Raw genomic sequence first — 56,843 nt, 5'->3', positions numbered from 1 at the left:
TTCAAACGAATGCATCGAGTGCCCCAGCTCATGAAAGATCGTTCTCACATCCCCTGGCTGTCCAACCGCGTTCATGAAGATGAAAGGAGCGCCCGTCTTTGGAAGTGTGTGGTTGTAGCCACCTGGAGCCTTTCCTTTTCTGTTTTCAAGGTCAAGGAGTCTTTTCTCTTTCATGAGGCGAAACCTTTCTGCAAAGAGAGGGTTCACTCTTTCCAGGGCCCGCTGTGTTTTTTCTACGAACTCGTCTATCGAAGAAAATGGCTTCAACACTTTACCATCCACATCCACCGCTGTGTCCCACGGCCTTACACTCTCAACACCGAGTTTTTTCTGTCTGAGTTTTGTTCTTTCCATCAGGTACGGAACCACTTCTTTCTCCACAGCAGAGTGAAACTCAAACAGATCCTCCGGTGCGTATTCGAATCTTCCCTTCAACCTGTGCATGTAGTCTCTGTAGTTGGAGAAGCCGGCGTTCAGAGCCTGCTGATGTCTTATGTTTTTGAGCTCGTCGAAGAGTTCGTTGAGTTTTTCTCTCACTCTCCATATTCCTTCGTATCTTTTCCTCCAGGCAAGTTCTCTTGTGGACCTGTCGGGATCTTTCAGATAGGCAGAGAGCTGCTGTAAGGTTTTCTTTTCTCCCCTGAACTCCACCTCGATGCTTCCAACGAGTGTTCCGTAATTTTTGGCCAGTATACTCTCCTTCACCTGAAGAGGGATGTTCTCTTCCCTGAACAGTTCCACATCGTTCTTGAGGATCTTTATCATGTGCTCGTATCCAAGTGGTGCAAAACGTTCGTTTTCGACGATCTTTTCTTTGATCTTCTGTTCATAGGGTCTGAGTTTTGCAACGACCTCTTTCATAAACTCCTCGTAGGCTTTTGCATACTCCTCGTTGTCCGCGTTCACAGTCATTCTGATGTAGAGCCAGGCGTGTTCCTCCTCCACCTGGTCGAAGAAATCCGTTACCCTGTTGACAAAATTTCTGAAGTCTTCAGAAGAAGAGATAGGAAACTTCAGAAGTTCGTTCACCAGAGGCTCAACGTCTTTCCACTGCATCCTCTGTATCCCTCCCTCGCAGGCGTTCTATTAGTATTCTCACTCGAATTTCTTCGATGTGCTTCGTTTTAATTCAGATGTTACTTGGTTCGGAAAGGCAATTAGTATATACTCATTTCTAAAGGAGGGAGCAGAGAAATGGAGAAGATTCTCTACCTCGATCCGTTTTCCGGAATTGCCGGTGATATGTTCCTTGGGCTTCTTGTCGATCTGGGTGTTGATCCTGAGGAGCTCAAAAAACGCCTTTCAAAATTGGGCGTCGAGTTTGAATTGAGAATAAGGAAGGTCAACAAAAAGGGAATAACCGCAACGAAAGTGGACGTTGTCTTTCCAGGAAAAGAACACCACGAAGACCACATAGATCATGAACACCACGGAAGGCATCTTTCGGAGATAATGAAAATACTCGAAAGGCTCGAGGATCCTGCGAGGGAAAAAGCAACAGAGATGTTCGAAACCCTCGCCGAAGCAGAAAGCAAGGTCCATGGTCTTCCAAAAGAGAAGGTTCATTTCCACGAAGTTGGGGCCATGGACGCTGTGATAGAGATAGCGGGCGCTGTAGCTGGATTGGAGCTTCTCGGAGTGGAGAAGGTTTTCTGTGGCACCGTCAACACGGGAAGCGGTTTTGTGATGACAGAACACGGCAGATACCCGGTTCCCGCTCCAGCCACCGCTGAGCTGCTGAAAGGCATTCCGATCTATGTGGATCAGAAAGTGCGTGCGGAACTGGTCACACCGACGGGAGCTGTGATCTTGAAGAGCCTGGTTGACGAGTTCAGGACACCGATCTTGAGAGCAGAAAAAGTGGGATACGGAGCAGGGACGATGGATCTTGAAATACCGAACGTTCTGAGGGGGTATCTCGGTTACATCGAACCCTCCGAAAGGATCGGAGATGTTCTCATAGAAACGAACGTGGACGATATGAGTCCACAGCTGTTCGGTCATCTCATGGAGAGACTGTTTGAAGCGGGGGCAAAGGATGTCTTCTTCACACCCATATACATGAAGAAGAACCGTCCGGCTGTCAAGGTTTCTGTTCTCTGTCACGAGTCGAAAAAAGATGAGATCCTGAAACTCCTCTTCAAAGAAAGCACCAGCATAGGTGCGAGGGTTTTCTATCCCGAAAAGGTAGAAGCGACCCGCACAGTGAAAACGGTGAAGACCGAATACGGGGAGATTCCAGTCAAGATAGCGAGTTTCGATTCGGAGATCGTGAACATCTCACCAGAGTACGAGGCTTGTAAGAAGATTGCGCAGGAAAAAGGAATTCCTCTCAAAGAAGTATACAGAGCGGTCTGCAAGAGTGTTTCGGAGGTTCGGGACGATGTTTGAGGATGTATTGAGATCTCTCGCAAGTGGTGAGATAACCATTCAAGAAGCGGAAGAGAAGATTTTGAGCAAATTTTTTGAGAAGACGGACGAGTTGATGCTCGACATGGAAAGAGACAAAAGGCAGGGATTTCCCGAAATCGTCTTTGCACTGGGGAAAACTAAGGAACAGACGATAGCCGCTGTGGAGAAGTTTTTAGAGAGAAAGGGAATCGCCTTTGTCTCCGGTCTGGACGAGGAGAAGAAGCGGGAGTTGAAAGATAGATTTTCCGATTACGTGATAAAAGAAGCTGGAAGACTCGTGGTTTTAAAGAGAGAAAATACAACTCTGGAAAAGTTGAGATGAAGGTCGCCAAGTTTCTCACTCCTTATTTGATAGATTTGGTAAAGAGCAGGAGTTAACTGCCTTAACACCATATTCTTTTCCCGCACGTTCGAGAATAGTGATCAGAAAGGGATATTTTTCGAGGAATCTTTCATCGATCGAATAGTAAACGAAGGAATCTTCTCTGCGAGATTTGACAATACCGTGGTTTTTGAGAATATTGAGATGCTGTGAGATGTTCGGCTGTGTCGTTCCTGTACTTGCCAGTATCTGACAGACGCACATCTCTTTTTCAAGAAGAAGAGTTAAAATCTTCAGTCTAGTTTCGTTTGAAAGGATATGAAACAACTCGTGAAGCTTCATATAATCACCTTCTTATATAATTGATCACTTATATACTATCAGAAAACATAAACTTCGTCGTTTAGATCGAGCAACGAAAAGAAGACCTGTGAGTTACAAAACGAATAATTGAAAAAAGCGCAGGAGAACCTGCGCTTTTTCAGTCTTTCCAGTCGAGGAGCCTTTTTTCTCCTTCGAGTTCTTTTATCCTCGTGATGTCCTGTACCACTTCCAATGTTCCTAAATAGTTTCCTTCTTTGTCCAGGACCGGGAAATAGCGTATGTGGATCTTTCTGTCACCCATGTTGATCCAGAATTCCGCAGGTTCTTTCCTTCCCTCTTTGAAAGCTTTGAGGATTTTGTTCACGATATGAACGCTCCTTGGGGGATGACAGAACTGGACCGGTCTTCCAAGAACGGTGGGAGCTCTGTGGAAGATCCTGTGACCTCCAGAGAAGAAACGAACTCTGCCGTGTTTATCCACAAAGGTAATATCGAACGGCAGCGTTTTGAAAATAGCGTTCAGTTCTTCTAAAGATAGATAACCACTTTCTATTTTTATGTCGTTGTCTCGAACCAGCGAATATTCTGTATCTGGTGTGAGCATTCCGGCAACCCTTTTGATCTCATCGGGAAGCTTCTCATAAGTTTCAGGTGAAACGACGGGATCTATCTCGTGAGGAAGGAGAGGTTTCTCAGAAGTTTCCCACTCTTCTGTCACTTCAATCTTGTAGTACCCTATGTCTTTTTCCAGCATCTTTATCGCTTTCCATTCTCCATCGGTGAGTAGCACCTTCAGCGTCGGATAGAGTATGTTGTTTTCTCTGAAGACCATATCTGAGAGCATTCTTGAAAGTTCCAGTGCTTCTTCTTTCAGTCGTTCATCGGATTCTTCTTTCTTCAAAAGATTGAGAAGGAGCCTTATCTTCAATCTGATCTCATCGTGTTTGGACCAGAGGACTGTTGGAACGGCTGTGATGCCTCTTCTCTCAATGTATGGAAATATCAGCATCTCTTCCCTCGTGTAATGGGTGAGACCTATCCTGTGAAGCTCCGAGACGTGCTGAACGAGTTTTTCATAAAACTGTTTCCTGCGGGGATCGTCTTTTGGAAGAGAGAACGTGCTGGAGGCGAGTAAACTCAAAGCTTCCGCATTTTTGAGTATCTGTTTGTTCTCTTCGTAGAGAGTTCTCAACGGGTGCCCATTCGGGAGCTTCTCTATTTCTCTTCCGGCTTCTGATACGGCTCCTCTGAAGAACTCAACATGAAGATCGCACATCTTGATGATGTCTCTTACGTCTATCTCTCCGCTTTTCAGCAGTTCCTGCTCGATGACGGGTATCTCGAACGGAGGAATCTGTGAGAGTAACTCTCCGAATTGTTTTTTCAAAGATTCCACGTCTTCACCTTCGTGGAGTTTTTTCAACACTTCTTTAAAAAGCTCCACTTTTTCTCTTTCCATAGGGATCTCCCTCCTTTAATTATTCCTACCTAATTATCGATTCCAAGCATATTGTAGCACAGAAGCACCATCATCTGCAATCAATAAAGGATCCTCGTGTAAGGTTCTTCCTTCAGCTTCTTTGCATCCTGTGAAGGAGAGACACCGAAGAATCTTTTGTACTCTCTGCTGAACTGAGAGAGGCTCTCGTATCCCACCTGGTAGGCTGCGGTTGTGACGTCGCTTCCTGCCATGAGAAGTTTCCTTGCCTCGCACAGCCGAAGTTTCTTCTGATACTGAAGAGGAGTCATGCCAGTGAGAATCTTGAAGTTCTGATAAAAAGTCGATACGCTCATTCCCACCATCTCGGCAAGCCTTTTCATATTCACAGATTCGCTGAAGTGTTCTTTCAGATAATTCAGTGCTGTTATCACATCGTTCTTTCCAGACAACGCGATCTGAATGAGTCTCGGGCCCTGTTCGCTCACAAGGAGCCTATAGATGATCTCTTTTTTTATCACGGGAAGGAGTGCGGAAATGTGTTCCGGTTCATCGAGGAGCTCCAGCATCCTTCTGAATGCGTCCAGGAGCTGATGAGTGACTTTTCCCAGTGATGTACCGCGGGATGACGTGATTGGTCTTGTATTGAGCTTTTGTTCAACAACGATTTCCATAAGGATCTCCATGTCTATCTCCCAAGTCATTCCGATATAAGGTTTTTCCTTAGAAGCTTCTATCACCTGAGCAACGACGGGAACATCGAAGGAGTTGAGAAGAAAATTCTCCACGTCGTAAACGTAGTACTCTTCTCCAATGAGAACGCGCTTTGCACCCTGAACAGCGATGCATATCGATGGCGGAAGGATGTAAGTGGAAGGTTCTGTAGGAGACTCCCTCCTGCCCACAGTCAGACCCGGAAGTGGCCTCACCACGGGTTGCTTTTCTGTGAGATGTAAAATCCTTTCAATCAGCTTTCTCCGAACGTAATCGAATTCATCCATGATTTCTTTCATCTCCTTTCTGCTAAAATTTTACCCTTTGATGGAAAATCAGGCAAATATTCGAGAATATCTTTCTAACGTTTGCGGAGTAGATAGCGGTATATTTTAGAGCGAAAGGAGGGGGAAGTATGGGTATTCCGAAGAGAAAACTCGGAGAGAGAGGACCAGAGGTTTCTGCCATAGGGCTCGGCTGTATGAGAATGAGCTTCGGCCAGAAAAAACTTCCAGACAGAAAAGAGATGATCAAACTCATCAGAACGGCCGTGGAGCTCGGCATCAACTTCTTCGATACCGCAGAAGTTTACGGCCCTTACACAAACGAGGAACTCGTAGGCGAAGCACTCGAGCCGTTCAAAGGTGAAGTCGTGATAGCAACGAAGTTTGGTTTTGAGCTGTACGAAGATGGAAGGTCAGGCTGGAAAGGACTGAACAGCAAGCCGGAACACATCAAAAAAGCAGTGGAAGGTTCTCTGAGAAGGCTCAGAGTGGAAGCCATAGATATTCTTTACCAGCACAGGGTGGATCCAAACGTTCCAATAGAAGAAGTAGCTGGGGCTGTAAAGGAACTCATAGAAGAGGGTAAGGTGAAACACTTTGGACTTTGCGAAGCTTCTGCCGAAACGATAAGAAGAGCTCATAAAGTCTGTCCTGTTGATGTGGTGCAGTGCGAGTACTCCATGTGGTGGAGAAAACCTGAAGAGGAAATACTTCCCACCTGTGAAGAACTGGGAATAGGCTTTGTGGCGTACAGTCCCCTGGGAAAAGGTTTTCTTACAGGAGCGATAGGTGGAAACTCCAAGTTCGATGAGGAAGATATTCGAAGCAGAATTCCTCGCTTCCAGAAAGAGAATTTGAAGGAAAATCTTGCACTCGTAGAACTCCTCAAAAAGATCGCTGAGCGAAAGGGTGCGACACCATCACAGATAGCTCTCGCATGGCTTCTTGTACAGAAACCCTGGATAGTTCCCATACCAGGTACAACGAAACTGAGTCATCTTCTGGAAAACATCGGAGGGGCTTTTGTTGAACTCACACCGGAAGAGCTCCAGGAAATAAACGATGCTCTCTCAAGAATAGAAATAAAAGGTGGCAGGTATCCTGAGGATATGGAAAAGATGACGTATCTGTGAGGTGGAGTTTGATGGAAAGAACGGGAATTCTTCTTGGAATATGTCTTGGCCTCACCAGTTTTTCAATACTTCAGGGATCGGTGTTCGGAGCGGTTCTTCCCTCCATTGTGGAAGAATTCGGCGTGGATTGGAGTATCATAGGAGTTGCTATGAGTATCTGGACGGTCATTTCTGCTCTCTCACCCATGTTCTTTGGAAGATTTGTTCATAGATTATATCCAATGAACTCCATGGCTCTGGTCATGATGATGCTCTCTATTCCAACAATTCTTGTTGCTTTCGTGAAAGACTTTTTCTCTTTAAACGTTGTGAAGATAGTGGGGAGCCTGGCTGCTCCCTTCTCTTATCCTCTTGCTGCAAAAGTGGTGGAGATGTATGTGGACTCCAGAAAAAGGGGAATCGCAACTGCCATATACAACACAGGTTCTATGATCGGACTTGCACTCGGATACGCTGTTGTTGCGTTAGCAGGTGGTTATTGGAAAAGATCCATGACCACTGGAGGATTTCTCGGTGTTATTTACGTTCCTGTTGCATACATTCTGTGGAAAAGCTTGCTGGAGTCAAAGGTACAGAGAAAGCTGGAGTGGAACGATTCTCAAAAGAGATCACATGTTTCTTTCAAACGAGTGTTCTCCATCGTACTGTGGCTTTCCTTCGGCCATTTTTCTGCTGTTTACACCTGGAATCTCATGTTCAATTGGCTCTCTACTTTCCTTGTTCGTGAGATCCAGCTGGGTTATAGTTTCATAGCCCTTGTGCTTGGAATCATGGCTGTTGTATCGAGCGTAATGGAGGTTTTCGTTGGATTGTGGTCTGACCGGGTGAGAGGAATGCGTGGAAGGTTAATTCCCCTGTATACCGGTTTATTTCCGTCGGCTTTTCTTTTGATACTTTCCACTCTTTCAACCAATTCTCTTCTGACATCCATTCTGATGGGGTTCTCCATCCTCTTCTGGAGACTTTCAACCCCTTCTTTCTGGGCAATATTTGGAGATCTCATTCCGCAGGAACACTTCGAAAAAGCGAGTAGTATCTACGTGGGAGCTGTCCTTCTTTCTGGTATTGCTTCTTCTATTATGAACGGTTACATAGTCTCGTTGACAGGTTCGATGAAGTACGCCATACTCCTTTCGGCTTTCATACTGATTCTTTCTCCGATTTTCTTCACGGTAGCGGGAAAAGTTGGTACGAGAATTTAAGGAGCATGAATCCATCTATAGGAGGTGTTAACATGCAGGTTCCAAAAGTTACTTTGAACAACGGTGTAGAAATGCCTATTCTGGGATACGGAGTTTTCCAGATACCACCAGAAAAGACGGAAGAATGTGTCTATGAGGCTATAAAGGTGGGATACAGACTCATCGACACAGCAGCATCGTACATGAACGAAGAGGGAGTGGGAAGAGCGATAAAACGCGCGGTTGACGAAGGAATTGTCAGAAGAGAGGAGCTCTTCGTCACGACCAAACTGTGGGTGTCGGATGTCGGTTACGAATCCACAAAGAAGGCTTTTGAAAAGTCTTTGAAGAAACTGCAACTCGAATACATAGATCTCTATCTAATTCATCAACCTTTTGGAGATGTACACTGTGCCTGGAAAGCTATGGAAGAAATGTACAAAGATGGATTGGTAAGAGCCATAGGTGTGAGCAACTTCTACCCTGATCGGTTGATGGATCTAATGGTTCATCACGAAGTTGTTCCCGCGGTGAACCAGATCGAGATACATCCGTTTTATCAGAGACAAGAAGAGATCGAATTCATGAGAAATTACAACATCCAGCCTGAAGCCTGGGGTCCTTTTGCTGAGGGAAGAAAAAACATCTTCCAGAACGAAGTGCTCAGATCGATCGCGGAAAAGTACGGCAAAACGGTTGCACAGGTCATTCTGAGATGGCTCACTCAGAAAGGAATCGTTGCCATTCCCAAAACTGTGAGAAGAGAGAGGATGATAGAAAACATCAGCATCTTCGATTTTGAACTCACACAGGAAGACATGGAAAAGATTGCAACGCTCGATGAAGGGCAGAGCGCGTTCTTCTCCCACAGGGATCCCGAGGTTGTCAAGTGGATTTGTTCACTGAAAAGATGAAAAATCATCGCGTGGACTATTATTGAAAGGAGGTACAACCATGGTGGATGATATCTTTGAAAGGGGTTCTAAAGGTTCGAGCGACTTCTTCACTGGGAACGTCTGGGTGAAGATGTTGGTTACTGACGAAAACGGAGTATTCGACACACAGGTATACAACGTGGTGTTCGAGCCAGGAGCGAGAACACACTGGCACAGCCATCCGGGAGGGCAGATCCTGATCGTGACTCGCGGAAAAGGCTTTTACCAGGAAAGAGGAAAACCTGTGAGAATTTTGAAAAAAGGTGATGTGGTGGAGATACCACCGAACGTGGTTCACTGGCATGGTGCGGCACCCGATGAAGAACTCGTACATATTGGTATCAGCACACAGGTTCATCTCGGTCCCGCTGAGTGGTTCGGACCTGTCACAGAAGAAGAGTATCGGAAAGCCACGGAAGGAAAGTAACGAATTTCTCCGTTTCATTCGCTCAGGATCTTCTCAAAAACCGGATCAACTATTCTGTATTCGCTCTGCGTTTTTTCTATGAAGGACATCTTTTCCAGGGTTTCGAGGAGAGAGTACAATCGGGAGTCACCGATGAAGTCGCCTTTTGCGCGGAAGATGTTTTTCAGGGCAGACCAGGTGTTTATACCCCTTGCGATCTGTCTCAATATGAACGGATACCTTTCGCTCCTTTTTCTGAGCTCTTCCATTTCCTTTTCAAAAAGGGCCTTCACGGCATGGAAAACCTCTTTCAGCGCTTCATCTTTGTTCTTCTTTTCGAGGTACTTCACTCCAAAAAGGACGAGATATCCCACTATACCGTCTATTTCTCTCACGATTTCTTCCACGTCGAAGTTGATCTTTTCCCCCACCTCGCGGAAGCCTTCCATGAAGAAATCCACGGATTGATCGAAGGTGAACGGTCTCACCGTGAGAAAACCTATTCCACGGCCATGGAGGGGTGAGCTGTAGTCTTCGAGTTTCAAAAAATCGTGGAGAACGCCGACTTCTGAACCGCTGATGATGAAGCGCACGTTTTCGAAGTTGTCGTAGCAGTAGGCAAAGAGTGCCAGAAGATCGTTTCCACCGCGAGAACCGTAGTATCTGAGATACTGTGCCTCATCGAAGAAGATGACTATCTTTTTCTTCCGCCTCTTTGCCGTTTCGTTCAGCTTTTCGAGAAGATCGGAAAGACTGAATTCCTTTGGATTGAGTTCTATCGATGTTCCACTCACTGTGATTCCACGGACCCTCTTGAGAACGTTCAGAAGTTTCTGAGATTTCGATATTCTGGACAGCTCCTCTCCGAGAAACCTTGTGAGATGATGGGACGAGATGTTACCCCCCGATGTCTCGTAGAGTCTTCTTCCGTCCACGGTTATGTGTAGAAGATCGCTTTCGTTCAGAAAGACTTTCACAAGGGAGGACTTCCCAACCCGCCTCAGGCCGGTGATCACAACGATCGGATAGGTTTCGAGCAGTTTTTCGAGGTCTTTCAGTTCTCTTTCTCTATCGAAGAGATCTTCCTTTTTCGTCTTGGGAGTAAGAGAAAAAAGCAAGTCGATCACCTCCATTCTTATCATATCACTTCTGGGGTCGGAAGTTGCTTCCGGGGGCGGAAGTAACATAGAAGTTTTTCTCTCTCAGATTTCGAAGTGGTAACATATCTGTGAGGAATCCTGCAAGGAGTGATAGGCATGGCCTTCAAGGAGATAGTGCGCCTCATTTTGGAGAGAGAAAAAAGACCTATGAGTGCAAAAGAAATAGCGGAAATAGCATTAAGAGAGAACCTGATCGATTCTCCGAAAGATCTGACGAAATTGAGATGGAAAATCTACGACGTCATGTACAACGACATCATGCTACACGGTGATTCCTCCACGTTTGTTAAAGTTGGAAGGGGAAAATTCACACTGAGGGAACTCAACGCAGAAAGAAGAAGAGAAGGTTCAGAACTTGAGGACCTGATCAGAAGACTGGAAGAAACACAATACAAAAGCACGTCACCATCGGAGTTTGAAGAGACCTTGATTTTTTGGAAAAAGTGATTAGATACGATAAACCAAAACCATGGATGAAGGAAAACTACAGAATCGCTGAAGAATACGCAGGAATGGTCAAAGATATTTTGGATAAGATTGGAAATGCTTTAACATCCAACGATTCTTCTGTCACAAAGAAATTCGCAACGAAATATTTCGAGTGGGAAGTGATAAAAAGTTCAGTAGTTGCCAGAGCTCGAAAGGAAAAGCCGTACAGCCATTATTGTCCTCTTGAACATTTTCGTGTCGTAATGAGAAAGACTCTGGAGGCTTTTAAAACCAGTGATGAAGTTAGTGCTCCAACAATCACTTCTTTGCTTGAAGGTGAAGAACTCGCACCAGGAAGAAAGTTTCATGGGAATTCTGAAAGATACAAAATAGTTATGGAACTTGGAATTTTAGAGCTGGAAGGTTTCATAGAGTGGACGGGAAGAAAAACACCCGTGAGCTACAGGTTGAAGAAGCCCATTGAAGAAATAGAGAAATGGATGGTTGAGAAGTTCGGATAGTTCTTCCAGTTTTGCTAGGAGGATAAAAGATGATCAAAAAACTCTTCTTCACCTTGATTCTCACGATCGTTGCAGAACTCTTCTCCGGTGTTCTCCACTTCGAGCACGCGGATGTTGTTTATCCCGAAGGATACTTTGAAAACGCCGTTCTTGTCGGAAACATCTTCGAGGCGATCAGGCCGAAGGTGATAGAGCTCGTTGGAAACGACCCGGGACGGATAACTATCGTTCTCAAAGACAGGGGCACCATCTCGAATGGCTACACGATGCCTTTCTTTCATAAAACGATAGTGATCTACCTGTGGCCTCCTGAAAGCTGGCTTTCCTTTCGTCTTCCTCTCGAGGACTGGTACGCTTACGTTCTCATTCACGAATTCTCCCACATGTGCCACCTCACCTATCAGGACGAAATAGGAAAGACGATAACAAAACTCACGGGAATTCCTCTTTATCCTCAACTCTTCAGCGACCTGGTGGAGGGTGTTACCGTTTTCAACGAGAGCTCTTTCTCGAGCTCATCCGGAAGACTGAACAGTCCTTTCTACTCAAACGGCCTCTTCTACTACTCACTTTCCAATTTTCCATCTCCTGGTTACATAAAAGTAGCACCCGATGACGACTACAGAGACGGGCTTCTGTACTACAACTTCACAGCCGGGTTTTACAGCTACCTTGTGGAGACGTACGGCCTTGAGAAAGTGAAGGAATTTTTCAGGGAAACTTCCAGAACGTTCAGTACTTTTGCCTTTGAGGGTTTCAAGGACCCATACGAGAAGGTCTTTGGAAAAACGCGCGAAGAGATCTACACGGACTGGATCTATTCTCTCACAAAACACGAGTACCCTCAGGGAGATCTTGTATACAGCGCAAAAAACACCTGGCTTCACAAAATCGATCTGTACATGGACCATCTGGTTGTCCTTTCGGAAGAGTACGGCCCCTCCACTTCGTACACGGGGATGAAAAAACAGGTTTTGAAGATCCTTGACCTGGATGGGAAAGAGGTTCAGGAGGTTCCCGTGAGAAACGTTTTGGACGTGAAGATCGATGGAGAGAAGATTTATGTACTCTCTAAAGAAGAATTTTCTGGCCGATACGAGAACGTCCTGTGGGATGTGAAGGGTGGAAGACAGATTTCAAAGGGGAACATAAGCGCTTTCGATGTGGAAAACGGAAAGGTTTACCTTGCCCTCTACGATACGAAGACTGGAAAAACAACGATAGAAGGACCGGAGTTTCACGTCACGCTCGACGAGTTCATAAGGTACATGGACGTATCAGGTCGTTTTGTTGCTCTTCTCACAGAGAAGAACGACATTATCGTTCTGAAAACAAACGGAGAAGTCGTTCTTGAACTGAACAATGGAACAATGAAAGGGCCGTACGTGAAGTTCTGGAAGGATGGAATAATATTCGTTCAGGTGGAAGGAGATCACACCGTTTCCTGCTACTACGATCTTGAGAAGAAAGAACTGTACAGACTTTCATCGAAGAGCCTTGTGGAAGATTTTGTGATACATGGAAATGAAATCTACTACATAAGTTACATCCCATACGGCCAGACAGGGGGAACAGGTGTTTACAGAAAAGGTCTGAGTATGGAACCTGTGGTGGTCGAAGTGAAAAAGAGTGAACCTTTTGTGATAGAAGACAGAGAGTTTTCCACTGGAGACGAGTTCGGCTTCAGACTGAGGAAGTTTTTCCAGCCTGCGATGTGGTTTCCAGTGTATTTTGACGGTACTTTTTCGCTCTTTTTCACCTTCTCCAGTGTGGAAAACAACGCCTTCCTGTTTTTGATGCCGTCTGTTGATTTGAAAGGAAATTTCAATCAATACACCGGCTTTGTGGTTTCCAGAGACAATTTCACAGCGTACGGTGACTACTCCTCTTCTGGAGATTACAGCTTTGGTTTGACGGGAGTTTTAGGTGATTTTCCTGTTTCCGCAAACACACGACTCGACGTTACCTTTGAAATGAACTTCAGTTCGACCCAAACATCCCTGAACAGTGAAGCAGGAGCCGCTAACAACATAGGAGTGGGTGTCGATCTCAGAACGTATCTGCTGGGTATGCCTTCCTCTTTGAAGGTGTCTCTGAATCTTCTCAATGATGATCTCTCACACCTTTTCGATCTGAACAGTTTGTTCTGTTTCACCGGCCTGACTTCAGCGCTTGGAAAAGACGGAAGTTTCTCCGCGAGTCTCAAGTTTCAGCTTTTAAACCCGGAGGATTTCTCCTACGACGTGTCTTTTGCCCAGACGCTTTTCAAAAACAGTGCAGAACTTTTCGATGGTTTTATTCTTCTCAGAAACACGGGAAACACACTGGGAATCGCTCGACTGAGATTTTCCAATGGAGAAGAGGAGCACATTATCTATGATCACCTTTTCCAAGAGGTGTACATGGAAGGGCTCAAGTTCTATATCACAGTTGGCGGATTTTTGAACATGAACGATATTTCCTCCGGTGGTTTCTACGTGGGAATAAGTACCAGTCCGAATGGATTACCTTCTATCCCAGTTTTCGTCAGCATTAGGTGATAAAATAATTATAGGGAGAACTCAACAAACTTCGTATGAAAGGAGGTGGCAGTGATGATTGTAACAAAAAGACATGCAATCGTGCTGAAAAAGCTCTACGAGAAGGGAGAAGAGTTCAGCGTAAAGGGATGGGAGGACTTCGACAGAGAAACGCTGTGGCACCTTGAACTCGCTGGGCTGGTCAAACCCGTCGGTGTTGAGATGTACGATCTGACCTTTTCTGGTAGCATTCTTGGAGAACTCCTCATCGACATGATAAAAGAAGGTGTCTTGAAGAATCCTGAGGAATGGGACGACTCGTTCAGGTGGATCGGCTCGGAAGTCATTTCCATGATCAGATACTCCAAGCTAGCTCAGTCAAGGGTAAGAGGAGAAGTCACTAAAGCGCTTGAAGAGAGAGGGTTCGCGAAGGAAGGAAATCTCACACCTTACGCTTACACTCTCGATGAGATTTACCATGCGTCACATCCCAGACTGGTCGTGAACTCGAAAGTTGCGGAGTACCTGAGAAAGATGGTGGAGGGTCCGGGGGAGTCCAGCACGCTTCCTGTGGGAGGAGATGAACTTCTCCAGCTTGAAGCGATGAGGATGATAGCCTTCTCTGTTCCAAGGTCTGATGTTTACGCCCTCACAGGACTAGGACAGCAGATCAGAGCGGCACTCAGAAAGGGTCTTGTTGTGACGGATGAACTGATTCTCGACGAACTCATTCTGGACACCGTCGCGAAGGCTTACGAAGGGAATCAGTTGAGTGATTTTGAAAGAAACGCACTTCTCGAAAGAGGCCTCATCGACTGGACGGGAGAGCTTCACCCATTGGCGGAGCATCTCTACCTTGCGTGGAAGATATACAAAAAGGGTCCTTACCTCATGACCCCCGCTTTCCAGATCTCGGAGGACGAAGCGAGGCTCCTGGAAGTGATCGTCAAGCTCTGGAAGAGGCATGAAAAGGAAGATGATGTCTTCCCAGAACCAAAGCAGATAGAGAAGGCAGTGGACTGGGAGTGGAAGAGAAAGGATCTCACCGTGAAGCTTGCACTCTACAACCTTGAAGGTTTTGGCCTTTTGAAATCGAGGGAACACAGACACGGAGCAAGGAGGACGCTCGTTTACGAGTTGACCAGCTATGGTGAAGAAGTGCTTGAAGATCAGAGAAAGAACCTCAGGAGTGTCACGGCTGTCGGTGTGAAATCAATCACTATGACGAAGAAAGAATTCGCAGCTCCAAACGTGGAATGGTATGAACAGGCAAGAAAAGAAGGTCTTGTCAGCGATGCTGCTCCCACTTCTTCTGGTCGCCTCTACGCGAGGCTTTCTGTCGAAGCCGAGAGAAGACCGCTCATAACGAACACAGAAATGAAGGTTCTCAGAAAGGTTCCGTACAAAGCGGGTGTTTTCATCGAAGATATGAATCTTTCAGAGGAGGAAAGAATTGCGCTCGACAGTCTCGAAGCGAAGAATCTGGTGGAGATTTTGCCCACAGACGTTGTCACGCTCACAGAAGCGGGTCAGCTCATGAAGAGAGCTCTCTGCTGTTTCTGATGATGTGGAAGCACCGGTGACACCCCTTGTGATCAGACTTCTTCAGGCTATAAGAACGCACGGCGGACTTCAGATGAAGGAGAAAAGGATCAGGATAAACCCGGAGAGCTGGAAAGTCGTAGAAAAAGAACTCGGTGTTGATCCGGAGACCTTCGATGATACAGTCAACCTCGCCAGAATATCTAAATTCATCACAGAAAACGCGTTGACAGAAGCGGGAGTGGCACTACTTCAGGCTGTGGATGAACTGGCAAGAAAAGAGTATCCGTGGGTTGAAGTTCGATGAATACAAAGCCCCACCGGGAAGGTGGGGCTTTTTTCAGGGATAGATACCTCTCTTTTTCGTGGCGTACGCAACTCGATCGATCGCAAGAATGTAGGCAGCTGTTCTCATATCGACATTGTATTTCTCCTTTACTTTCATAACGTCGTTGAATGCTCCTTTCATCATCTTTTCAAGGGCGTTTCTCACCTGATCCAAATCCCAGAAGAAGCTTTGAAGGTCCTGAACCCATTCGAAGTAAGAAACCGTAACTCCACCGGCGTTGGCGAGTATGTCTGGTACCACAAGGATTCCTCTTCTGCTCAGGATTTCGTCGGCTTCAGGTGTTGTGGGACCGTTTGCTCCTTCCACCACGGCTTTTGCCTTTATTCTTTCCGCATTTCCAGCGTGGATGGCACCTTCCAAAGCTGCAGGGACGAGAACGTCAACATCCAGTTCCAGAAGTTCTTCGTTGGTTATTCTCTCACCCTTCGGATATGTGACGACCGTTCCGTGTTCTTTTTTGTATCTGATCAGCTCCTCCACGTCGAACCCCTCGGGATTGTAGATACCGCCTCTGCTGTCGCTCACCGCAACGACTTTCGATCCGAGTTCTTGAGAAATCAAAAGAGCGGCGAACTGACCCACGTTTCCAAATCCCTGAACGGCAACTGTTGCTTTCTTTGGATCTATTCCCAGAACATCCATTGCAAGCCCTGCACACACCTTAACACCACGACCCGTGGCTTCTTCACGACCCTTTGATCCTCCCAGTTCCACGGGTTTTCCTGTTACAATTCCCAAAACGGTGTGACCCACGTTCATACTGTATGTATCCATGTACCACGCCATCACGTCTGCGTTCGTGTTCACATCTGGTGCAGGTATGTCGTTGTACGGGCCTATTATCACCTGAATCTCTGAGAAGAACCTTCTTGAGAGTCTTTCAAGCTCGTTTCTTGAGAGTTTCTTTGGATCTACCCTGACACCCCCTTTTCCACCTCCGAATGGCAGGTTCATCACGGCTGTCTTCCAGGTCATCCAGAACGCCAGTGCTTTGACTTCGTCCAGGTTGGTGTCGGGATGATACCTGATACCTCCCTTTGCTGGACCTCTTGCGATGTTGTGCTGCACCCGATAACCGGTGAAGACCTCGATGTGGCCATCGTCCATCCTCACAGGAAACTCGACGATCAGAACGCGCTTTGGTCTTCTCAGAACCTCCGCAAGATCCGGTTCCAGATCCATGAGAGAAGCGGCACGATTGAACTGCTCGACTGCCATCTCGTAGAGGCTCTTCTCCGACATCCTTCTCCCCCTTTCGTCTCAGTATGCGAGATACACCATATCGTTACCTATTATATCATTTTTGGAAACAAAAATAAAAATTTCATGAAAAATTTCTTGAATTCTGTGACCAAAAGGGTTTAGTATATAGCCGGAGGTGATGTGAGATGTATAGAGATAAAATTGCAAAAATTATCGGCACTGTCTTTTCGACACTGACAGTACTTCCACTTGCGATTCCTGTCTTTCTCTCGTTGTTGGTTCTTGTGATGAGGGGAAAATTTCTCTACGATTTTCTCATGCCGGCGGAGCTCTTCGTTTTCACACTGGTGGGAGGTTTGGGTGTTGCAGTTGTCCTTGCACTGATGAAAAAAGATTTCAGAAGGTTGGCAGTGGCCCTTTCGCTGGCGCTTCTCAATCTGATCGTTTCACAAGTCTATGCCAACGTAAGTGGACTTGCACATGGAAACACTGAACTTACAGGAACGCATCTGTTCATTGTGAGCACATTCATCGTTCTTTACCACTTCTTTGCCTTCCTGGTGGTGTTTGAAAGTTTTAGATCGTTAAAGTTTCTGCGCTCTTGATAGCCTTTTATAACTCCTTCTGAGACTCATGATTATCAGAGAAGATATTATCAATCCCATCCCTGCAATCTGTTGAGTGCCAACCGTTTCGTTTCTGAAAACAACCCCCGCTATCACAGAAACCACCGTTGTGAAGTTGGAGAAGAGGGTGGTGAAGATGGGAGACATTTTCCTTATGGCGTAGTTGAGGAGGAAAAACGCGACGGTGGAAGAGAGAACACCGAGATACAGGGCACCGATTACCACATGAACGTTGAACACCGGTCTGAAATCGCCCGTTGAAAGACTCAAAAGGGTGAAGAAAACTGCTCCGGTCATCATCATGAAGAAGGTGATTTCAGTTGGCGTGAACTCCTTTGAAAACTTTCTCGAGAACACACTGTACATCGCTCCAGAGAGAACGGCGAGGAGCATGAAGACTTTCCCGGCGATGTTTCCCGGTGTGATGTTGAAACCAACTATAAATGAAACTCCAAGAAAACCCATTCCCACAAGAAGGTAGTGAAGAAGATCTCCCTTTTCTTTGAGAATGAAAGGAGCAAGGAGGTTGACAACAACTGGGATCAGGGCGATTATCATACCGGCTTCTGAGGAGTTCACTCTTTGAAGACCGTACGTTTCGAAAAGAAAGTAAAGCACAGGCTGGAACAGGACGAGTTTCCAGAGCTTCCAGTAGGGTTTCTTTCCAAGCTTCACAGCACCAGTTATCAAGAGGAGAAGGTAAGAGAGAAAAGCCACGATGAATCTCAATGAAAGAAAAGTCAGGGGAGTTACATAATCGAGAGCGTTCTTCGTGAAAAGAAAAGAAAGTCCGAATATCGTGGAATAAGCAAGACCTGAAAGAAGAACTCTTAGATCCATGTTATACCTCCAGCGTTTTTGTCTGTGATGGCATCACAGTTGAAATTTTACTATAAGAAATTCGAAAAGCTAACTACCATTCCACAGAGATTCTCTGGACCATTATTCCGCGATAATAATTGTACGCGGTGAAGCCAAGAAGGTAAAAGATGTGCAACCTGTTGTTTTCATGTATCAGATTTATGCTCCAGGGAACAGGAAATATCCTCTTTTCTCCAATCTCGAAATAGTCAAGGCTCTCAAGGCCGTACTTTTCCATGATGGCCTTTGTGAGGTCGAAGGTCTTTTTCAATTTTCCATCCAAACCGATTTCGATAACGACGGTGTGGGACGTTGAGTAATCTAAGCCCAGAGTGAAAAAAGAATCATCCGTGTGACCGAGAACCGGATATCCACCGCCACCGCTTGGTATGGAGAAAGGAATCTTCACCGTTCTTTTCCTCTTCTTTTTTCCGAACTCGTAAACGGTCATCTCTCTGTTCATCCATCCTTCAGCTCTGTAGTACTTTCCGTTTGCGAAAAAGTCCGGAAGATAATCCAGCTTGAACTGTTTTCCTTTCTCAGAGAGAGAACCTGAATAAGAGAACACCTGACAGAGGTAAGCAGAGGAATGTCCAGAACCGATGCTCTTGTAGGCAAGAAATTCTACTCCTGATTCGCTCGCTTCGTTGATCAGAAAATTCTCGAAATCCAGTTCTTTCTCATCGAGAATGTTTCCTTCCTTGTCGATTCTCATCAGATATAGAAAATTCTCTCCATCGAGCCCGACACTTCCGAGAAACAGAAAGTCGTTGTTGAGACTGTACAGTTCTCCATGGTAGAGCGATACATCTTCATAAGGAATGTTCCAGATGTTGTTGTAGGTTGGTTCTCTGTAATCCCAGACATTGGAGTCGATTTTTCTGTACCTCACGATGAAACCATCTCCGCTTGCCCGCCTGTAAGCGTATATCTCGAGAATGTTCTCTCCATCAATGATGGCATCTTCAACGTAGTTGTAGTTGTTCCCGATGTAACACAGATCCACTCCTTCGAACGAAACGGATTCTTTCGACACAGATCCCACAAAAACCAAAAATTTCCCGGAATCGAATCTAACTTTGTCGATGCTCTGAGTGAAGAGCACAGCCGAGAAAAGAACAAACAGGATCAAAATACCCCTCTTCACTGCTTTGTCACCTCCTCGAGATACGCTTGAAGTTCAGAGGTGGTTCTGTTCCACTCTTCGTAGAGATCCGGGTGTGTGACGTTCAAACGTCTCAAGAGCCAGTCTTTGATTTCTTCTGGCACTTTTGCTCCCACGGCAGCGAACGGATCTGTCATGATTTTCTTCTGTATCTCTTCCTCTTTCCTCTTTCTTTTCATCCTGCTCATTTTTTTGAGGGAATCTATTTCCGACATTATTCCGGATTTGTAGTTCGTGAGGGCTTTTATTGTGGCTTCGACCAGGTGATTCTCGAGAACAACACTGGGATCTCGAATCTCGTAACCTTCCCTTGTTGGATCGTCAGTGATTCTTCTGAGATAGTTGTTGAGGATGTACTCCTGATTTTTTCTGTTTCTCTGTGAAAGCCATCTCAGAAAGTCATAGGTTGGATATGTTTTTTGAACTGTTCGACCGTCTTTGTTTATGTATGAGTAAGACAGTACGCTGGTTTTGAAGGGATCTTCCTGTTTGTAGGCTTCGTATAGATCTGTCCATTCGTCTATAATTGCGTTGAATTCCTCTACGGTGTCAAACGAAGACAGGCTGTAGAGTCTTTCGAGTGTTTTTCTCAATCTGTCTCCTTCCGGATCTTCTCCTTCTAGTTTCTCCCTGAGCCGAAAGAACTTTTCCAAAAGTTCAGGAACGTTTTCCAGTTCACGTGAAATCCCTATGCTCTTGTACGGAAAATTTTTGTCGAAGAAGTCGATCGAATAGCGATAATAATTACCGACCAATCTGTAGTTCTTGTCAACTTTCAGGTCGTTGTCTGTCAAAGAGATGTAATAGTGAAAAACGTGATACTGTTGTATTTGTTCTCGAGTCTTTCTCACGGCTTGGTTGAACGCTTCAGATCGCTCTGCGAGCTCTTCTTCTTTCAGAAACTCCTGGAGAGTTCTGGCTGTTATCTCGTCGATTCCGATCGCTCCAAGATGCTCGTTTTCTCTCAGATAAAAGAGGTTGATACCTTCGTATTTCATCAGCTCTGTCAGATGATGAACGTACTCGGGTTTGAATTCTTCAATACTCCTTTTTATCTCATCGCCCTGTTTCATCAGAAGATTCCATTGATCGACAAGTGTATTGTAAATCTCCGCCTTTTTGTAGGTATTGTTCACCAGAGCCAAAAAGGTATCGAGATATTCTTCGGTTTTGATTTCCATACTCTCCAGATCGTTCAGTCTGCTCATCGCTTCATCGATTTTCTCCTGAATTTTCCCTATCAATTGTGAAGTTTTCATGATCAGATGAGTCTCGAAAAGAATATCGAGTGCGATCTTTTGGTCAACATTCTTTCTGAGTTCTTCTGCTTGCTCTAAAATTTCCGAGAATCTGTTCAGAATTCCTTCAAGATTGCTTTTCATTTCTTCTATTTCTTTCTGGAGGTCTTCTTTTGCCTGTACGACGTACCTGTAGTAGGCCGGTATGACCGCTCCCTTATCGAGTGTTCTGGAAGAGATGTGCTCGAGATTTCGAGCGTTGTAGCTGATTTTCCCCCATTCCGAATCGATTTCCTGAAACTTCCGGTTCAGGGAGGAGAATTCGTCGTCGAGACTTTCGAAGAGAAATTCCTCGTCCGTGAGTCTGTATTCATCACCTATGAATTTTCGCGAATACGAGATGACTTCAAAAGAAGACCGAGCGAGTGGGTTAGCGTGAAAAGCGTAGAAGGCTTCCTCCAGTTTTTTCCGAAATACCTTCACGGCGTTTGGATCATCCACATTCTCGAGGAATTCTTTCTTTAATTCTTTGAGGTACGCACTGTACTCTTCTTCACTTTCGAATTGTATTTTGGACACCTTCGGTTCATCCAACACGATTTCGCCGGACGATGGAACAAACGTTTCGTAAACCATCAGATGTGTTTTTGTGGCAGAATCGACTATCTCGGCTTCCACCCTTATTTCTTCGTCCAGGGTTAAAACCAGGTCTGACAGCGAGAAAGAAGGAGAGTTCTCAACGTGAAGATCTGTTTTTTGAGTCTTGATTGTGACCGTGGCAGATTTGACCTCCTCAGGAAGCTGAACGCGAAGATTTTTCACAATTTCCCTCTTGTAAGTGGGAGTTATGTTGACGGTTTTAACGTAATAGGTGCTCTTCTTGTCTGAAAGCCACGGATCGTATCTTGAGAAGAGATCTTTCTCATCGAGTACCTTTGCGTAAACAGTGTTGCCTTTGAGATCTTTCAAAACGATGGTGATCTGTCTTGATTTCATATCTTTCAGCGAAGAAGAGATCTTGTGTTCTTTCCGTACCTGTGCACTCAGGTTGAGTTCAGGAACTGTGAGAACGAACACTTCAGGGCTGTTGATTTTTAGAGTGATGTTCACGGTGCTTTCTGAGAGAAAGTAGTTCAGTGCTTCTTTTTTTCTCTTGAGAACGTATTCCGCTCCACGTTTGAAAAGTTCCCTTCTCCACTGTGTGATCCAGAAGTGCTTGACTTCGTCTACTGTGTACGCTTTGTAGGAGAAGTTCAAATACAGCTTTTTCAGTTTCTCATACCAGGGTTTGGATGCGAAGTCGCGTTCGTTCAAAACCTTGTTTCCCACGTTGTAGAGTCCGTGCTTCATTCCCTCGTTTACGAATATGTCTTCAAGGAAATCTCTGACTTCGATGGAATCATCTGTCTCCAACCATCTTTTGAAATCCTCTCCCTTGAAAGCGAGCGGATCTTCCTCGAGGATTTTTTCCAGTTCTTTCATCTTCAAATTCACAAATTTCTGTGAATACTCTTTTATTCTCTGATCGAAAACGTACTTTTCCACTTTGTCCCAGAAAGGCTGGGAGAAGCTTAGAACGGTGAGCATTGTGTTGACGTAAGGAATCAGGTTCACAATCTGGGAGACGCCTACTTTTGAGAAATTTTCGAAAGCCTTGTCGTAATTTCCTTCTTTCAAGTAAGAAATTCCTTCGCTGACATCGAGAACATCGAGAAAATTGGAGGCTCCTGAAACAAAGAAGCTGTACTCCTCAGCGGGTATTTCGAGAAGACTCGCAAAATCCTTTGCCATTCCAAAATCATTTCTGACCTCCTGGTAAGTGGGAATTTGAGCAACGGAAAGGGAGGCCACAAGAAGCAATGGAAGGATAACGAATCTAAACACCTTATAAACATCTCCCTTTGATTGAGATAACTCAGTATATCATTTTTAACTGCTGTTTGCCAAAGAAAAGCAGAGATTCATCTTGTCTGGGAATTCTTGGCAAGTTCTATCATGGTCTTCTGAAGCTTTTCCACGTCTTTTGCAAAGTAAAAAACCAGAACGAAAAGCAGCACCGCACAGATAAGCCAGAAGTACGCGGAGACCTTCAAGGCAGCCCCAAGAGATCCGAGTGTAACGGACATCACTCCTCCCGCGAATTTTCCAAATCCCGTTCCGAGCGAATCAGTGAGGTTGAATATGGAGAATATTCTTCCCCTCTCCTGGGGTTCGTTGACGTTCAAGAGCATGAACTTCACGTTCGGGCCCGTGAGGCTCGCGGTGAAAGAAGCAACGAAACCAAGTAACATGAGCACGAGAAGACTTCCCATGTAGTCCAGGGTCATAACAGTGAAGAAAGTTCCAAGAGCGGTTGTGATCGAGCAAAACAGCGGTAGGAATGGTCTGGATTTCACGTAGATGCTCGCTCCCCACAGCCCTCCAAGGATGATCCCCACGATATTTCCAAGACCGAACACGAGGAAAACGAGGGTGGCCGTCTCCACCGAAAGACCTCTTTCTCTTCTGAAGAATTCCACGAGAAAATAAGGAATGGCACCCCAGGGAATCGTCCCTGCTATGCCCTGAAAGAACAGAAGAAGATTCGTTTTCACCTTCACGAGTTTTGCGTAATCAGAGAGTTTTGGTGCTTTCGGGTACTCATACCCAGATTGAACGAGCTCTCCAATTCCTTTTTCAAAAGCACCTCTTCTTGGTTCTTTCAGAACGAAAATGGATAAAATCGCAAGGGCGATGTTTGGAACAGAAACCACGATGAAGGGAACTCTCCAGCCGTATTTCGGTCCCAAAAAGCCTCCAACGATCATTCCAAGAACACTTCCTATGGAGATCGCAGAAGATATGAGAGCCACGACTTTTCCTCTCTTCACTTCGTCGAACATGTCTCCTATCATCGAATAAACGATGGGGAAGGACGCTCCCACACCTATTCCGGTGAGTGCTCTCCAGAAAAAGAGTTCACCGTAAGAATGAGAAAATGCGCTCATGAGACAGGGAATCTCACCGACAAGAATGGAGTAGATGAGCAGGTTTTTTCTGCTGTATCTGTCGGCGAGGTACCCCCATACGAGACTCACAAGGGCTCCTATCACCGTGAAAGACGAAGCAACGAGACCTATCTGAGCATCCGTGATGTTGAATTCCTGTTCTATCGCTCCTATGTTTGGAGACATCACCATCTGATCCGCGTTCAGTAGAACCATGAGAATCAGAATGAATATAACTGCCATTTTCATTCCCCCTTCAGCCACTCGATAACTGCTCTGGTGACATCTTCCTTTTCCACATCGTTGCTCAGAACGTGACCGGATTTTTCAAAAACAAGAAGCTTCCTCTTTTCTGATCTGATGTTGTTGTATATGAACTCGGCTGCCTTCATGGGAACCATGTTGTCGTTTCTTGCTGCGACGACGAGAGTGTCTGATGTGATCTTTGAAACACTTTTTCTTGCCAGTTTCATGAGTTTGTAAAGTTCAGCTGCCTGTTTTGGCCAGTTGTAAGACCAGTACTCTTTTCTCAGGTATTCGATGTCCGGGTCTTCGTACTTTTCTATGTTTTCACGAGGCATCTTCTTCGTAAACAACTTCAGAATCGGTGTGAGAACTATTCTTTTGTCGAACACATGAGTTGCTGCAGCCAGTGTAACCAGTTTGAGAGGATTCATCTGAGATGCGAGTATCAAAGCAATCACACCACCCATGGAAAGTCCCACCACATAGACTCTATCGCATATGGCTTTTAAATCGTAATATGCATCGAAGGCGCGTCTCAGCCAGTCTCGAGCGGTTGTCGTCAGGAAATCCTCACCGCAGGTTCCGTGTCCTGGAAGTCTCGGAACAGAAACAGTAAAGCCGGCTCTGTTTACCTCCTTTGCCATGTACTCGAAATCGTGTGGAGAGCCGGTGTATCCATGGATGAATAAAACACCTTCGTTTCCTCCCTCAAGAAAGATCGGAAGCGACTTCTTCACAGTTTTACATCGTGGAAAATTCATAGGAGCACCCCCTGTTGAGTTTTTGAATACAACAATATTTTAACATTTAGTTATTAGGAATATGAAACGATGGTAGAATTCCTGTTGAGGTGGTAGGATGAAAAGGTCTTTTCTGGTTCTAACCCTAATACTGATGTGGATCGGTCTTGTTTTTTACTTTTCATCGCAGCCTCCCGATGTTTCTGGAAGGCAGTCCGGAAACGTCTATAAATTCCTCAAAAAGGTAGATAACGTTCTCGACTTCACCCAGACGAGATGGTACAAAAATTTGAGATCCCTACTCGAAAAATGGTGGTTCCCTGACAAGAAGCCAACGGGGGAAGATCTTGTCAGAAAATCAGCCCATTTTGGACTTTACTTTATAATGGGTATTCTTTCTTTCGTATTCAGTTATACTTATCTTAGAAAGTATGTGTTTTCTATTTTGATGGGAACGTCTCTACCTACATTGATAGCCGTTCTCGATGAGTACAACCAGATTTTTCACAACAGAGGATCTTCACTGTACGATGTGTTCATAGACATGAACGGTGCCCTGTTTGGAGTGGTGATTGCCCTTCTGACGCTGGTTGTTGTGAGGTTGATCACCCGAGCGTACAATGTCCGCCGGGGAGGGGGGATAGTATGAAAAAATTTGTGATGTTGTTAGTGGTTCTTGTCCTTGTCTCGTGTTTCGCCCAGGTGCCAGACTTTCTCTTTTCTTCAAAATATCCCATTCCTGAATGGGTTAGGCCGGGTCTTGTGGTTGTCTACCAGCACGAGGGAGGTACTCAGTCCGGAGAAAGTGCTCTCTACGCAACTGGCTACAGAATTTTGATAGTAACGGATGTTCAAAACAACGTATCTTATGGAATAGGCATCACATTACTCATTCATCCAACTGATTACTCTATCATGTTTACTTCGGAGCTGAATCCCGTTCCGGTGTTCGTCCATCCTCAGGAGATTCAGGACGCACTCGACAACGCAGATGTATATGAAGGAACGGTTGTACAGGGTGGACGTGATATAGACAACTCTATCTGGATAGAAATCGCAGACAACTTCTCATCGACGGCCGTGTGGATTTCAGAGGATGGTCTTGTTAAGAGATATCAATTTCTTGAAAGACAGAATCAGGGATCAGGTGTCGTTCGAGGAGAATATTTGACACACTTCTACATCGACTGGCCTGATGAGGATTTTCCACCTGTGGCCCAGGAGAATCACACCTACAATATTTACTCTGCAGCGTTTGGTTTCATGGCTCTTCAGGGTAGTGTGAGCAGTGAATTTTTAGGGGTCCAGGGAAATATCGCAAGATACAGCGCCACGTACAGCATGGGAACTGCGTTTCCACAGAAAGCAGAATTGATAGGATTTCCTTCGATAGGGCCGTTCTACATACACCCCGATCTTTTGAAGAGGGATGTGGTTCTGGAAATACCCGACATCGGCTTTGTCTGGCAGAATGAACCCGGCAGCTACGGTGTGGATTCTGTCATCTACTTCAACGGTCAGGAATGCTACAGGGCATCATGCTACGAGAACGGCCTCGCTGCAGAGATAAAGACTGTCCAGATGGGTCTTGTTATCGTTCAACAGCTTGTTGAATGAGAAAGGATGAAAGTGAAAATAGCTGGCTGGAATATATTAGCCAGTATCCGGAGCTTTTTGAAAAAAAATAAAGTGGGACTGCAGAAGGTACGGAATGAACTGGGAAAGATTCACAGGTGTTCTTTGCAAATATAAACACGAAGTATCTTGAACTAGCTCACAGAAATTTACTGGACATTATTCCCAGTATTGAACGAAGGATCAAAGATTATTTTGAAATTGACGATTACAACATAGTCATTTACGTTGGACTAGAAAATGGTGCTGGCTGGGTAACAGATTTTATGAGAAAGCCTTCCATTCTTTTTGGACTGAAAGCAATTGTTAATCTCGAATGGATCGATAAACTCGAGGGATTAATTGCTCATGAATTTGGCCATCTGGTTCATTGGTCTTTGAGAAGAGAAAACATGGAAGAGCTCGAAAACGACGAGAAGTTCTGGCTCTATACAGAAAGATTCGCCCAAAGGATCGAAGATTTGATAGTTGGAAGACCATGGCATTTTGAGGAAGATGAATGGTTCGATTGGTGTGAAGAAAACGAGGCTTTACTCAAACAGGAATTTTTGAGAAGAATAGGAGAAAAAGAACCCCTGAATCCATTCTTTGGTTCGTGGTATGAGCTTTTTGAGAAACAGTTCCTGGGTTACTATCTCGAGTACAAATTCATTCGCTGGCTTGAGGATGAGCTTTCACTCGAGAGGATAGCAAAACTGAAAAGGGAAAAGATCGAGAGTAAAATTTTAGAGTTTCTTCGATTATGAATGCTTTCAATTCAGGAGATTTACCTTACTTGATTTTATTTTGTTATAATTTGACTGACCAGTCAATCAGGGAGGTGTTAAGGTGTCGGTAGTTGAGGTGAGAGATCTCACCAAGTACTACGGAAAGTCCAGAGGAGTGGAAGGTGTAACTTTCTCAGTTGAAGAAGGAGAGATATTCGGCTTCATCGGACCGAACGGTGCGGGGAAGACAACTACCATAAGGCTTCTCCTCGGTTTGATCTTTCCGGATTCTGGTCTGGCAGAGATTTTTGGGAAAGACGTCCTGAAAGAAGGAAAAGAAATCAGAAAGAACGTTGGCTACATTCCAGGTGAGGTGAGCTTTTACCCGGAAGTGACTGTGGAGGAATTTCTCAGGTACTCCGCCAGTTTCTATGAAAAGGTAGACTGGGATTATGTGAAGGAACTCTGCGGTGTTTTTTCGCTCGACACGAAAAAACGTATCAAGGAACTCTCCATGGGAAACAAAAAGAAAGTGGCTATCGTTCAGGCTTTGATGCACAGACCGAAACTTCTCATCCTGGACGAGCCCACGAATGGCCTCGATCCTATCGTTCAAAACACCTTCTTTGAAATTTTAAAAAACGAGAAAGAAAAAGGTACGACCGTGTTCTTTTCCTCGCACATATTAAGTGAGGTAGAAAGACTTTGCGATCGCGTTGCGATGATAAAGGATGGGAGAATCATCAGGGTGGAAAAGGTGGAGAATCTCAAAGGGGAAAGATACAAGGTGGTCCGTGTCAAAGGTGAAAATCTGGAAAAACTGAAAGATCTGGCTGAAGTGAATCGACTGAAGTTTGAAAACGGCACGGCGGAGTTTCTCTTTTCAGGAAACGTTGAAAGACTCCTCGAAATTCTTCGAAGTTTGAAACTGTCCGATTTCTGGGTGGAAGAACCTTCTCTTGAAGAGATATTCATGTCCTACTATCGGGAGGGAGAAGAATGAACATACTCAGGTGGGATATGAAGAGGTACATGAAGAGCACGATCGCTTGGACGGTCGTTCTCATTCTCCTTCAGCTCATGTACGCTGCGTTCTATCCGAGTATGGCAAAGGAGACAGAGTTCATAACGAAGTGGATGAAAGTGATGCCTAAGGCGTTCGTGAAGCTCTTCGGACTGGAAGACATGGACTTTTCCAACATCATGAACTACCTTGCCATGGTGTCCAGTATCTACGTGACACTCGTTGGAGGGGTTTTCGCTTCTTTGGTGGGTGTGAGGAGTGTTTCAAGAGAAGAAAACGAAAAGACCGTTGAGTTCCTCCTTTCGAAACCGGTTTCGAGGTTCGAAGTTGTGATCTCAAAGTTTTTCTCATCTCTGGTACACGTTCTCATTTTCGATGCGCTTCTGTTCAGCAGTTTGTTCATGTTTGCAAATATCTACAGTTCGAGCCCGGTTGAAGTAGAAAAATTTGTTGTCTTTGCTTTCAGTCAGGTGTTTCTTCACTTCACGTTGATGAACATTTCTTTCTTTGTGGGCACTTTGAGGTCAGACGGTGCGCTCTCTCTTGGGCTCGGTACAGTGTTCGTTCTATACGTTTTGAACATGATATCGAAGATCACGGACAAAGCGGAGTTTTTGAAGTATTTCACTCCGTTTTCCTATGCGGATCCTTCCACTGTTATAAGACACGGTTTTCCGGAATTCTCCGGTCTTTTCTTTGCGCTTGTGAACATAGCACTTCTGATCAGTTCGATCGTTTTGTTCTCGAAGAAAGACATTCTCGTGTGATGGAGGGATCGTGTTGTCGAAGAGGGATGCAATACTGAAGGCAGCGGTTGAGGTTTTCGGGAAAAAAGGTTACGATCGAGCCACAACAGACGAGATAGCAGAGAAAGCCAGGGTAGCCAAGGGTTTGATTTTTCACTATTTCAAGAACAAAGAAGAACTGTACTATCAGGCGTACATGTCCGTTACAGAAAAGCTCCAGAAGGAGTTCGAGAATTTCCTTATGGAAAACAGGAATAGAGACATATTTGACTTCATGGAACGGTGGATAGAAAAGAAACTGGAGTACTCCGCTTCTCATCCCGAAGAAGCAGATTTTCTGATAACGCTCGTGAGCGTGGATGAAGGACTCAGGAAAAGAATACTTCTCGACCTCGAAAAATCACAGAGGGTCTTTTTTGACTTCGTGAGGGAAAAATTGAAAGATTTAGATCTCGCAGAAGATGTAACGGAGGAAATCGCTCTGAAATTTCTGATGTGGTTCTTTTCCGGATTTGAAGAAGTCTACCTGAGGACCTATCAAGGTAAGCCCGAACTGCTGAAAAGAGACATGAACACACTCGTTGAAGAAGTGAAGGTCATGCTCAGGATTTTGAAGAAAGGCATGACAAAATAATAAAGCGGGGGATTCCCCCGCTTTTTACGATATTCCAAGGAGTCTGTCGATTTTTGCCTTGTCGAATCCGATGACTATCTTGTTGCCGATCTCGATCACGGGAACTCCCATTTGTCCGGTCTTCTTCACCATGAGCTCGGCTTCTCTTGGATTTTTTGTTACATCGACTTCTTTGAACTTGAGCCCCAGCGATCTGAAGTATTCCTTCGCCTTCCTGCAGTACGGGCAGGTGGGAGTTGTGTAGATTTTGATTTTCAGGTGCTGCATCGCTTCACCTCCATTTTCTACTTTTTTAGTCCAAATTTATTCTATCACAGCTGACGGATCATTTCAATTAGTTCTCACAGAACTGAAAAGTTCAGGAAGCGAATCAATATGCTACAATTTCTTCTATGCAAAGGAGGGAGCTTTGTGCGGTACAGACTCATGTCGATAGAATTCTTCGTCTACGGCACGATGGCCGTTTATTCACTGTTGAGTCAGTTTCTGGCAAACGAAGAACTCTCGAAGTCTCAGATAGGGATCCTGATGGCTATCTTGCCGATCACATCACTCTACGCGAACCATCTGAATTTTGAAATCGCTTCCACCATAGGAAGGGTGAACTGGCTGAAAAGAGTGATTCTATTCGCTGGGATCCTTTTCTGGGGACTGTTTCTGTTCGATGAGTTCTACCTGAAACTCTTATTCATGGCTGTGTTCGCTTTTTTCTTTTCTGCAGTGACACCACTCTCCGAGTCTGTTATCGTGGACATCACATATCAGATGAAGATGAACTACGGCAGAATCAGATTGTTTGGAACCTTCGGTTTCTCTTTCACAGCTCTTTTAATGAGCGGACTCATCAGGCTGGGCTTTGTCACGATATTCTGCACTTTCACTACCCTGATGTTTTTGACCTTCTTAATATTGAACCAATGAAAGAAGTAGAACTCGGTGAAGAAGAAAAAAGAAAGAGTAAGAAACCTCTTCCCACTTTCTTCTGGCTTCTTCTTCCCGTTGTGATCTTTGGAATAGCAGCGAACAACTTCAATTTCGTTTTTCTGCCTGTTTTGATGAAGGAAAGAAACTACGACGTGTCTCTTGCGAGTATCGCCCTTTCTCTCATGGCCATCACAGAGACACCGTTCCTCCTGTGGGCCGATGAGATAGTGAAAAAGCTCGGTGTGGGATTCATGCTCGCTTCGGGTGTGTTCGTTGTGGGTCTCAGGAACCTGCTGGTGACCATGGCAGGTTCCCCAGCTGTCTTGCTGATGGTTCAACTCCTGCAGGGATGGACCTACATAGTGATCTATTACTCCATGATGTTTCTCATTCGAACGTTCGGTCCCGCAAGGATCAGGGCACAAAAGTACTTCTGGGTCGCTATGGGAATAGGGCCATTCATAGGCTCATCGGTAGGTGGTGTGCTCGCAGAAAATCTTGGTCTTATCAATTCATACAGGATCCTCGGTTTGGTTCCTATGATCGTTTCTCTCTTTGTCTTTCTTTTCCTCAGGAAGTACGAAAGAGCTTCTTGACCACCTCTCTCACTTTTTGGGCATATTCTTCTTTGCAGATCAGAATTCCGTTCGGTGTATCGATCACGATCACATCAGAGAGCCCAACAACCGCTATGGGTTTGTTGTGGGTTTTCACAAAGACACGATCACTGTCCACGAGTATCACTTCGTCCGATTCTTCTGTGTATCCCTCTATTTCTCTCACAGAAGACCAGTTTCCCACGTCGGACCACTCGAAATCTGCCTTTACAACCCGCACTTTTTTCGATTTTTCCATAACTGCGTAGTCCACGCTGATTGAAGGTACTTTTTCGTAAGCTTTTTTGAGCTCTTCGAAATTTCTTGGATCGACATCCTTCAGATTTTCGTATATGGATGGTTCACACACCTTCACCTCTTCGATGAATTCTCTCGCTTTCCACAGGAACATACCGCTGTTCCAGAGAAATCTTCCGCTTTCGACGAATTTTTTGGCCGTTTCGAGGTCTGGTTTTTCCCTGAACTGAGCGACTTTGTGAACTCCTTCTTCCAGTTCTTCCCCGATCTCTATGTAGCCGTACCCGGTTTCCGGCCTTGTTGGAACGATACCAAACGTGAAAAGACCATCGTACTTCTCCAGGGCATCGAGTGCTTTTTTCACCGTTTTCCAGAATTTTTTTGTGTCCGGTATTCTGTGATCCGCAGGTAGAACAAGCACCGGCTCATCGTCATCTGCCAGCTTTGTTCCTATGAAACAGGCTGGAGCGGTGTTTTTCTTCATCGGCTCTGCGATGATGTTTTCGTCTGGAAGCTCTGGAAGCTCTTTTTTCGTTCTCTCAACGTAGTCTTTGTGAGTTACGACGATCACGTCTTTTGGGTCCATTTCCTCCAGAACGCGCTCGAAAGTCCATCTCATGAGACTCTTGTTTCCGAAGAGTTTCAAAAACTGTTTTGGAGTCTCAGGAGTGGAAAGGGGCCAGAATCTCTCTCCAGATCCTCCTGCAAGAATCAGTGCTTTCATCACTTCACCTCCTCGTGTACAATTTTAACAGGAGGTGGAGGACGTGATCAGAGTTCTCAGCGTCTTCGGAACAAGGCCCGAGGCAATAAAGATGGCACCACTTGTGAAAAAACTCGAAGAAGAACAAAACGTGGAAAGTTTGGTCTGTGTCACCGCTCAGCACAGACAGATGCTGGACCAGGTGCTGGAAGTTTTCGATATAAAACCGGATTTTGACTTGAACATAATGAAAGAAAGGCAGAATCTCTCCGATATAACCGTGAATGCGCTGTCTGGTCTTTACGATCTGATAGGAGAGTTGAAGCCGGATATCGTATTGGTTCAGGGAGACACGACGACCACGTTCGCAGGGGCGCTCGCGGCCTTCTATCACAGGATCCCGGTTGGCCATGTAGAAGCGGGCCTGAGGACGAACGACAGATACTCTCCCTTCCCGGAGGAGATCAACAGAAGACTAACGGGTGTTCTCTCCACACTGCATTTCGCACCCACAAAGAGGAACAGAGAGAACCTTCTGAAGGAGAACGTCATGGGGAAGATCTACGTGACGGGAAACACGGTGATAGACGCCCTCAGGTACACCGTGAAAGAGAACCACGTTTTCGAGAATCCAGTTTTGAGGAATATGGATTTTTCTGACGGAAGGTACATCCTCCTCACTTCACACAGAAGAGAGAACATCGGAAAACCCCTGGAAAACATCTGCAGGGCAGTGAGAAGGATCGTTGAAGAATTCGAGGATGTGAAGGTGATTTACCCGGTTCACATGAACCCCGCTGTGAGAGAGATCGTATTTCCGATGCTTGAAAACGTGGAAAGAGTTTTCCTAATCGATCCTGTGAATGTGATTGACATGCACAATCTGATGGCAAGAAGTTATCTCATTATGACTGACTCTGGAGGAATACAGGAGGAGGCACCGGCCCTTGGAAAGCCGGTGATCGTTCTGAGAAAGGAGACAGAAAGACCCGAAGCGATCGAAGCGGGTGTTGCCGTCCTCGGTGGTGTGGAAGAAGAAAGGATATTCGAGATCGCAGAACGACTCCTCACCGATGAAGGACTCTACCAGAAGATGGCACGGGGGGCGGTGAACCCTTTTGGAGACGGAAAAGCATCAGATCGTATCGTGAAGGCGATTTTGCACGAATTTGGACTTTCCGATCCTCCGGAAGAGTTTGGCTGATCACTTTCTTCTCTTTTCCAGTTCCTTCATCACATCCTGAACGGTGATCCCCGCCTCGACCATGAGGACCGTGAGGTGATACACCATGTCGGCTATCTCCCAGACGAGATTCTCTTTGTCATTCTGGAGATACCCCGTGATCACCTCTACCGCTTCTTCTCCGAACTTCTTTGCGATCTTTCCCTTTCCTTCTTTAAAGAGTTTTGCGGTGTAGGACCCCTCTGGCATCTCTTCTTTTCTTTCTCTCACCAGTCTGTACAGCTCAAGCCAGAAGGTGGGAGAACCCGTTTCTTCAAACCTGTGCTCCACCTTGAAAAAGCAGGATCTGTTTCCCGTGTGGCACGCCACCTTATCTTCTGGAAAATCAACGATGTACAGGTAAGCATCGTCATCGCAGTCCCTTCTTATTTCAACCACTCTCATCGTGTTTCCAGAGGTTTCTCCCTTTTTCCAGATTTTCTGTCTCTCTCTCGAGAAGAAATGCGCGTATCCCGTTTTCTTCGTGAGTTCCAGAGCCTCTTCGTTCGCGTAGGCCAGCATCAGCACCTCGCCGGTTGTTCTCTCCTGAACCACCACCGGATAGAGCGTCATCACAACCCCTCCAGTCTCACGTTCACTCCGTGTTTTTTGAGGTACTCTTTCAGTTCTCTCACATCGATCTCTCTGAAATGAAACACAGACGCCGCAAGTGCAGCATCCGCACCGGCCCGGAACGCCTCAAGAAAATGCTCCATCTTTCCCGCACCACCCGAAGCGATGATGGGAAGGTTCGTCAGCGGTCTTACGAATTCGATCATCTCCGTGTCGTATCCCATTTTCGTACCGTCTCTGTCGATGCTGGTGAGAAGTATCTCTCCGGCTCCCCTTCTTTCCACCTCACGGACCCAGTCCGAGAGGAGAATACCGGTGTTTTTCTTTCCCGAGTAGGTGAAGACGATGAAATCACCGTCCATCCTCTTTGCATCTATCGCCACAACGACCGCCTGGCTTCCGAAGGTTTCGGCGATCCTGGTGATGAGATCCGGTTTTTCCACCGCAGCGGTGTTGATACTCACTTTGTCCGCACCTCTGAGGATGAGTTCCGATGCCGTTTCGAAATCGTGTATTCCTCCACCCACAGTGAAGGGAATGTCGATCTGTTCTGCCACCTTCTCCACCAGTTCGAGCATCGTTTTTCTCTTTTCCACAGACGCGGTGATGTCCAGAAAGACGAGTTCGTCTATTCCTATCTCGGAGTAAAGCTTTCCCAGTTCAACGGGATCTCCGCTGTCTCTGAGGTTTTCAAAGTTCGTACCCTTCACCACGCGACCATCTTTCACATCAAGACACGCTATTATTCTCTTGGCAAGCATACCTTTTCATCACCTCGACTGTGAGGGTGCCTTCCAGAAACGCTCTTCCCACGATCACACCCTTCAAAAGACCGTTCGTTCTTCTGTGGACCTCAAGAGCCTCCTCTAGGGAACGTTCTGAGGAGATACCACCCGCTGCTATCACTTTCACACCCGTTTCCAGGGCGATCCTTTCCGTCAGAGAGAAATCGTGCTCTTTCAGGGTGCCATCCTTTTCTATCTCCGTGTGGACGATCTCTTCAAGGCCGAACTCTTTCAATCTGTTCACAAGAAAAACAGGATCGATGTCTTTTTCATCCAGCCAGCCCTTGAACGCCACCTTCCCTTCTCTTGTGTCGAGACTGAAGACTGGATTCACTCCGATTTCTTTTAACTTCTTCAGGAAAGAGGGATCTTCCAGCACCTTTGAACTCACGATCTGTCTTCTGAATCTCATTCCGAGGAGTTTTTTTGCGTACTCCAGTATCCTTATTCCACCGCCGATTTGAATGTGATCGGCATAGGATGAGAGTTTTTCCAGAACCGGCAGGTTTTCATCGCTTTCCTCTATGGCTCTTGAAAGATCCACCACGTGGATGAGAGAAAATCCCTCCTCGACGAGTTTTTCCACAAGTTCAATGGGATCCTTCTCGTAGAATATCGTGTTTTCCTTTTTACCCTTGACCATCCTCACGACCTTTTTTCTGTACAGGTCTATGGCCGGGATGACGAGCATTCGATCACCTTCCTGAGGAGTTTCTTTCCTATCTTCGAACTCTTCTCCGGATGGAACTGGAAACCGAGTATTTTTCCTTTTCTGACGGATGAAGGAAAGATCTCCCCGTCGTACTCTGTCGTTCCCAGAACGTAGTCCTTTTCACACACGACCCTGTAAGTGTGAACGAAGTAATAGTATCCGCTCGGAAAGGTGTCCTTGAAGATCACCTCGTTCCATCCCATGTGGGGAAGTCTTTTGCTTTTCAGTTTCACAACGTTTCCATCTATCAGGGAAAGCCCTCTCACACCCGGTGCCTCTTCGCTTTCTTCGAACAAAAGTTGCATACCAAGACAGACACCGACAACGTACTTTCCGTCTTCCACGTGTTCTTCTATGAAGTCGATCAGGCCGTTTTCTTTCAACCTTCTCATTCCTTCTCCAAAGTGCCCAACACCGGGAATGAAGAGAAGGTCGTACAGATCTTTCTGAGGATTTTCTACCAGATCTATGGAGACGTTTTCAAGGCCCTCGGCCGCTCTTTTCACTCCTCGGTAGAGGTTCATGATGTTGCCGGGGCCAACGGCAATTATTCCGATCCTCAATCTATCACACCCTTGGTGGTTCTGGTGTCCGATCTTTCCAGTGCACGGGCGATTGCAAGCCCAAAGGACTTCATGGCAGATTCGGAGATGTGATGGTCGTTCTTTCCAAAGAACTTGAAGAAGTGAACTGTGATCCTTGCATGGTTGACAAAGCCGTTCATGAACTCCTCGAAACCTTCAACGGGCATGTCCTCTATCTTCTCCACGGAGAATTCAAAATTCTTCTGGAAGAAGGGCCTTCCAGAGAGATCCACGTAACATCCTATGAGCGCCTCGTTCATAGGAACGGAGGCCTCGCCGAACCTTTTCACCTTCGTGTAGTCGAAGAGCTCCCTGAACGCCTGTCCCAGGGAGATTCCAAAGTCCTCTATCAGATGGTGAAGGATACCGTCTTTGCTCTCACAGGTGCTCACCCTGAGACCCAGTCCCGAATAGTGACAGAAAGTGTTCAAAAGATGATCGAAGAAGTTCACACCGGTGCTTCCTTCGAGTTTTCTGTGAACCGTGTCGAGCGTTATGGAAATCTCGATCTCGTTGGTGTTTCTCTGAACGATCACACCGTTTTCCAATCTTTCTACCGTCATTTGAACACCTCCAGTTCTCTCAGAATCATATCGTTCTCTTCGCGTTTTCCGATAGTGATTCTAACACCTTCCCTGAAACTGCGAACAGCGACGTTCTTCGTCCGGAGGTGTTCGAGAAGTCTTTCTTTTTCTTCCTTCTCCATGAATACGAACACGAAGTTTCCTCTGGAGTCGGTGATTCGGTATCCCATTTCCCTGAGAGCACTCTTCATCCTCTCGCGTTCTTCCACGATGAACTTCGTTCTTTCTTCAAAGATCTCTCTGTGATCGAGAGCTACCTTTGCGAACATCTGGGAGACGTAGCTCACGTTGAAAGGAAGTCTCACCCTGTTGTAAGCGTCAATGAACTTCTCCGAGGCCACAACGTATCCGACACGTTGCGCTGCCAGGGAAAACGCTTTCGAGAAAGTCCTGATCACAGCGAGATTTTCGTATTTCTTCAGAAGATCCACATAACTTTCTCCGTGGAATTCGTAGTAGGCTTCGTCCAGCGCGACGAAGGCACCCGTTTTCAGGATTCTTTCTATTTCCTCTCTTTCGAAGACATGACCCGTTGGATTGTTCGGGTTCGGAATGAAAACAACGTCTCCTTCTCCCACGTTCACCTCAGGTATCCTCAGATCTTTCGTGAGCGGCACTTCCAGGAATTTCGCTCCAACTGCCTTCGCAAAGATCCTGTAGCAGCTGTAGGTCGGGGGAAAGAAAACGGAACGGTCGAACATGAGCATCATCACGTAGATGATCTCATCCGCTCCGTTTCCCACAGAGACGTTGTTTTTCGAAAGAAAATCGGTGTCGAGGTATGAGAGTATCTTTTCTATTAATTCTTCATCGGGGGAGTCGTAGTAGATCCTCAGGGCGTCGCTGTTCAATCGTCGAAACACTTCATCCACGAGGTCCTCTGGAAAGGGAAACGGATTTTCATTCAGCGCAAGGTAGGTTTTGTCTCTCTTTTCGGTTTCGTACGGATACGCCCTCTTTGCAATCAAATCGAGAGGATTCACAGCTTTTCCCTCCTGACGTCTATCGCCCGAGCGTGGGCTTCAAAACCTTCCCAGCGCGCCATCTTCGAGTAAAGCTCGCTCTTTCTTCTGAAATCTTCTTCGGAGAGGTGTGTGATGAATATCTTCTTCGTGAAATCGGAAACCCTGAGTCCTGAGGAGAACCTCGCGGATCTGAAGGTGGGAAGAACGTGGTTCGGTCCCGCACCGTAGTCTCCCACAGACTCACAGGTGTACTTTCCGAGAAAGACAGATCCCGCGTTCTTTATGTGTCCCAGTGGCTCAAACGGGTTTTCCACGAGGACCTCCAGATGTTCGGGGGCGATGAGGTTGGAGATCTCAAAGGCCCTTTTCAGACTGTCCGTCAAGATGATGGTACCGAAATTTTCCGTTGAAATCCTGGCCGTTTTTCTTCTCTCTTCTGGAAGAGCTTCCAGGTGTCTTTCAATGACCTGAGGTAATTTTTCGAAGACTTCTTTCGAAGTGGTTATCACCACACTCATCGCGTTCTCGTCGTGCTCTGCCTGGGAGAGGAAATCCGCGGCTATGAGATCCAGGTCGGCACTGCCGTCTGTCACGATCGCAATCTCGCTGGGACCCGCTATGGAATCGATTCCAACGTCTCCGTAAACGTGTTTCTTTGCGAGCGTGACGAAGACTCCACCGGGTCCCACGATCTTGTCAACGGGTTTCACTGTTTCCGTGCCGTACGTGAGAGCAGCCACCGCATGAGCTCCTCCCATCCGATAGATCTCTTTCAGACCGAGGATTTCGCAGGTTTTCAGGATGTATGGGGAGATGCCTCCGTTTTCATCTGGTGGTGTTGTGACGACGATCCTTTCCACACCAGCGACGATAGCAGGAACCGCACACATGAGGAGCGTAGAGAAGTACGGAACCTTTCCTCCAGGAACGTAAATTCCCACGCTCTCGAGAGGGACAACCATCTCTCCCAGGAAACTTCCACCCTTCGTCGTGAAAAAGAAAGATCTTTCCTCCTGTCTTCGATGGAATTCTTTCAGGTCTTCTATCACCATTTTTATCGTTTCAACGAATTCTTCTTCTACTTGGGCTTCCGATATTTCCTTCTCTGTGACACGAAGGTTCTCGATGCCCACCGGGTGCTTCTCAAACCTTTTGAGGAATTCTTCGAGGGCTCTGTCTCCTTCTTCTTTCACTCTCCTGATGATCTCTTTTACGGCCTCTTCCACCTGCGATACGGATTCCATCCTCTGTTTCAACAGTCTGAGCACTTCTTTATCTCCGGGGTTGTTCATCAAAATCATGTTCGATCACCTCCTGGAGCTTTTCAAGGAAGGAAACCACCTCTTCTCTTTTCGTTCTGTAACTCACCGGATTCACCACAACATGGGTTCTTATGACGAATATCTCGTCGAGAATCTCCAGGTTGTTCTCTTTCAGTGTTCTTCCCGTTTCGGTGATGTCCACGATGAGATCTGCGAGCCCGGCTATTGGAGCGAGTTCAACAGAACCTTTCAGCGGTATGATGCGACAGTGCCATCCTCTGGTTTCGCAGTATCTCTGAGTTACGTTCGGAAACTTCGTGGCGATTCTCTTTTCACCCTCTGGTATTCCCCTTCCCTTCGGACCGGCGAGAACCATTCTGCTGATGTTTGTGGGAATGAAGAAGGGCTGAATGAGACTAGTTTCTTTTTCGAGGAGTACATCGGTTCCACAGAATCCAATGTCTGCCACTCCGTGAACGAGATACGTTGGTACATCGAACGGTCTCACCATGAAACAGACGATATCCTTTCCTTCTCGAAGAATGGATGACTCTCTTTCAAAAGTAAATCCCGTTTTTTTCAGGTATGTCATCACCTTCTCTTCTAATCTTCCTTTGGGAATAGCGAGTTTCAGCATGTTTTTCCCTCCAGAAAAATGGATCCACCCACACCCTTTTCTCCGTTCACTGTGTACTCTCCACCGGCAGCCACAAGTCTGGAAGAAGATGTGTCGTATATGGTGAATATCAGGCCACTGTATTCTTCGATCGTCCTCGCAAGGGTGAGATCGATCTCAACGGAGACGATGGGAAACTTTTCCTGAAGGAAAGAAGACACTCGAAGCAGATCTTCCTTCACTGAAGGTGGGAGATCCATCGCTTTCAGGTGTTCCGGTGATCTCCGGTATATACTGTCTTCAATGATCTTTCCTACCTTGGAGAGGTCTATCTTCTTCATGTGAGAGAGGAACTCGATTTCTGCGAGATTTTTCGTGTCGATGAGATTCAAAACCTTCTCGTGGAGGTTCTTCGGAATTTCTTTCAGCAGGTCCTCATAAACTCCGGTGTGTCCGATCTCCACTATCACCGGACCTTCGAAAAATTCCGATGCACTTTCAACAATGATCTCGAGAATTTCCAGTGAATCGTCCATGGAGTTCCTTGGAACCTTTTCGAGTCCGAGTTGGTACTCCGCCACCAGATCGTTTCCAGAGTACCTGTAAACGAAATCAGCGTACCAGACCTTGACCTGAGATCCAGGGGAATATCTTTTACGATGGTTGAGAACAGTTTTTGTGAAGTCTTCCCTGATGGAGAAAAGATTGCCCTTTCTGTCGAGAAAGAAATTTCCCGTTGGGCCTTCCGTTCTCTCAAGTGCTGGAACGAAGAACGGTGAAAATCCTTTTTTGTGGCCTTGCTGTAGAAAGAAACCACCTTCTCGAAGTCCAAGTAGCTCACCTCCCAATAAACGAAAAGGCCACGTCTTCTCGACGTGGCCCGAACGATTTTCCACCATCACACACCCGGTGGAGAAACCGCCGGGCCATAGCAGTGATGGTGGTGTTCATCAAAAAACATTTTCATGATTTCGTTCTGTATTTTCATACCCTTTCACTCCTCTAGTCTTTATTCTACCATTCTTGCCGTAGAATTCACTATTTTGAATAATACTTTTAAAAAAACCGGTGTTAGAATAATCCCGTGACAGGGAGGCGAAGAGTATGAACGAAGCACTGCTGGTACTATTGTTTGCGATCCCCGCCTACTACTTCATCATCTTTGGGAAGATCGCTAAATCTGTTGTTACTCTCCTCATAGCACTCGTTCTCATGGCAATAAAAGTTGTCGAGGGTCTCGATCTTAGAAACATAGGTGAAGTGGTAGATTTCAACACGTTGGGGCTTCTCTTAGGAATGATGATCATCGTACACATATTGAAAGGGACTGGTTTTTTCGAGTATCTTGCGATTTCCGCTATAAAGATTTCCAGGGGTAGATTCTGGCTTCTGTTCGCTTTCCTCATGGTACTCACCGCTGTGACCTCCGCCTTCCTTGACAATTTGATCACTATCATCCTCATTTCTCCCATACTGTTTTTGATCCTCGATACGATGGAAGTGAATCCCGTACCTTTCTTTCTTTTCACGATCTTCATAGACAACATCGGGGGAATGTCGACACTCATCGGGAGTCCTCTGAACATCGTGCTTGGTTCGATAAGTGGACTCAGCTTCAACGATTTTCTGAAGAACATGGGTCCTGTGACAGTTCTTGTATTCGTGATCGTCTTCTTCCTCTTCAAAAGGTACGTTCACATCGATGAAAAAGCCTTTGAAAGACTGAGAAATCTTCTCAATGTAGATCCGAAACGATCGATCACGGATCCTGTGGTTCTCAAAAAATCGCTGTTCGTTTTCCTCTCAACGCTGGTGTTGTTTGGCCTTCATTCCCTCGTGGAAGTGGAACTTTCGTTGATAGCGCTCATAGCTGCCTGTGCGCTTCTTCTCATGCTTGGAAAGAATTTCGAAGAAGTGTCAGAGGGAATGGACTGGGACACGCTGTTCTTCTACACAGGGCTCTTCATCATCTCGTACTCTCTGGAACAGATCGGTGTTATGGAAGTCATAGCCAGTTTCCTGAAAGCTCTATCTTTCAACAGATTCCTGTTCGTTAGCACGGTAACATGCATCTCCTTCTTTTCCACTGCCTTTTTGAGCGCCGTTCCCGCGACTCTCATAATCGCTCCCACACTGAAAATTCTCATCTCGCAGGGCTTCCCCGCTTCGCTGTGGTGGGTGTACGCCTTCGGGGCGAATCTTGGAACGAATCTGACACCACTTGGGGCTGTTCAGAACATAGTTGGTCTTTCCCTTCTGGAAAAGTACACGAAACACACGGTGAGTTTCAAGGAATTTTTCAAGGTGGCGTGGAGTTTCATGTTCATACCGTTCATAATCGCAATACTCTATTCACTCATCATTTATTAAGAATCTCATCGCTCTTCTTGCGATGTATCTCCTGAAGAAGTAAGAACCTTTGTGACCCGATGGAAGATAGACGGTCTTCTTGTTCTTGAGAAGCTTGTGAAGACACGCGTAGGACTGGTACGGTATCACACGATCGAAGAGCGCCCAGAAGAAGAGAACTTTCTGATCAACGAACGGCGCGAAAGATGCCGGATCGTAGAAATAGCAACCCACCGGTGGTTTTCTCCTGATATCTTCGATAGAGTTAAACGATCTGACGACTTCAAGGACATTTCCTCTGTTCTTAATACAATCTTTCTCTGATCTACAACCGTATTCGTTTCCGTTCTCTCTGTAGAGTTCTCTCAATTTCTCTGTGTAGGGTGAATACCAGTTGATCCACCTCCAGTCCCCACCGGAACAGCAGATAACACCCTTCCCGATTTGTTTTTCACGGGCGAGTGCTATGGTCGTTATCATTCCTCCGAAGCTGAAACCCATCAGCGAGATGGGCTTGTCGTTGTCTTTCTTCACAACACCAACCAGATCGATCACATCCTGCACAGCCTCGTCGAATCGCTTCACACAGAAAGAAGGTGAGGAATGGTAAAAAGGTTCTCCCCCAGTCCAGTTCTTCGGTGCTCGCTTCTCGTGGTAGGGAAGGATGAGAAACCAGGTTTTGATGTTGTGCTCTCTGAACTTCTCTCCGAACCAGAGAAGGTATGGAATATTTCCGTTTCCTATCCCGTGAAGAAAGATCAGATTGTGTTCAATCCTCTCCGGTTCAAAAACATAGACCCGTACAGTTTTACTCTCCTCAACAATGGGTTCGTAAGAAGCATCGAACGTTATCAGTCTCATTTCAGACACCTCCGATTATTATTTTAAACATGATAGAATCTAAAGATGAGGTGATAGGAATGGTGGATTTCAAGATGACAAAGGAAGGCCTTATACTCCTCATAAAAGATTATCAGAACCTCGAAGAAGTCTTGAACGCGATCTCCGCTCGCATTACACAGATGGGGGGATTTTTTGCTAAGGGAGACAGGATCTCTCTGATGATCGAGAATCACAACAAACACTCTCAAGATATCCCAAAGATCGTTTCTCACCTGAGAAATCTCGGTCTTGAAGTCTCACAGATACTCGTTGGAAGCACTGTTGAGGGAAAGGAAAACGATCTGAGAGTGCAGTCACGAACGACGGTTGAAAGCACCGGTAAAGTGATAAAAAGGAATATTCGATCCGGTCAGACTGTTGTTCATTCCGGTGATGTGATAGTCTTCGGAAACGTGAACAAGGGAGCTGAAATCCTTGCCGGGGGTTCTGTTGTCGTCTTTGGAAAAGCGCAGGGCAACATACGTGCGGGATTGAACGAAGGAGAACAGGCTGTGGTAGCCGCCCTCGATCTTCAAACCTCCCTCATTCAAATAGCGGGTTTTATCACGCATTCCAAAGGAGAAGAGAACGTACCTTCTATTGCACATGTGAAGGGAAATCGGATAGTGATCGAACCGTTCGACAAGGTGAGCTTCGAAAGGAGTGAATGAAGATGGAAACCGGAAAACTCTTGGTGGAACTGTCGAACCTCGACGGCCCTTCAGGTTACGAGACGAATGTGGTTTCTTACATAAAGTCAGTCATTGAACCTTTCGTGGACGAAGCGAAAACAACCCGCCACGGAAGTCTGATCGGATACAAAAAGGGAAAAGGGATAGGAAAACTCGCGTTTTTTGCCCACGTGGATGAAATCGGTTTTGTTGTTTCGAAGGTGGAGGGGCAGTTCGCCAGACTCGAGCCCGTGGGTGGAGTGGATCCGAAGGTCGTTTATGCTTCGAAAATCCGTATCTACACAAAAAACGGGATCGAACACGGTGTGATCGGAATGCTCGCTCCACACTTGCAAGATTCGGAATCCAGAAAGAAAGTCCTCACATACGATGAAATCTTCGTCGATTTATCTCTGTGTGAAAGAGATGTTCGTGTAGGTGACATTGCAGTGATAGATCAGACGGCTTTCGAAACGAATGGGAAGGTGGTTGGGAAGGCTTTGGACAACAGAGCGAGCTGTGGAGTTCTTGTGAAAGCACTCGAATTTCTCAAAAAGTACGATCACCCATGGGATGTCTATGTGGTCTTTTCTGTTCAGGAAGAGACAGGGTGTCTGGGGGCTCTCACAGGCGCGTACGAGATAAACCCCGACGTGGCGATCGTGATGGACGTTACGTTCGCTTCCGAGCCTCCATTCAGTGATCACATAGAGCTCGGAAAAGGTCCGGTGATAGGCCTGGGACCGGTTGTGGATAGGAATCTTGTTCAGAAGGTCATCGAGATAGCGAAGAAACACAACGTTTCTCTTCAGGAAGAAGCGGTTGGTGGAAGGTCCGGCACGGAAACGGATTTCGTTCAGCTTGTTCGAAACGGTGTTAGAACGTCTCTCATATCCATTCCCTTGAAGTACATGCACACTCCCGTTGAAATGGTGGACCCGCGCGATGTGGAGGAACTCGCAAGACTTCTCTCCCTTGTCGCGGTAGAACTGGAGGTGTGACAGATGTATCTCAAAGAGCTTTCGATGATGCCGGGTGTGTCTGGAGATGAAGGGAAGGTCAGGGATTTCATAAAGTCAAAGATAGAAAGTCTCGTTGACAACCTTTACACCGATGTCCTTGGGAATTTGATAGCTTTGAAAAGAGGAAGAGATTCTTCGAAAAAACTGCTCGTTTCGGCTCACATGGATGAGGTCGGTTTCGTTGTGAGCAAAATAGAAAAGGACGGAAAAGTGTCGTTCTTGCCCATTGGAGGAGTCGATTCCAGGATACTTCCCGGAAAGGTGGTTCAGGTGAAGGATCTCAAAGGAGTTATCGGCTACAGACCGATCCACCTTCAGCGCGATGAAGAGAACACTCCCCCAAGGTTTGAGAATCTGAGAATTGATTTTGGTTTTTCTTCTGCAGACGAAGCTAAAAAGTACGTATCAATAGGAGACTACGTCTCTTTCGTGAGTGATTACATCGAAAAGAACGGCCGGGCAGTCGGGAAAGCGTTCGACGACAGAGCGGGGTGTTCTGTTCTGATCGATGTTCTCGAAAGCGGTGTGAGTCCTGCCTACGATACGTACTTTGTCTTCACAGTTCAGGAAGAGACGGGACTTCGTGGAAGTGCAGTTGTGGTGGAACAGCTGAAACCCACCTGTGCCATCGTCGTGGAAACCACCACGGCCGGCGACAATCCGGAACTGGAGGAAAGGAAATGGGCAACACATCTGGGTGACGGTCCTGCCATCACCTTTTTTCACAGGGGATACGTGATCCCAAAGGAGATCTTTCAAACTATCGTGGATACAGCGAAGAACAACGACATTCCGTTTCAGATGAAGAGAAGAACCGCTGGGGGAACGGACGCGGGACGTTACGCCAGAACCGCCTACGGAGTGCCAGCAGGTGTGATCTCCACTCCAGCACGGTACATCCACAGTCCGAATTCGATCATAGATTTGAATGACTACGAAAACACGAAGAAACTCATAAAAGTACTTGTCGAGGAAGGAAAAATCGTGGAGGTGGTCTCATGAAGGAACTGATCAGGAAGCTGACGGAAGCCTTTGGCCCAAGTGGACGGGAAGAAGAGGTGAGAAGAATCATCCTCGAGGAACTCGAAGGGCACATAGATGGCCACAGGATCGATGGGCTCGGCAATCTCATTGTTTGGAAAGGAAGCGGCGAGAAAAAGGTGATACTGGACGCTCACATAGATGAGATAGGTGTTGTCGTCACAAATGTGGACGACAAGGGATTTCTGACGATAGAACCCGTCGGCGGTGTCTCTCCGTACATGCTTCTTGGAAAAAGGATCAGGTTCGAAAACGGTACAATAGGCGTTGTTGGTATGGAAGGTGAAACAACAGAAGAAAGGCAGGAGAATGTGAGAAAGCTCTCGTTCGACAGGCTGTTCGTCGATATCGGTGCAAATTCCAGGGAAGAAGCGCAGAAGATGTGCCCGATTGGAAGCTTCGGTGTCTACGACAGTGGATTCGTTGAGGTTTCCGGGAAATACGTCTCGAAGGCGATGGATGACAGGATAGGATGTGCCGTGATCGTGGAAGTTTTCAAAAGAATCAAACCCGCTGTTACGCTCTACGGTGTTTTCAGTGTTCAGGAAGAAGTGGGACTGGTCGGTGCCTCGGTAGCGGGGTACGGCGTACCAGCGGACGAGGCCATCGCGATCGATGTGACTGATTCGGCAGACACTCCGAAGGCCATCAAGAGACACGCAATGAGGCTCTCCGGTGGACCCGCTCTGAAAGTGAAAGACAGGGCATCGATCAGCAGCAAACGCATCCTCGAAAATTTGATAGAAATCGCGGAAAAATTCGATATAAAGTATCAGATGGAGGTTCTGACGTTCGGCGGTACGAACGCCATGGGGTACCAGCGGACTAAAGAAGGAATTCCTTCCGCCACGGTGTCTGTTCCCACACGATACGTTCATTCACCCAGTGAGATGATCGCACCGGATGATGTTGAGGCAACGGTCGATCTTCTCATCAGGTATCTGGGGGCGTGAGAGATGGCCAGAATCACCCTTTCCGATGGTCAGTCGAGGTTTCTGTTTTGGCTGATCGTCGTTATTTTCGGTGTGGCTATAGCTTTGCTGTCTTGGAATATTTATTTGAAATTCCAGCTCAAAAACGTAAAAGTGGAGATTGTGGAGATAAAGCCAGTGGAGATAAAGATACCTGAAGAAATAGAGGCATCCATCTCGTTAACACCTCCACCGACTCCTCTCCTCGTAGAATTCGAGGAGTTCGACTACGAGAAGTTGAGAGACGAGATGGCGAATTTCGTCTCTGAAGATCAGGTGGTTTCCTCCTTCGTTGTGAAGAAAGAAGACGCTCTGAGGATCATCAGAAGGTCGGGTCTTCCGTATCTCATTTCTCCCGTTTCAACGGACACCTATTCGGTGGTGCTCCTCGGTGAGTTCGAGGATTTCTCACAGATTGCCCAGAGGTCTCTTTATGGAGTCTTTGTGATAACAACGTTGTCTGAGAGTCTTTCAAAAGAACTCGCTTACGATCTGAGAGTGGCGGGTTATCCTTCCTATGTTTACGCCTTCCAGAAACTGGATAAGAAGTACTACTCCGTGGTGGTGGGAGCTTTTCCAACACTCCGACTTGCCGAAGATTACTTTGAAAAACTGAACTGGGAAGACATCATGAAGCGGGTGAAGGTGAACAGGCCGGGATACGCCGGGAGGCTGATCAGTCCTTGAGACTCAGAAAGCAACATCAAAGAACAATTCTATTCGTGGCACTTGTTTTCTTCATATTGCTTGGAATTGTTATGGAACGAGAAACGAAAACAGAAGAGGACACAACATCCTCTCAGAAGGTTGTCGCCTTTCCTGTGGAGCTGAACACCGCTTCTCTGGAAGACTTGATGTCGATTCCAGGGATCGGGCCTGTGAAAGCCCAGAGGATCATCGATTACAGAGAGTCACATGGTGGATTTTCGAGCGTGGAAGAATTGAAGAACGTCTCTGGAATCGGAGAAAAAACCCTGGAGAAGATTTCCAGATATGTGACCGTCGAAGGAGTTGAACAACATATCAAAAGAGAAGTCACAAAACTGAACGTGAACACAGCTTCGGTTGAAGAACTCGAAACCCTTCCCTACATAGGTGAGGTAAAGGCAAAAGCCATTGTCGAGTACCGAGAGAAAAACGGTCCCTTTCGTTCTCCCGAAGATCTTCTGGACGTGCCTGGAATAGGTGAAAAGACGCTGGAGAAAATAAGAGGAAAAATCACATTTTGAAAGGAGGAATAAGCATGAAGAAACTGCTCCTACCCCTCGTTCTGGCAGGTGTTCTCCTTGCAACGCTACTCGTTTCACAGAGTTCCTCGAGCCCTTCCCTGAGGGTAGCCTACGTCGATGTTGAAAAAGCGACAGAGAGTTACTACAAGTGGCAGGATCTGAACGAAAAGTACAAGAGAGACTATTCTTTCTATCAGAACAAGTTGAAGGAGATGGAGGATGAGCTCAAAAAGATGCAGGAAGAAGGAAGATCTCAGGAAGAGATACAGGCAAAACAGAAGGAGATTCTCTCGAAAAAGGCTGAATACGAAAATCTTCTGAAGACTGAATACCAGCAGAAGATTCAGGAAGTGATGAAAGAAGTTGTGAGTAAAATCCAGGAATACGCGAGTGTTATGGGATACGATCTTGTGATTGCGAAACAGATGGTTCTCTATGGAAAGCCATCTTACGATATAACAGACCAGGTGATCGCTTACATCAATCAGAAATGATGGATGTTTTGAGGTGCGAGAACCTCAAAAAGAGGTTCGGCAGAAGATACGTCGTGAACGGAGTGAATCTGGAGTTTCACAGGGGTGAGATAGTCGGTCTTCTCGGTCCCAACGGAGCCGGGAAGACCACTATTTTCAACATGATTCTTGGTGTCGTTGTACCGACTTCGGGAAAGATCATCTTCAGGGATGTTGATATAACGAAGTTTCCCGTTTACAGGAGAGCAAGACTCGGTATCACCTATCTTCAGCAGGAGACTTCGATCTTCGGGGGCCTCACTGTGAGGGAAAACATAGACCTCGTGCTTCGCTTCCATGAGAAAGATAAAGAAAAAAGAGAAAGAAAAATAGAAGAACTCCTCCACGAATTCCATCTGAAACACCTCGAGAATCAACCCGCGAGCTTTCTTTCCGGGGGAGAGAAGAGAAAGCTAGAACTCGCAAGAATGATGTGTCTGAACCCATCTTTTGTGCTTCTGGACGAGCCCTTCAGTGGGATAGATCCAAAGACCGTCAAGGAAATACAGAAGATGGTCCTTGAACTGAAACAAAGGAATTTTGGAGTGGTTGTCACCGATCACAACGTGGACGAACTTGCAGAGATCGCAGACAGAATATACGTCATCTACAAAGGAAAGATACTTGCCGAGGGAAGACCGGAGGAGGTTCTGGAAGACGAAACCGTGAAGGAGGTGTACCTCGGAACGTGAAAAAAGTCGTCGTTGTCGGATACTCCGGACCGGTGAACAAATCTCCGGTGTCGGAACTTCGAGATATTTGTCTGGAACTTGGAAGAACCCTGGCAAAGAAAGGGTACCTCGTGTTCAACGGCGGAAGAGACGGTGTGATGGAACTCGTATCTCAGGGGGTCAGAGAAGCGGGCGGAACCGTGGTGGGAATACTTCCCGATGAAGAAGCGGGGAATCCGTATCTTTCCGTCGCCGTGAAAACAGGCCTTGACTTTCAGATGAGATCTTTCGTTCTTTTGAGAAACGCAGATGTAGTTGTCTCGATTGGCGGAGAGATTGGAACAGCGATAGAGATTCTGGGAGCTTATGCGCTAGGGAAGCCTGTGATCCTGCTGAGAGGAACGGGTGGGTGGACGGACAGGATCTCTCAGGTTCTGATAGACGGAAAGTACCTGGACAACAGAAGAATCGTAGAGATTCATCAGGCGTGGACTGTGGAGGAAGCTGTTCAGATCATAGAACAGATTCTCTGAGCCAGTTCATGTATTCAGTCAGGACGTTTTCCACCTTCAGTGTGAAGATCGCGGGTGTTTCGTATGGATGAAGTTTTCTCAACTCTTCGTAGAGTTCCTTTTCTTTTTCTTCTGTAGTCTTGAAAATAGCCGCCCACTCTTTGTCTTGAACGATTTCACCTTTCCACCAGTATCCGGATCTGATTTCGAACGCGTTGAAGCAAGCTATTAGCCTTTTCTCGAGGAGTTTTCTTCCTATCTCGAGCGCTTTTTCTTCATTTGGAAAGGTCGAATACACGAGTATCATTCTATCCCTCCTCGATTAATCTGTGGAGTTTTTCGAAGTGATCGCTTTTTCCCACCACCATGAGCCTGTCCTCCGGGAGTATCTTCGTGTCTCCCGTCGGGTTGAAGATCACCTCTCCTCCACGTCTGATCGCAATGACGATGGTTCCGGCTCTCTTCGCAAGGTTTATTTCACCGAGCGTTTTGTTGGCAACAGGACTCTCTGGGGGTATTACCACTTCCTCTATTCTGAAGGATTCCTCGCCGAAGGAGAGAATGTCCAGGAAGCTTATAGTAGTGGGATTGAGAGCCATCTGAGCGAGCCTCACACCCGCGAGCTCCGATGTAGCGATCACTTTGTCCGCCCCCGCGTAAACGAGCTTGCTCAAAGCCTTCATGTCAGAGACTCTGGATACAATCTCGAGATTCGGATTCAAGGACTTTGCGGTGAGAACAACGAACGTGCTTTTCGCGTCGTCGGGAAGTGTCACCACAAGAGAACGAGCCCTTTCAACCCCCGCTTTCATGAGAATTTCTTCTTCTGTGGCATCTCCCACAACGTAGGGGAATTCCTCTCCCAGAAAATCTTTGAGTCTGGCGATTGCTTCTTCCGATTGATCTATCACAACAAAGGGCTTCTTTGCTTTCATTATCTCCAGGGTGGTGTGCCTTCCTGTTCTTCCCGCTCCCACTACGATGAAGTGTTCTCTGAGTTTATCTATCATCTTTTTCATCCTCCTGTTCCTGAAGTACTCTCCTATGTGTCCCTCAACGATCATCGATGTCACCGATGTGAAACCGTACAGCACGATCGTCACACCAGCGCTTATGAGAATGGAAGCTATCACCTTTCCAGCTTGAGAGAGGTTCTCAGGAATAGAGTATCCCACCGTGGAAACTGTGATGAGCGTGAAGAAAAATGAATCGAAAAGGTTCCACCCTTCTATCAGGTGAAAGGCAACCGTTCCAAAAACAAATACGAACACTATCATGAGTGCGAGTATGATTACATTTTTTTTCACACTTTTATACCTCCTCATACAAATATTACAATATTTTGACTGCCTCTTGTAGTCCTCTCTGTTTGTTTTATAATTAATCAAAATCTCTGGCATATAAATTCCATTTGGGGGGAACGGTAGTGGGAAACCTCAGAAGGCCAAATGCGAACGAAGCGACTGGAACGTTCAACCGCTCAAGGGATGTTGTCCCTATGTCAGGCCTGTGCGCCAAGTGTGTAGATGGCTGTACCGGAGGATGTGAAACCTGGCTTGCGTCGTTCAGGGGAAGAGAGGTTCTCTATCCAGGTCCGTTCGGTGACATCACCGCGGGTGCCGTCAAGGACTATCCTGTTGACTACTCACACCTTAACATTCTCGGGTACGCACGCGGTGCGGAAGGTCTTCCCGAAGGAGTGGAACCAGGTCCTGACACCGCAATATTCACGAACGTTGATACAACCACAGAGTACGGCTGGGACATCAAAGTGAAGATGAAGGTTCCCATATTCACGGGGGCACTCGGTTCCACAGAAATCGCGAGGAAGAACTGGGATCACATAGCGGTGGGAGCTGCCATCAGTGGAATAACGGTTGTCTGTGGAGAAAATGTAGCGGGTGTCGATCCGGATCTGGAACTCGACAGCAACGGAAAAGTGAAGAAATCACCGGAACTCGACAGGAGAATAGAAATATACAAGAGATACCACGACGGGGAATACGGTGAAATACTTATTCAAATGAACGTTGAGGATACAAGGCTGGGTGTTGCGGAGTACGTTATAAACAAACACGGCATCGAAACCATTGAGCTCAAGTGGGGGCAGGGAGCCAAGAGCATCGGTGGAGAGATAAAGGTGAGATCCCTTGAACGCGCTCTGGAACTGAAAAGAAGAGGTTATATAGTTCTCCCCGATCCCGAACTTCCGGAAGTCCAGAGAGCGTTCAAAGAAGGAGAAATCAAGGAGTTCGAAAGACACTCAAGACTTGGTTTTGTCTCTAAGGAATCCTTCCTAAAAGAAGTGGAAAGACTCAGAAAACTCGGATTCAAGCGGATCACCTTGAAGACGGGAGCTTACTCGGCTGTTGAACTTGCCATGGCTCTCAGATACGGTGCTGAGGCGAAGGTGGATTTGATCACCGTCGATGGAGCACCGGGTGGAACGGGTATGAGCCCGTGGCCGATGATGAACGAGTGGGGAATTCCTACGTTCTACCTCGAGGCTTTGACGTATCAATTCGCGGAAAAGTTGAGCAGGAGAGGAATCAGGGTTCCTGACATAGCCATAGCCGGCGGTTTCTCCACAGAAGACGGTGTTCTCAAGGCCATTGCGATGGGTTCTCCGTACGTGAAGGCCGTCTGTATGGGAAGGGCTCTCATGATACCCGCGATGGTGGGAAAGAACATAGGCGAGTGGCTCAAGAGTGGAAACTTGCCGAAGACAGTTTCGAAATACGGAACAACCGTAGAGGAAATCTTCGTCACCTACGAAGAACTGAGATCCCGATTTGGAGAGGAAGAAGTCAAGAAATTGCCTCTTGGTGCCATAGGAGTCTACACGTTCGTTCAGAAGTTCAAAACGGGTCTGCAGCAACTCATGGCGGGTGCGAGAAAGTTCAGGCTCTCTGCTCTTTCCAGGAAAGATCTCATCGCTCTCACAAAAGACGCAGCAGAAATCTCAGGAATTCCATACGTTATGGAATCTTACAGGGATGAAGCGGAAAGGATCCTCGAGGAGTGAAACAAGAAATGGGAAAAATCAAAGGGGAGCTGATGCTCCCCTTCAGCTTTTTGGAAAGACTATGAACTTGATGGCTGTCCGCTTTTCGTTTTCGATCTCGACGTCCGTGAAGGCAGGAACGAAAACGAGATCGATACCACTCGGTGCCAGGTACCCCCGCGCAATGGCGATGGCCTTCACTGCCTGGTTCACTGCACCGGCTCCAATGGCCTGAATCTCCGCTTTACCGTGCTCCCTCACCACACCGGCAATAGCACCAGCGACCTTGTTAGGATCGGACTTCGACGATACCTTCAGTACTTCCATGTTACTTACCCCCTTCGTTGTGTGATCTCAATATTATTTTACCATGTCTCAACGTTTTCTTCTAAAAATGTTCAGTGTGTTCAACCTTTCTCTGATCCACGGAACCGTTCCTGAGAAGAACGACTCCTTCACAGCCTGGATCAGAGAATCCACTTTTTGAGGTGTTCCAAGATCCATCCTGGATATTATGTACGCCGCCGATGCTCTCAAAAAGAACGATATGAACATGGTGAGTCTGATAGCGGATATTCCAAAGGGAAGACTGATGTTCTCCAGCAAGGCAACTAAAACGCTTGCAACTAAAGATCCAGCGAACAAAGAAAGATTGGACAGACTGTTGAACACAGAGAAGGCTTCAGTTTTGAGGGATGAAGGTGCTGTGTACATGAGGGTGTAGAAAACAAGCTGGCTTGTTCCTGCTGTTACGAATATACCAATTATTATCTGGAGGAAGAAGACGTAAAGGAACGATCTAGGAGTCAGTGCCCAGAGGAGAATAACAATCACATGAATCCACAGACAGACTTTGAGAAAGTATTGAAATCCATACCTGTCTCCCAACTTTCCCCAGAAAGGTTGGAAGAGAGTTCCTATGAACATTCCCACTGCGTTCAGAACACTTATTTGAAGATAGGAAAACTCGACCTCTTTTAAAAGCATCACGTTTATATAGACCGTACCAACACCTATGGCAAATTGCCAGAAGGCGAATCCAAGAAGAAAGTTTTTGAAGTGTTCTTCTTTCAGGAGAGACTTCACGGCTTTTGTTATGGAAACAGACGCCTCGCGTGGTTTGTACGGTGGCTCGTACTGTATCTTCAAGAAGTATCCGTTCAGTGCCCCGAGAGAACCCGCTATGAGAAAGAGTGTGCCAAAACCTTTCCAGTTTTCTCCAAGAGAATCGAGTATCGCGCCTGCAAGGAACATAGCGGGAATCTGAACCGCTCCATGAATGAGATTTCTGAAACCAAAGTAGCTTCCAATCATATCTTTTGGTACCAAATCAGACATCCAGCTCTGCCAGAGAGGAGCAGACAGGGCACCAGCGATCTGGATGTAAAAATAAAGAAGATACGCAAAGAGAAGGCCATGCCTGATAGCGGGAAATACGGCGAACAGCAATATGGACGTTCTGGCAGTCCACATCAGTGGAACGATGATCTGTTTCCTGGATTTCAAACGATGTGAGAATGAGAGTGTGAGAAGTTGGAGCGTGTTTGCCAAGAAGGGAATAGAACCGAAAAGGCCGATGAAGAAGCTTGAGGCTCCCATCCACAGGAAATAGCCCGTCAGATAAGCTCCACCGAAGAACTGGTTGATGAGTACGGCCAGTGCTCCTTCTATGATGGATATGTTCAGCGCTCTTTTTATTTTTGGATCCAACACCACTTCCTCCTCAAGTTGTTTTGACTTCAGACATAGTATCACTGAAAGATTAATGGATTGGTTCGGAGAGTTTTAATGTATGTTAATCCTCTAATGCTTTGTCGGGTATAGTATCTTCACCCTCCCATATCTTTTTATTCGTCCATTCCTTGCAGGAATCTTTCCAGAAAGGGTCTGAGGAAGGAAGTCCGAGAGGCAGAAAGACCGTTGTGCACAGATACAGACTGCCTGTTGTAATGTACTCCTCACCGAGTGAGGGTTGAGAACCGATGACACCAATTTTCAACCAGCCGTTTTCATCGAAAGTTGAGGGATTTTCGAAAATCTTTTTGAGAACTGCGGTGAGCGCACACCTGACCTGAGCCGGAGAAAGACTCGCTGGAAGAAGGTGAAGAAGTGACAACTGGCTCAGAAGATGAAAGATCGCCGTCCTGTAGGTTATCGATCTACCGATGATGGGAAACGCTCCTTCAGGGGGTATCATTCTCTCGAGAACAACAGCATACCTCTGAGCCCGCCTCAATACTTTCACCTAAAGCTCTTTCCATTCTGTCTTTTCCTCGGAAAGAATCCTCAGCACGTCTATCATCATCGGATAAATAACGAAACTGTTGTAATAGTCCCACCTGAAAAAAGGACCATCACCGTAAGCTCCATCTCCTTTGTACCAGCTTTCTACATTTTTCAATATCAAATCGACTTTCGTGCTGTCCCATTCTTCCCCTGCGAAGAAGAAAAAAATCTCAACCATGGCGGAAAACAAAAGCCAGTTGGAAAAATAAGGTTCTATCTTTCTTGTTGCCTTCAATTCTCTTATCAATCTTTTCTTTGTAGAAACATCGAGATTTTCCCAGAGAACCTTAGGAGCCCTCAATATAGCCTCTACAAGAAAAGCAGCATCAACCAGTGGTTGTCTTCCTTCTTTGAAGTTCATGTAATCTTTGCAGTTTGGATTCGTTGCAACATCGAGGGATTTGACTGCAAATTCTGATAATCGGGTTGCGATCTTTCTCTCCTCTGGATCCGTGCTCGGACTTTCCCTGTTCAATTCAAGAAACGGGGAGATTCCGCAGAGGATTCTCCCCAGAAGTTCTAGATGTGTGAACTTTCTCCTTTCTTCGCTCTTCTTTCCCTCCACAGGCATTGATTCCTTCAAGCGATCCGATGCGCAAAGCTCAAGAGGCATTTCACAAATTTTTTGAAGAAGAGAAAGCCAGTAGCGCCGAACATCAGTCATAGACATCAAACCTCACTCCACAGTCTTCTCAGTACATGAGCAACGAGTTTGGGTTGTCTGTCTCTTGTGAAAACACCCTTGTGATTGAGGATGGGTCTTCTCACGTTCTGAGGAGTCTTAAAATCTGCAAAGGCCCACACGTGTGTTCCAATGATGTAGTCTTTCTTCAAAAGAAGTCTGATCGTCTTTTCAACGAGCTCTGCTTGGTACTCTTCGGAGAACATCTGAGGTGGGTCGTAGTGGATGCCGGCTATCGCGTCCGCACCGAATTCTGTGACAAAGATAGGTTTTCTGTGCCTTGCATAGAGCTCTTCTATGTCTTTTTCCAGAGCTTGAAGTCCTTCTTCTATCCTTCCCTGATAGATGTACCAGCCGTAGTACCTGTTCACACAGACGATGTCGAAATACTTCAGCGCCACGTCTCTTGTCCTCTCGTCTGGTGCGTCCATCATGCTCACCATGACCACGGGACGTGTTCGATCCATCTCTTTGGCAGTCTCATAAAGGGCTTTGAAGAAACTCTCCGCGTCTGGATGGTTGGACTCGGGTTCGTTCGCCACACTCCACATGATCACGCTGGGATGGTTCTTGTCTCTGTCTATCATTCTTCTTATGTTGTCTTCTGCTATCTTTTGGGTCTCCGGGTTGTAGTGATACCTTGTGATACCAACGTGAGGAGCTTCGTCTATCACAAGGATTCCGAGTCTGTCGGCAAGATCCAGCCACTCTTCACTGTAAGGATAGTGAGATGTTCTGAAGGAGTTTGCGTTGATCCACTTCATCAGATTGAAGTCTTTCACCATCATGGGATAGAACGTTCCCTGTCCCAGAACGGGAAATTCCTCGTGCTTTCCGAATCCCTTCAAAAAGACCGGTCTTCCGTTCAGGTAAAGTCTTTTCTCGTCCCAGCTGATCGTTCGAATTCCAACGTCCAGAGTGTATTCATCTCTTTCGAGGTCTATTCTGAGAGGGTAAAGATGAGGATCTTCTGGGCACCAGAATCTTGCATCATCAAGAACGAACTCCTCTTCGATGAACCTGTCTGTCACTTTGAATCTCTTTTCCACCTCTCCGAGTTTGATCTTCATCTCTTCCCCCATCGCCTCTTCTGAGACTTCCACCTTCACCCGTACTCTTCCGAGTTTCTTTTCTGGTTCAGACTTGCTTGTGTCCACCCAGATATCCAGGATCCTCGAGTGATCCGTGAACTCCACAAGAACCGGTCTTATGATTCCTCCGTATGGAAAGAAGTCAAAATTTGCAGGTGGGAAACTTCCAAAAAATCCCGCCGTGTGTGTGCCACTGTCTGGTACCTTTGAAGGAAAGCCTCCCACCTTCAACTCGTTCTTCACAACCACTTTGAGTTCGTTCTTTCCTGCCTTCACCTTCCCTGTCACGTCTATCTCGAAGGGAAGATAGCCAATGTGGTTTTCTCCCACTTTCTCTTCGTTCAGATAGACTTCACAATCTGTGTTCACGGCGGAGAAGTAAAGCCTGACGTGTTTTTTTGAAAGTTCCTCTGGAACGTAGAAGGTGGTTTTGTGGGTGAAAGGTCCTTCTTCATAGCACAGATCCTGATACTGCTCGTTCCAGCTCCCAGGAACGGCTATGGGCCTTTCCTCCCCGTTCACTTCGAGGGACCAGATACCAGTCGTGTTCATGAGAAATCTTTTCACGCTGTTCCTTGGTTTTAACATGTTGATACCTCCCTTAGTACTCAACTATGATCAGAGAATCAGAATTATGGTTCAGAGTGTCCACCTT

General features: G+C 46.3%; 59 protein-coding genes and 2 pseudogenes (2 of these 61 running past the window's edge). 31 read left to right on the top strand and 30 right to left on the bottom strand.

The window, feature by feature from the left end:
- Positions 1-1,056 carry the 5' portion of a M3 family oligoendopeptidase gene (locus tag CELL2_RS08885; protein WP_012896676.1) on the bottom strand. 591 nt of this gene lie to the left of the window's left edge, so the window shows 1,056 of its 1,647 coding nt (coding positions 1-1,056); its start codon is at positions 1,054-1,056; the stop codon falls past the left edge of the window.
- A gap of 138 nt (positions 1,057-1,194) precedes the next feature.
- On the opposite strand from CELL2_RS08885, the gene larC reads away from it, so the two are divergent.
- Complete coding sequence (gene larC, locus CELL2_RS08880; protein WP_012896675.1) at positions 1,195-2,391, top strand: nickel pincer cofactor biosynthesis protein LarC; 1,197 nt, start codon at positions 1,195-1,197, stop codon at positions 2,389-2,391.
- A complete protein-coding gene (locus tag CELL2_RS08875) occupies positions 2,384-2,734 on the top strand; it encodes a hypothetical protein (protein WP_235231230.1) in 351 nt (116 codons plus the stop codon). Before larC ends, CELL2_RS08875 begins: the two co-directional genes overlap by 8 nt.
- 15 nt (positions 2,735-2,749) lie before the next feature.
- On the opposite strand, the gene CELL2_RS08870 is transcribed toward CELL2_RS08875, so the two are convergent.
- The 3 genes from CELL2_RS08870 to CELL2_RS08860 form a co-directional block, all read right to left on the bottom strand.
- Complete coding sequence (locus tag CELL2_RS08870; protein WP_038034116.1) at positions 2,750-3,076, bottom strand: metalloregulator ArsR/SmtB family transcription factor; 327 nt, start codon at positions 3,074-3,076, stop codon at positions 2,750-2,752.
- Between the two features lie 139 nt (positions 3,077-3,215).
- Positions 3,216-4,517: a DUF438 domain-containing protein gene (locus tag CELL2_RS08865; RefSeq protein ID WP_012896657.1), complete on the bottom strand. Its 1,302-nt coding sequence runs from the start codon at positions 4,515-4,517 to the stop codon at positions 3,216-3,218.
- An 80-nt stretch (positions 4,518-4,597) separates the two neighbouring features.
- Positions 4,598-5,497 (bottom strand): AraC family transcriptional regulator, encoded by a 900-nt coding sequence (locus CELL2_RS08860; RefSeq protein ID WP_128081027.1) that lies wholly within the window; start codon positions 5,495-5,497, stop codon positions 4,598-4,600.
- A gap of 128 nt (positions 5,498-5,625) precedes the next feature.
- Here CELL2_RS08860 and CELL2_RS08855 point away from each other — a divergent pair, with 128 nt between their 5' ends.
- From CELL2_RS08855 to CELL2_RS08840, 4 genes are read left to right on the top strand one after another with little or no spacing between them, the layout of a single operon-like run.
- Positions 5,626-6,627, top strand: coding sequence for an aldo/keto reductase (locus CELL2_RS08855; RefSeq protein ID WP_038034119.1), 1,002 nt, complete (start codon positions 5,626-5,628; stop codon positions 6,625-6,627).
- Between the two features lie 11 nt (positions 6,628-6,638).
- Positions 6,639-7,829 (top strand): MFS transporter, encoded by a 1,191-nt coding sequence (locus CELL2_RS08850; protein ID WP_038034122.1) that lies wholly within the window; start codon positions 6,639-6,641, stop codon positions 7,827-7,829.
- Positions 7,830-7,861: 32 nt separating this feature from the next.
- Positions 7,862-8,722: an aldo/keto reductase gene (locus tag CELL2_RS08845; RefSeq protein WP_038034124.1), complete on the top strand. Its 861-nt coding sequence runs from the start codon at positions 7,862-7,864 to the stop codon at positions 8,720-8,722.
- 40 nt (positions 8,723-8,762) lie between these two features.
- The gene (locus tag CELL2_RS08840; protein ID WP_038034126.1) at positions 8,763-9,170 is read left to right on the top strand and encodes a cupin domain-containing protein; all 408 of its coding nucleotides are present in this window, start codon (positions 8,763-8,765) and stop codon (positions 9,168-9,170) included.
- A gap of 14 nt (positions 9,171-9,184) precedes the next feature.
- Here CELL2_RS08840 and CELL2_RS08835 read toward each other — a convergent pair whose 3' ends face one another.
- Positions 9,185-10,267 carry an ATP-binding protein gene (locus CELL2_RS08835; protein WP_012896651.1) on the bottom strand — a complete coding sequence of 361 codons (1,083 nt, stop codon included), beginning with the start codon at positions 10,265-10,267 and terminating at the stop codon, positions 9,185-9,187.
- 138 nt (positions 10,268-10,405) lie between these two features.
- On the opposite strand from CELL2_RS08835, the gene CELL2_RS08830 reads away from it, so the two are divergent.
- The 4 genes and pseudogenes from CELL2_RS08830 (at position 10,406) to CELL2_RS08815 (ending at position 15,627) form a co-directional block, all read left to right on the top strand.
- Positions 10,406-10,756, top strand: coding sequence for a winged helix-turn-helix domain-containing protein (locus tag CELL2_RS08830; protein WP_012896650.1), 351 nt, complete (start codon positions 10,406-10,408; stop codon positions 10,754-10,756).
- Positions 10,744-11,259 carry a hypothetical protein gene (locus CELL2_RS08825; RefSeq protein ID WP_038034128.1) on the top strand — a complete coding sequence of 172 codons (516 nt, stop codon included), beginning with the start codon at positions 10,744-10,746 and terminating at the stop codon, positions 11,257-11,259. The genes CELL2_RS08830 and CELL2_RS08825 overlap by 13 nt, the downstream gene beginning before the upstream one ends.
- 29 nt (positions 11,260-11,288) lie before the next feature.
- Entirely contained in the window at positions 11,289-13,799 is a 2,511-nt protein-coding gene (locus tag CELL2_RS08820) for a hypothetical protein (protein ID WP_038034131.1), read from the top strand.
- Positions 13,800-13,853: 54 nt separating this feature from the next.
- Positions 13,854-15,627 (top strand): annotated as a pseudogene (locus CELL2_RS08815) (DUF505 domain-containing protein).
- Between the two features lie 33 nt (positions 15,628-15,660).
- Here the strand turns inward: CELL2_RS08815 and gdhA are convergent.
- Positions 15,661-16,911: a glutamate dehydrogenase gene (gene gdhA, locus CELL2_RS08810; RefSeq protein ID WP_038034133.1), complete on the bottom strand. Its 1,251-nt coding sequence runs from the start codon at positions 16,909-16,911 to the stop codon at positions 15,661-15,663.
- A 146-nt stretch (positions 16,912-17,057) separates the two neighbouring features.
- On the opposite strand from gdhA, the gene CELL2_RS08805 reads away from it, so the two are divergent.
- Entirely contained in the window at positions 17,058-17,477 is a 420-nt protein-coding gene (locus CELL2_RS08805) for a hypothetical protein (RefSeq protein ID WP_038034135.1), read from the top strand.
- On the opposite strand, the gene CELL2_RS08800 is transcribed toward CELL2_RS08805, so the two are convergent.
- The 5 genes from CELL2_RS08800 to CELL2_RS08780 all read right to left on the bottom strand — a co-directional run bounded on the left by CELL2_RS08800 (position 17,457) and on the right by CELL2_RS08780 (position 24,756).
- Positions 17,457-18,338, bottom strand: a complete 882-nt coding sequence (locus CELL2_RS08800) for a DMT family transporter (protein WP_012311343.1) — start codon at positions 18,336-18,338, stop codon at positions 17,457-17,459. The two genes, CELL2_RS08805 and CELL2_RS08800, sit on opposite strands and share 21 nt — an antisense overlap.
- A gap of 73 nt (positions 18,339-18,411) precedes the next feature.
- Complete coding sequence (locus tag CELL2_RS08795; protein WP_012311342.1) at positions 18,412-19,506, bottom strand: hypothetical protein; 1,095 nt, start codon at positions 19,504-19,506, stop codon at positions 18,412-18,414.
- Positions 19,503-22,646 (bottom strand): hypothetical protein, encoded by a 3,144-nt coding sequence (locus CELL2_RS09370; protein WP_038034136.1) that lies wholly within the window; start codon positions 22,644-22,646, stop codon positions 19,503-19,505. The genes CELL2_RS08795 and CELL2_RS09370 overlap by 4 nt, the downstream gene beginning before the upstream one ends.
- A 77-nt stretch (positions 22,647-22,723) precedes the next feature.
- Positions 22,724-23,992, bottom strand: coding sequence for an MFS transporter (locus CELL2_RS08785; RefSeq protein WP_038034138.1), 1,269 nt, complete (start codon positions 23,990-23,992; stop codon positions 22,724-22,726).
- Positions 23,993-23,994: 2 nt separating this feature from the next.
- Positions 23,995-24,756: a carboxylesterase gene (locus tag CELL2_RS08780; protein WP_038034140.1), complete on the bottom strand. Its 762-nt coding sequence runs from the start codon at positions 24,754-24,756 to the stop codon at positions 23,995-23,997.
- Positions 24,757-24,853: 97 nt separating this feature from the next.
- Here CELL2_RS08780 and CELL2_RS08775 point away from each other — a divergent pair, with 97 nt between their 5' ends.
- The 6 genes from CELL2_RS08775 (at position 24,854) to CELL2_RS08745 (ending at position 29,481) form a co-directional block, all read left to right on the top strand.
- Complete coding sequence (locus CELL2_RS08775; protein ID WP_012311338.1) at positions 24,854-25,384, top strand: VanZ family protein; 531 nt, start codon at positions 24,854-24,856, stop codon at positions 25,382-25,384.
- The gene (locus CELL2_RS09380) at positions 25,381-26,352 is read left to right on the top strand and encodes a hypothetical protein (protein ID WP_012311337.1); all 972 of its coding nucleotides are present in this window, start codon (positions 25,381-25,383) and stop codon (positions 26,350-26,352) included. Before CELL2_RS08775 ends, CELL2_RS09380 begins: the two co-directional genes overlap by 4 nt.
- Positions 26,353-26,468: 116 nt before the next feature.
- Entirely contained in the window at positions 26,469-27,116 is a 648-nt protein-coding gene (locus CELL2_RS09730; protein ID WP_012311336.1) for a hypothetical protein, read from the top strand.
- Between the two features lie 82 nt (positions 27,117-27,198).
- Positions 27,199-28,080, top strand: coding sequence for an ABC transporter ATP-binding protein (locus CELL2_RS08755; RefSeq protein WP_004080497.1), 882 nt, complete (start codon positions 27,199-27,201; stop codon positions 28,078-28,080).
- Positions 28,077-28,868, top strand: coding sequence for an ABC transporter permease subunit (locus CELL2_RS08750; protein WP_038034142.1), 792 nt, complete (start codon positions 28,077-28,079; stop codon positions 28,866-28,868). Before CELL2_RS08755 ends, CELL2_RS08750 begins: the two co-directional genes overlap by 4 nt.
- Before the next feature lie 10 nt (positions 28,869-28,878).
- The gene (locus CELL2_RS08745) at positions 28,879-29,481 is read left to right on the top strand and encodes a TetR/AcrR family transcriptional regulator (RefSeq protein WP_128080996.1); all 603 of its coding nucleotides are present in this window, start codon (positions 28,879-28,881) and stop codon (positions 29,479-29,481) included.
- Positions 29,482-29,505: 24 nt separating this feature from the next.
- On the opposite strand, the gene CELL2_RS08740 is transcribed toward CELL2_RS08745, so the two are convergent.
- Positions 29,506-29,748, bottom strand: coding sequence for a glutaredoxin family protein (locus CELL2_RS08740; RefSeq protein ID WP_004080491.1), 243 nt, complete (start codon positions 29,746-29,748; stop codon positions 29,506-29,508).
- Between the two features lie 144 nt (positions 29,749-29,892).
- Here CELL2_RS08740 and CELL2_RS09835 point away from each other — a divergent pair, with 144 nt between their 5' ends.
- Together CELL2_RS09835 and CELL2_RS09830 are read left to right on the top strand one after the other, a co-directional pair.
- Complete coding sequence (locus tag CELL2_RS09835) at positions 29,893-30,402, top strand: MFS transporter (protein WP_255327262.1); 510 nt, start codon at positions 29,893-29,895, stop codon at positions 30,400-30,402.
- Positions 30,399-31,001 carry an MFS transporter gene (locus CELL2_RS09830; protein WP_255327261.1) on the top strand — a complete coding sequence of 201 codons (603 nt, stop codon included), beginning with the start codon at positions 30,399-30,401 and terminating at the stop codon, positions 30,999-31,001. Before CELL2_RS09835 ends, CELL2_RS09830 begins: the two co-directional genes overlap by 4 nt.
- Here the strand turns inward: CELL2_RS09830 and CELL2_RS08730 are convergent.
- Positions 30,976-31,983, bottom strand: a complete 1,008-nt coding sequence (locus tag CELL2_RS08730) for a mannose-1-phosphate guanylyltransferase (RefSeq protein WP_004080489.1) — start codon at positions 31,981-31,983, stop codon at positions 30,976-30,978. The genes CELL2_RS09830 and CELL2_RS08730 overlap by 26 nt on opposite strands.
- A 43-nt stretch (positions 31,984-32,026) precedes the next feature.
- Between CELL2_RS08730 and wecB the strand changes: the two genes are divergently transcribed.
- Positions 32,027-33,166 carry a non-hydrolyzing UDP-N-acetylglucosamine 2-epimerase gene (gene wecB, locus CELL2_RS08725; RefSeq protein WP_038034145.1) on the top strand — a complete coding sequence of 380 codons (1,140 nt, stop codon included), beginning with the start codon at positions 32,027-32,029 and terminating at the stop codon, positions 33,164-33,166.
- Here wecB and hisIE read toward each other — a convergent pair whose 3' ends face one another.
- From hisIE to CELL2_RS08680, 9 genes are read right to left on the bottom strand one after another with little or no spacing between them, the layout of a single operon-like run.
- Positions 33,167-33,757 (bottom strand): bifunctional phosphoribosyl-AMP cyclohydrolase/phosphoribosyl-ATP diphosphatase HisIE, encoded by a 591-nt coding sequence (hisIE, locus tag CELL2_RS08720; RefSeq protein WP_038034147.1) that lies wholly within the window; start codon positions 33,755-33,757, stop codon positions 33,167-33,169.
- A complete protein-coding gene (gene hisF, locus CELL2_RS08715) occupies positions 33,757-34,518 on the bottom strand; it encodes an imidazole glycerol phosphate synthase subunit HisF (protein WP_038034149.1) in 762 nt (253 codons plus the stop codon). The genes hisIE and hisF overlap by 1 nt, the downstream gene beginning before the upstream one ends.
- Positions 34,487-35,233: a 1-(5-phosphoribosyl)-5-((5-phosphoribosylamino)methylideneamino)imidazole-4-carboxamide isomerase gene (gene hisA / locus CELL2_RS08710; protein ID WP_038034156.1), complete on the bottom strand. Its 747-nt coding sequence runs from the start codon at positions 35,231-35,233 to the stop codon at positions 34,487-34,489. Before hisA ends, hisF begins: the two co-directional genes overlap by 32 nt.
- Entirely contained in the window at positions 35,212-35,817 is a 606-nt protein-coding gene (gene hisH, locus CELL2_RS08705; protein WP_015919993.1) for an imidazole glycerol phosphate synthase subunit HisH, read from the bottom strand. The genes hisA and hisH overlap by 22 nt, the downstream gene beginning before the upstream one ends.
- Positions 35,814-36,401, bottom strand: a complete 588-nt coding sequence (gene hisB, locus CELL2_RS08700; protein WP_038034159.1) for an imidazoleglycerol-phosphate dehydratase — start codon at positions 36,399-36,401, stop codon at positions 35,814-35,816. The genes hisH and hisB overlap by 4 nt, the downstream gene beginning before the upstream one ends.
- Complete coding sequence (gene hisC / locus CELL2_RS08695) at positions 36,398-37,405, bottom strand: histidinol-phosphate transaminase (protein WP_012311330.1); 1,008 nt, start codon at positions 37,403-37,405, stop codon at positions 36,398-36,400. The genes hisB and hisC overlap by 4 nt, the downstream gene beginning before the upstream one ends.
- Positions 37,402-38,688 carry a histidinol dehydrogenase gene (hisD, locus tag CELL2_RS08690; RefSeq protein WP_038034161.1) on the bottom strand — a complete coding sequence of 429 codons (1,287 nt, stop codon included), beginning with the start codon at positions 38,686-38,688 and terminating at the stop codon, positions 37,402-37,404. Before hisD ends, hisC begins: the two co-directional genes overlap by 4 nt.
- Positions 38,660-39,286, bottom strand: a complete 627-nt coding sequence (hisG, locus tag CELL2_RS08685; protein ID WP_038034162.1) for an ATP phosphoribosyltransferase — start codon at positions 39,284-39,286, stop codon at positions 38,660-38,662. Before hisG ends, hisD begins: the two co-directional genes overlap by 29 nt.
- Positions 39,280-40,161 carry an ATP phosphoribosyltransferase regulatory subunit gene (locus CELL2_RS08680; protein ID WP_241208660.1) on the bottom strand — a complete coding sequence of 294 codons (882 nt, stop codon included), beginning with the start codon at positions 40,159-40,161 and terminating at the stop codon, positions 39,280-39,282. Before CELL2_RS08680 ends, hisG begins: the two co-directional genes overlap by 7 nt.
- Positions 40,162-40,369: 208 nt before the next feature.
- Here CELL2_RS08680 and CELL2_RS08675 point away from each other — a divergent pair, with 208 nt between their 5' ends.
- Positions 40,370-41,635: an ArsB/NhaD family transporter gene (locus CELL2_RS08675; protein ID WP_039446245.1), complete on the top strand. Its 1,266-nt coding sequence runs from the start codon at positions 40,370-40,372 to the stop codon at positions 41,633-41,635.
- Here the strand turns inward: CELL2_RS08675 and CELL2_RS08670 are convergent.
- A complete protein-coding gene (locus CELL2_RS08670; RefSeq protein WP_038034165.1) occupies positions 41,618-42,475 on the bottom strand; it encodes an alpha/beta fold hydrolase in 858 nt (285 codons plus the stop codon). The genes CELL2_RS08675 and CELL2_RS08670 overlap by 18 nt on opposite strands.
- A 59-nt stretch (positions 42,476-42,534) precedes the next feature.
- Here CELL2_RS08670 and minC point away from each other — a divergent pair, with 59 nt between their 5' ends.
- Genes minC through CELL2_RS08625 form a run of 9 tightly spaced genes read left to right on the top strand, consistent with a single transcriptional unit; the run spans position 42,535 to position 49,146 of the window.
- Complete coding sequence (gene minC / locus CELL2_RS08665; protein ID WP_012311327.1) at positions 42,535-43,167, top strand: septum site-determining protein MinC; 633 nt, start codon at positions 42,535-42,537, stop codon at positions 43,165-43,167.
- 2 nt (positions 43,168-43,169) lie between these two features.
- Complete coding sequence (locus CELL2_RS08660; RefSeq protein ID WP_038034167.1) at positions 43,170-44,168, top strand: M42 family metallopeptidase; 999 nt, start codon at positions 43,170-43,172, stop codon at positions 44,166-44,168.
- Positions 44,169-44,171: 3 nt separating this feature from the next.
- On the top strand, positions 44,172-45,191 hold the full coding sequence (locus tag CELL2_RS08655) for a M42 family metallopeptidase (protein ID WP_038034168.1): 1,020 nt from the start codon (positions 44,172-44,174) through the stop codon (positions 45,189-45,191).
- Positions 45,188-46,183: a M42 family metallopeptidase gene (locus CELL2_RS08650; RefSeq protein WP_038034170.1), complete on the top strand. Its 996-nt coding sequence runs from the start codon at positions 45,188-45,190 to the stop codon at positions 46,181-46,183. The genes CELL2_RS08655 and CELL2_RS08650 overlap by 4 nt, the downstream gene beginning before the upstream one ends.
- Before the next feature lie 3 nt (positions 46,184-46,186).
- Positions 46,187-46,888 (top strand): hypothetical protein, encoded by a 702-nt coding sequence (locus CELL2_RS08645; RefSeq protein WP_038034172.1) that lies wholly within the window; start codon positions 46,187-46,189, stop codon positions 46,886-46,888.
- The gene (locus tag CELL2_RS08640; protein WP_012311322.1) at positions 46,885-47,430 is read left to right on the top strand and encodes a ComEA family DNA-binding protein; all 546 of its coding nucleotides are present in this window, start codon (positions 46,885-46,887) and stop codon (positions 47,428-47,430) included. The genes CELL2_RS08645 and CELL2_RS08640 overlap by 4 nt, the downstream gene beginning before the upstream one ends.
- Positions 47,431-47,444: 14 nt before the next feature.
- The gene (locus CELL2_RS08635) at positions 47,445-47,924 is read left to right on the top strand and encodes an OmpH family outer membrane protein (RefSeq protein ID WP_004080454.1); all 480 of its coding nucleotides are present in this window, start codon (positions 47,445-47,447) and stop codon (positions 47,922-47,924) included.
- On the top strand, positions 47,921-48,634 hold the full coding sequence (gene lptB, locus CELL2_RS08630; protein ID WP_038034174.1) for an LPS export ABC transporter ATP-binding protein: 714 nt from the start codon (positions 47,921-47,923) through the stop codon (positions 48,632-48,634). The genes CELL2_RS08635 and lptB overlap by 4 nt, the downstream gene beginning before the upstream one ends.
- Positions 48,631-49,146, top strand: coding sequence for a TIGR00725 family protein (locus CELL2_RS08625; protein ID WP_004080450.1), 516 nt, complete (start codon positions 48,631-48,633; stop codon positions 49,144-49,146). The genes lptB and CELL2_RS08625 overlap by 4 nt, the downstream gene beginning before the upstream one ends.
- Here CELL2_RS08625 and cutA read toward each other — a convergent pair.
- The gene (cutA, locus tag CELL2_RS08620) at positions 49,127-49,432 is read right to left on the bottom strand and encodes a divalent-cation tolerance protein CutA (protein WP_004080448.1); all 306 of its coding nucleotides are present in this window, start codon (positions 49,430-49,432) and stop codon (positions 49,127-49,129) included. The genes CELL2_RS08625 and cutA overlap by 20 nt on opposite strands.
- A gap of 1 nt (position 49,433) precedes the next feature.
- On the bottom strand, positions 49,434-50,432 hold the full coding sequence (locus tag CELL2_RS08615; RefSeq protein ID WP_012311321.1) for a TrkA family potassium uptake protein: 999 nt from the start codon (positions 50,430-50,432) through the stop codon (positions 49,434-49,436).
- Between the two features lie 119 nt (positions 50,433-50,551).
- Between CELL2_RS08615 and CELL2_RS08610 the strand changes: the two genes are divergently transcribed.
- The gene (locus tag CELL2_RS08610) at positions 50,552-52,150 is read left to right on the top strand and encodes an FMN-binding glutamate synthase family protein (RefSeq protein ID WP_004080443.1); all 1,599 of its coding nucleotides are present in this window, start codon (positions 50,552-50,554) and stop codon (positions 52,148-52,150) included.
- Between the two features lie 42 nt (positions 52,151-52,192).
- Here the strand turns inward: CELL2_RS08610 and CELL2_RS08605 are convergent, their stop codons facing one another.
- The 5 genes and pseudogenes from CELL2_RS08605 to CELL2_RS08585 form a co-directional block, all read right to left on the bottom strand.
- The gene (locus CELL2_RS08605) at positions 52,193-52,456 is read right to left on the bottom strand and encodes a stage V sporulation protein S (RefSeq protein ID WP_004080441.1); all 264 of its coding nucleotides are present in this window, start codon (positions 52,454-52,456) and stop codon (positions 52,193-52,195) included.
- Positions 52,457-52,504: 48 nt separating this feature from the next.
- The gene (locus tag CELL2_RS08600; protein ID WP_038034177.1) at positions 52,505-53,839 is read right to left on the bottom strand and encodes an MFS transporter; all 1,335 of its coding nucleotides are present in this window, start codon (positions 53,837-53,839) and stop codon (positions 52,505-52,507) included.
- Positions 53,840-53,924: 85 nt separating this feature from the next.
- Positions 53,925-55,079: pseudogene (locus tag CELL2_RS08595) on the bottom strand (DUF2264 domain-containing protein).
- A gap of 5 nt (positions 55,080-55,084) precedes the next feature.
- Positions 55,085-56,776: a glycoside hydrolase family 2 TIM barrel-domain containing protein gene (locus CELL2_RS08590; RefSeq protein ID WP_038034178.1), complete on the bottom strand. Its 1,692-nt coding sequence runs from the start codon at positions 56,774-56,776 to the stop codon at positions 55,085-55,087.
- 13 nt (positions 56,777-56,789) lie between these two features.
- Positions 56,790-56,843 carry the final stretch of a DUF4038 domain-containing protein gene (locus CELL2_RS08585; RefSeq protein ID WP_235231226.1) on the bottom strand. 1,119 nt of this gene lie beyond the right edge of the window, so the window shows 54 of its 1,173 coding nt (coding positions 1,120-1,173); its start codon lies beyond the right edge, outside the window — the gene reads right to left on this strand; its stop codon occupies positions 56,790-56,792.

Origin of the sequence: Thermotoga sp. Cell2, assembly GCF_000789375.1 — a bacterium.
Lineage (GTDB): Bacteria > Thermotogota > Thermotogae > Thermotogales > Thermotogaceae > Thermotoga > Thermotoga petrophila.
This window is presented reverse-complemented; position numbering and strand designations above follow the sequence as displayed.

Excerpts from the sequence above, each read along its gene's own strand:
- larC (WP_012896675.1), top strand. The coding sequence starts at position 1,195 with ATGGAGAAGATTCTCTACCTCGATCCGTTTTCCGGAATTGCCGGTGAT.
- CELL2_RS08875 (WP_235231230.1), top strand. The coding sequence starts at position 2,384 with ATGTTTGAGGATGTATTGAGATCTCTCGCAAGTGGTGAGATAACCATT.
- CELL2_RS08870 (WP_038034116.1), bottom strand. The coding sequence starts at position 3,076 with ATGAAGCTTCACGAGTTGTTTCATATCCTTTCAAACGAAACTAGACTG.
- CELL2_RS08865 (WP_012896657.1), bottom strand. The coding sequence starts at position 4,517 with ATGGAAAGAGAAAAAGTGGAGCTTTTTAAAGAAGTGTTGAAAAAACTC.
- CELL2_RS08860 (WP_128081027.1), bottom strand. The coding sequence starts at position 5,497 with ATGGATGAATTCGATTACGTTCGGAGAAAGCTGATTGAAAGGATTTTA.
- CELL2_RS08855 (WP_038034119.1), top strand. The coding sequence starts at position 5,626 with ATGGGTATTCCGAAGAGAAAACTCGGAGAGAGAGGACCAGAGGTTTCT.
- CELL2_RS08850 (WP_038034122.1), top strand. The coding sequence starts at position 6,639 with ATGGAAAGAACGGGAATTCTTCTTGGAATATGTCTTGGCCTCACCAGT.
- CELL2_RS08845 (WP_038034124.1), top strand. The coding sequence starts at position 7,862 with ATGCAGGTTCCAAAAGTTACTTTGAACAACGGTGTAGAAATGCCTATT.
- CELL2_RS08840 (WP_038034126.1), top strand. The coding sequence starts at position 8,763 with ATGGTGGATGATATCTTTGAAAGGGGTTCTAAAGGTTCGAGCGACTTC.
- CELL2_RS08830 (WP_012896650.1), top strand. The coding sequence starts at position 10,406 with ATGGCCTTCAAGGAGATAGTGCGCCTCATTTTGGAGAGAGAAAAAAGA.
- CELL2_RS08820 (WP_038034131.1), top strand. The coding sequence starts at position 11,289 with ATGATCAAAAAACTCTTCTTCACCTTGATTCTCACGATCGTTGCAGAA.
- gdhA (WP_038034133.1), bottom strand. The coding sequence starts at position 16,911 with ATGTCGGAGAAGAGCCTCTACGAGATGGCAGTCGAGCAGTTCAATCGT.
- CELL2_RS08805 (WP_038034135.1), top strand. The coding sequence starts at position 17,058 with ATGTATAGAGATAAAATTGCAAAAATTATCGGCACTGTCTTTTCGACA.
- CELL2_RS08800 (WP_012311343.1), bottom strand. The coding sequence starts at position 18,338 with ATGGATCTAAGAGTTCTTCTTTCAGGTCTTGCTTATTCCACGATATTC.
- CELL2_RS08785 (WP_038034138.1), bottom strand. The coding sequence starts at position 23,992 with ATGGCAGTTATATTCATTCTGATTCTCATGGTTCTACTGAACGCGGAT.
- CELL2_RS08780 (WP_038034140.1), bottom strand. The coding sequence starts at position 24,756 with ATGAATTTTCCACGATGTAAAACTGTGAAGAAGTCGCTTCCGATCTTT.
- CELL2_RS08775 (WP_012311338.1), top strand. The coding sequence starts at position 24,854 with ATGAAAAGGTCTTTTCTGGTTCTAACCCTAATACTGATGTGGATCGGT.
- CELL2_RS09380 (WP_012311337.1), top strand. The coding sequence starts at position 25,381 with ATGAAAAAATTTGTGATGTTGTTAGTGGTTCTTGTCCTTGTCTCGTGT.
- CELL2_RS08750 (WP_038034142.1), top strand. The coding sequence starts at position 28,077 with ATGAACATACTCAGGTGGGATATGAAGAGGTACATGAAGAGCACGATC.
- CELL2_RS08740 (WP_004080491.1), bottom strand. The coding sequence starts at position 29,748 with ATGCAGCACCTGAAAATCAAAATCTACACAACTCCCACCTGCCCGTAC.
- CELL2_RS09830 (WP_255327261.1), top strand. The coding sequence starts at position 30,399 with ATGAAAGAAGTAGAACTCGGTGAAGAAGAAAAAAGAAAGAGTAAGAAA.
- CELL2_RS08730 (WP_004080489.1), bottom strand. The coding sequence starts at position 31,983 with ATGAAAGCACTGATTCTTGCAGGAGGATCTGGAGAGAGATTCTGGCCC.
- hisIE (WP_038034147.1), bottom strand. The coding sequence starts at position 33,757 with ATGACGCTCTATCCGGTGGTGGTTCAGGAGAGAACAACCGGCGAGGTG.
- hisF (WP_038034149.1), bottom strand. The coding sequence starts at position 34,518 with ATGCTTGCCAAGAGAATAATAGCGTGTCTTGATGTGAAAGATGGTCGC.
- hisA (WP_038034156.1), bottom strand. The coding sequence starts at position 35,233 with ATGCTCGTCATCCCGGCCATAGACCTGTACAGAAAAAAGGTCGTGAGG.
- hisB (WP_038034159.1), bottom strand. The coding sequence starts at position 36,401 with ATGACGGTAGAAAGATTGGAAAACGGTGTGATCGTTCAGAGAAACACC.
- hisD (WP_038034161.1), bottom strand. The coding sequence starts at position 38,688 with ATGATTTTGATGAACAACCCCGGAGATAAAGAAGTGCTCAGACTGTTG.
- hisG (WP_038034162.1), bottom strand. The coding sequence starts at position 39,286 with ATGCTGAAACTCGCTATTCCCAAAGGAAGATTAGAAGAGAAGGTGATG.
- CELL2_RS08675 (WP_039446245.1), top strand. The coding sequence starts at position 40,370 with ATGAACGAAGCACTGCTGGTACTATTGTTTGCGATCCCCGCCTACTAC.
- CELL2_RS08670 (WP_038034165.1), bottom strand. The coding sequence starts at position 42,475 with ATGAGACTGATAACGTTCGATGCTTCTTACGAACCCATTGTTGAGGAG.
- minC (WP_012311327.1), top strand. The coding sequence starts at position 42,535 with ATGGTGGATTTCAAGATGACAAAGGAAGGCCTTATACTCCTCATAAAA.
- CELL2_RS08660 (WP_038034167.1), top strand. The coding sequence starts at position 43,170 with ATGGAAACCGGAAAACTCTTGGTGGAACTGTCGAACCTCGACGGCCCT.
- CELL2_RS08655 (WP_038034168.1), top strand. The coding sequence starts at position 44,172 with ATGTATCTCAAAGAGCTTTCGATGATGCCGGGTGTGTCTGGAGATGAA.
- CELL2_RS08650 (WP_038034170.1), top strand. The coding sequence starts at position 45,188 with ATGAAGGAACTGATCAGGAAGCTGACGGAAGCCTTTGGCCCAAGTGGA.
- CELL2_RS08645 (WP_038034172.1), top strand. The coding sequence starts at position 46,187 with ATGGCCAGAATCACCCTTTCCGATGGTCAGTCGAGGTTTCTGTTTTGG.
- CELL2_RS08635 (WP_004080454.1), top strand. The coding sequence starts at position 47,445 with ATGAAGAAACTGCTCCTACCCCTCGTTCTGGCAGGTGTTCTCCTTGCA.
- lptB (WP_038034174.1), top strand. The coding sequence starts at position 47,921 with ATGATGGATGTTTTGAGGTGCGAGAACCTCAAAAAGAGGTTCGGCAGA.
- cutA (WP_004080448.1), bottom strand. The coding sequence starts at position 49,432 with ATGATACTCGTGTATTCGACCTTTCCAAATGAAGAAAAAGCGCTCGAG.
- CELL2_RS08605 (WP_004080441.1), bottom strand. The coding sequence starts at position 52,456 with ATGGAAGTACTGAAGGTATCGTCGAAGTCCGATCCTAACAAGGTCGCT.
- CELL2_RS08590 (WP_038034178.1), bottom strand. The coding sequence starts at position 56,776 with ATGTTAAAACCAAGGAACAGCGTGAAAAGATTTCTCATGAACACGACT.